This window comes from Mesorhizobium sp. M0243 (genome assembly GCF_040321775.1).
Classification (GTDB): Bacteria; Pseudomonadota; Alphaproteobacteria; order Rhizobiales; family Rhizobiaceae; genus Mesorhizobium.
Map to the genome: position 1 here is coordinate 113,429 of NZ_JAMYSF010000010.1, position 57,671 is coordinate 171,099.

Here is a 57,671-nt window from a genome sequence, read left to right on the forward strand (position 1 = left end):
ACGGCGTCGCGACGGCCACCAGGATGATCAATGCCGAGCCGGTGACGAAGATGCTGTTGACGATGCGCGATCCCATGCCGGCGATCCGCCAGGCATCGGCATAGTTCTGCAGCACCAGGCTCGATGGCGGACCCCAGACATTGCTGAGCATTTCCTGTTTGGTCTTGAGCGAACCGAACAGCACCCAAAGCAGCGGATAAAGGGTCTCGAAGAGCACGAGAATGAGCGCGGCATAGATGCCGCCAAGTTCGAGGATGCCGCGCATGCCGAGGCGCTGCATGAGCCCGCGACGGCGAGAGCCGGCGGCGCCATCATCCAGGGGAAGCGGAGGGTTGGCGGCTGCTCTCATCAGACGTCGAGCCTTTGCCGCCGCATCAGGGCCAGCAGGCCGACGCTGGCCAGCCCGACGATCATGAACAGCACATAGCCGATCGCCGCGGCGTAGCTCATGGCGCCGTCCTGGAAGGCCTTGCTCATCATGTAGGTGAGCACCACTTCGGTGGCGTGGTTCGGACCACCCTTGGTCAGGACATAGACGATGTCGAAGTTGCGCACGAAGGCGCCGGAAAGGCCGAGGATGGTGTTGATGAAGATGATCGGCATCATCATCGGAACGGTGACGTGCCGGAAGCGCTGCAAGGGGCCGGCGCCGTCCATCTTCGCCGATTCATAAAGCTCCGAGGGGATCGTCTGCAGCCCGGCCAGATAGATGACGGCATGGAAGCCGAGCCATTTCCAGACATCGACGACGATGATCGAGTAGAGCGCGATGTCGGCGTCGCCGAGCCATGATCGTTTCAGCCCGGCGAGGCCAATGAGATCGAGCCCGCTGTTGAGCAGGCCGAAGACGGGATTGTAGATCCAGACCAGAGCAGGCCGACGGCGACGAAGGACATCGTCACCGGGATGAAGGCGGCGGCGCGAAAGAAGGCGCGGCCGAGCAGCGCCCGGTTCAGAAGCAGCGCCAGCCCGAGGCCGAGCACGTTCTTCAGGACGACGACGGCAACGACGAAAATCAGATTATTGCGCAGCGCACCGAGGAAGATGCGATCATGCGCCAGGCGCATGTAGTTGGAAAAGCCTGCCCAGGTCGGGTCGGAAAACCCGTCCCAATTGTGCAGGCTGAGCCAGAAGCCGTTGACGAACGGCCAGAGGTAGAAAAGACCGAAGAGGATCGCGGCGGGCAGGATCATGACGAAGGCCGTAGCCCCGTCCCCGGCATCGAAACGCCAGGTGCCGGATCGGCTCGAAACAGGAGCCGCCTTTTGCGGTCGCGTGCTCACGCGGCCTTCGCGCCTTGCGGGGTCAGCACCAGCCCGAGCGTGTCCCTGACATAGGCGATGCTCTCGAGCGTGCTTTGCTCTGCCGTTTTCCTGGACGCATCCAGCTCGATGATGGCGAGCCCATCGTAGTTTGCATCCAGCAGGACGTCGACGATGCCGGCGAGATCGACGACCCCGGCGCCGAGCTCGCAAAAGGCGCCATAGCGGTCATAGCCCTTCAGCGCCGGATCGACCCTGGTGTCCTTGAAATGCATGTAGCGCACGGCCGAAATGTAGGTCTTTACCGCGTCGACCGGATCGGAATTGGTATGCGCAAGATGCGCCGGATCGATGCACAGGCCGGCCAGATCGGTATCCAGTTCATCCATCATGCGATCGAGCTGGTCGCGGCGCTCGATGAAGGTGTCGAGGTGCGGGTGATAGACCGTCTCGATGCCAAGGTCCTTTGTCCGCCTGCCGATATCCTCGAGCGCCCGGCAAAAGGCGCGGTAGTCGTCGGCCGTGTGCGCCCCGGCAGCGGCTTCCGATGGACCGCCGCCGAGAACCAGCACCGGTGAGCCGAACCCCTTCAACATCCTGGTCAGCGCGACGAGCACATCCCGTTCATAGGGCCAGGCGACGGGGTTGGTGAAGATCGCATTGACGTAGAAGGAGGAGAGCTTGATGCCATACTCGCTCTGGCCTTCCGACAGCAGCGCATAGCGCCGCAAGATGTCGGTGTCGGTGGTCACCCCCATCGGCGCCTGGTTGCCGAGCTGCATGTATTTGCGGGCGTATTGGTCCGACAGGCTGGTGAAGGCGAGGATCTCGAACCAGCCGAAGCCCTGGTCTGCCAGGAACTTGATGGCTGGCCGTAGCGGAAGGCCGGTCAGGTCCCAGCTGTTCAGATGATAACCGATCGAGAAGCGCTGCCGTTCGGCGCGATGTGTCGTCATGTGTTCTCTCCGATGGGCGAGGCTGCCCGAAGCAGGCAGCCTCTGTTTTTCTTGCCTGGCGCATCAGCCCGACCGGATGTGCGCTCGCTTGCAGGCGCTACTTCAGGGCCTCATTTGGGCGGCCAACTGCCCTGGGCCTTGAGGTCGTCGAAAATGGCCTGGATCGATGCGGCGGCATCTTCGGGCGTGGTCGTGCCACCGACGATGCCGGCGATTGCCGAAGACGTGGCGCTCGCGACCTCCGAGGGCCAGATCCAGTCGAGGAACTTGATCGTGTTCGGGAAGGCTTGCTTGCGCAGTTCGACGGCATAGGCATCGTCGACCTGCGGCACGCCCTTGATCGAGGCCGCGATCGGCTGTTCCGGCGCGAGGTAGAGCGTCGCGACCTCGGGCCTTGTCAAATATTCGATGAACTTGACCGCGGCATCGAGCTTCTCGGGCGGGATCGAGGAGGCGACGCACATGCCGTTGTCGGCACCGCCGCCATGGCCAGGCGCGCCCGGCGTTCCGTCCATTTTCGGAAAGGCGAAGACGCCCCATTTGAAGTCCTTGACGCTCGACTGCAGCGACGGGATTTCCCAGGTGCCGCCATAATACATGGCGCTCTTGCCGGCGGCGAAGGCCGCACGCATGCCGTCCTGGTCGACGGAAAGCGAATCCTTGGAAAGGATGCCATCATCGACCCATTGCTTGATCAGCTTGAACCCCTCGACATCGGGCGCGTCGGTGAATTTCGCCGTGCCCTCGAGGTTCTTCTGCGTCTTGCCGACCGGGTCGCCCGAGGCCTGCGAAAAGGTCTCGAAGTACCACATCGGCCACATCACGGTGTTAGAGCCCTGATGCAGCAGAGGGATCACGCCCGCGGTCTTGAACTTCGGCACGGCTGCCTTCAGGTCGTCATAGGTTGGCGGGACAGGAATGGCGAGCTTCTGAAAGAGATCGACATTGTAGAAGATCGTCGATGTCGACAGCGTCGAGATCGGCACGCCGTAGACTTGGCCGTTGACCGTGAAGGCGCCAAGTGCGGCGGCGTCGATCCTGTCCTGGAACGGCTTGATCTTGTCGGTAATCGGCATCACCAGTTTTCGCCTGACATAGGCGCCATTGGTGTAGAAGGCCGGGCAGGCGATCAGATCCATTTCCTGGTTTGCAAGTTTTGCGGTCATCACGCGCTGGATGGAATCGGTTTGCGGCCCCTGGGCATCCCACTCGACCGCGGCGACGTCGGGGTTGGCCTTGAGGAAGCCGTCGATAACCTGCTGCTGGATTTTCTTCTGCTCGTCCGGCGGTTGGCGCGGCGCGAGTTCGTCGAGCGCCGAGCCGCCGAAGATCTTGAGCGTGATCCCTTCGGCGTGGCCGATGCCGGGCACTGTGATCAGGCCGAGGCCTAGCAGTGCGGTGGCAAGGATGGGAGCGGCGGAACGTTGTTTCGGACGATGGGTCACTCTCTGCTGAAGGGGCATCTGGCTCTCCTTTACGCCAATGCCGAGGGGCAACCTCGGGACCAATATCGTTGATGGTCATATGATCTTGGTCGCCTGTTGATGTTTTTGTCAATCGGCAAGAATGCCTATTATTTCATCGATCGCACCGCCCCCCTTTCGTGTTCGGCGTGGCCCGTGCGGTGTTCGATTTGCCTGGGCAGTGATCTGCAAGAAGATCGGCAAACCAATTGTCGGATGCCGGCTGGTCCCGGTAACGGACAAGCCCCAATCTTCGCGATCTACTTCACGCCGATGCCGGCGGTCAGGCCGCCATCGATCTTGTAGTCCGCGCCAGTGCAGAAGCCGGCCTTCGACGAACACAGGAAAGCGATGAGTTCAGCCACTTCCTCCGGCTCGCCGATGCGCCCGATGGGGTGCGCTTCGCCGAAGCGCTTGTAGGCGGCCTCGACATCGGCATCCGTGCCGTTCTCGCCGCGGGCGGCCTTCTCCAGGATCGGGGTGCGGATCGAGCCCGGGCTGACGGAATTGACGCGGATGCCGGAGCGCGCATGGTCGAGGGCCAGGGCACGCGTCAGCGTGTGGATGGCGCCCTTGGTGGTGGCATAGGCGGCGACGTTTTGCTGGCAGGCAAAGCCCTGCACCGAAGCGACGTTGATGATGGCGCCGCCGCCCCTGCGGACCATTTCCGGGATGCCGAAATGCGCTGTCAGATAGATCGACCCGACATTGACCGACATCGCCCTGTTCCAGGTCTCGAAATCGGTGCTGGTCGCGGTTCCGTACGGATGCACCGCCGCCGAATTGACGATGATATCGAGGCCGCCGAACCGCTCGACGCCACTCGCGACCGCGTCGCGAACCTGATCGGGCACGGAGACGTCGGCGCCTATGACCAGCGCCCCGGCTGCGGAGCTTTCCAGTTCCCATTTCAGCGCAGCGTTGGCCGCGCGGTCGATGCCGCAGGCGACGATCGCAGCACCCCCTGCAGCGAGGCGTCTGGCGGTTGCGAGGCCAATCCCGGTCGTGCCCGTCACCAAAGCCACCTTGCCGTCGAAATCCTTCATTGGGAAAACTCCTTCATTCGCTGTCCGAAACCGTTCCTAGTTTGACACCCATTGTGGTCCAACAATAGGTTGCCGTTCTCTCGCAGAAGGAAGCGGCAATGGAACAGTGCTGGCGCTGGTATGGACCGAACGATCCGGTAACGCTCGATCATGTCAGGCAGGCCGGTGCGACCGGCGTGGTGAGCGCCTTGCACGATATCTACGACGGTCGCGCCTGGCCGCTCGAGAGCATTCTGGAGCGCAAGCGTGTCATCGAGGCCGCCGGCCTGACATGGTCGGTGGTCGAGAGCATTCCGGTCCACAACTCCTTCAAGATCGGCACGCCGGAACGCGAGCGCTACGCCGGCTACTATCGCGACTCAATCCGCGCGCTCGCCAAGGCCGGCATTGCGACGGTCTGCTACAATTTCATGCCGGTGGTCGACTGGACGCGCACGGATCTCGCCTATCGGCTGCCAACGACAGGTTATGCGCTGCGTTTCGACGCGATCGATTTCGCGGCCTACGATTTGTTTGTGCTGAAGCGCGTCAATGCCGAGGCCGGCTATACCCCCGCCCGCATCGCCGAGGCGGAAGCGCGGCTGAAGGAATTGAGCGGCGAGGCGATCGACAGGATCGAGCGCAATCTGATCGCCGGCCTGCCGGCAACCGAGCGCAGTTATAACAGGGACAGTTTTCGCGAGGCCCTGGCGGAATACGACGCGATCGGGCCAGGGGAGCTGCGCGACAACCTTGCCTGGTTCCTGCGCGAGATCATTCCTGTGGCCGAAGAGGAGGGGGTGCGCATGTGTATCCATCCCGACGACCCGCCCTTCTCGCTCTATGGCCTGCCACGCATCGTTTCGACCGCCGAGGATGCGCGTTTCATCCTCAACGCCGTCGACAGCCCCGCCAACGGCCTGACGTTCTGCACCGGCTCTTATGGCACGCGCGCCGACAACGACATCGTCGCCATGGTCAAGGAATTCGCCGACCGCATCCATTTCGCCCATCTGCGCAACATCACCATCGAGGATGACGGCTCGTTCCACGAGGCCGAGCATCTCGAGGGCGGCACGGACATGGCGCATGTGATCCTGGCTCTGATGCAGGAAGAGGCGCGCCGCCGCCGGGAGGGCCGTGCCGACTGGCGTATTCCGATGCGGCCCGACCATGGCCATCTGCTCGCCGACGATATCGGCAAGACCAGGATCAATCCCGGCTATTCGCTGATCGGCCGGCTGAAAGGCCTCGCCGAGCTGCGTGGCATCATGCGCGCCATCGAGCGGTTCGAGCTGGCTTGAGTGGTTCCCTCAATTCGGCTGGCAGGATCTGAAACTATCGCGCCGGTTTTGCACTCCCGCGGTGCTTGTATGCCACATTGATGAGAAACGCCCTGGGCCGCAGTTCGGCGAAGCTGGGCATGGATTGTCCGCATGGCTTGACGACAACCTTGGTGATGCGGCTCGATACTGGCCGCTTCGACACCATCCAGTAATGGATTGTCACAAACACCGCGATCTTTAGGAAAAATCTCCACGCGCGATGCTTTGAATTACACTAAATCCATAGACAAAGATCGATCCCGTGCTGAGCGCGTTTGTCTGGGTTGTCATATGGCAAAATCTCCTATTATTCTCAATGGCTTCACCATGAATGCCGTCTCCCATGTCGCCTACGGCCTTTGGCGTCATCCGGCCGACCAGGCCTATCGACATGCCGAGCTGGACTACTGGATCGAACTTGCCAAAGCACTGGAGGAGGGCGGCTTCGATTGCTTGTTCATCGCCGACGCGCTGGGCCTTCTCGACGTCTATGGCGGTGGATACGACGCCTCGCTGGCAAAGGGCGTGCAGTCCCCCGTCAACGATCCGCTGTTGCTGGTCTCAGCGCTTGCCGGCGCGACAAGCCGGCTGGGTTTCGGCGTCACCGTTTCGACGACCTACGAAAAGCCATATCTGCTGGCGCGCAAATTCACCACGCTCGATCATCTCACCAAGGGGCGGATCGCCTGGAACGTCGTCACCTCGCAGCTCGACAGCGCGGCGCGCAATCTCGGTCTCGACAGGCAGGTGGCGCATGACGAGCGCTACGAGATCGCCGACGAGTTCATGGATGTCGCCTACAAGCTCTGGCAGGGTTCCTGGGAAGACGGTGCCCTGGTGCGTGATCGCGGCAGCGCCGCCAACCCGGACGGTCTCTATACCGATCCGGAAAAGGTCCATCCGATCGGTCATTCCGGTCGCTACTTCAACGTTCCGGGTCCGCATCTCTCGGAGCCCGGTCCGCAGAGGGTGCCGGTGCTGTTCCAGGCGGGCGGTTCGCCGCGCGGCCAGCGCTTTGCCGCTCGTCACGCGGAGGTGGTCTTTGTCGCCGGTGCCGATGTCGATGGCATCCGCCGCAATGTCGCTGAGGTGAAGCGGCTTGCCCGCGATGAAGGCAGGGCTCCAGGCAGCATCAAGTTCATATCCGCGGTCTCGGTGATCACGGATGAAACCGACGCCGCCGCGGCCGCCAAGCTCGCTGACTACAGGTCGCACTACGATGTCGAAGGCGCGCTGGTGCATTATTCGGCAACGACCGGCATCGATTTTTCCAGGCACGATCTCGACCAGCCTATCCGCTACACCGAAACCGATTCCAACCGCTCCCTGCTGCGCATGTTCGACGACCCGTCGTCGGGCCGCCAGTGGACCTTGCGCCAGGCGTTTTCCCCGGAGGGCGGTTTTGGGCGCGGCAAGTCGTTTGTCGGCGGTCCGAAGACCGTTGCGGACGAGCTCGAGCAATGGCTGGAAGCCACCGATACCGACGGCATCAATTTGACGCATGTGGTCAGCCCCGGCAGCTTCATCGATTTCTCCGCCCATGTCGTTCCCGAGTTGCGGCGGCGCGGGCGCATTCGCGAGGATCTCGGTCCCTCGCTGCGCTCCAGGCTCTTCGGGCGTGACAGCCGCCCGCCCGCCGATCATCCGGCGGCGCAACACGCTTTCTCGCAGGGCCGTCAGCCGGAGGCTTTGGTATCATGACCATCCACGCCACCGTTCAGCATGAACAGCGCAGCGATTTCCAAGGCTGGGCCGAGAAGGCCGAGGAGGTCGTGCGCGAACTCAAGCGAACAGCTGCAGCGCGCGATCTGGCCGGGGCCGCCCCGCATGCCGAGATAGACCTTTTGCGTCTGGCCGGCCTGCTGACGATCTATATTCCCAAGCGATTTGGCGGCGGTGGCGCGACGCCGGCCGAAGTGCTCAGGATCGTCCGCATCCTGGCCAGGGGCGATACATCGATAGCCCAGATCGTCATCTACCATCTCTTCGGCACGGCAATCGGATTGGACGGCGACAACAAGTCCCTGATCGAAAGACGGCTTCAAGGCTTTCTCTCCAAGGGCTGGTTTCATGCCGGCATCGCGCAGGCCGCCTATGAGCCGCTTGTCGAGGCGAGGCAGGTGGACGGCGGTTTCGTGCTCAACGGCGCCAAGCCTTTCACCAGTGGTGCGCAGGTGGCCGACACGCTGCAGGTCTGGGTGCGCTTTGCCGGGAGCACGCGGATCGCCGGCACCGATGCCAGCGGTCATATCGGCCAGTTCATCGTCGCCAACCCCACGTCAGGCCTCAGCTTCGGCAATGACTGGGACAATATCGGCCAGAGGCTGACGGTGAGCGGCAGTGCGGCGCTCGAAAATGTCGCCGCATCCGCCGACGATCTGGTCGGGCATTGGCCTGATGATACGGTTCATCCGCCGCATGCCACGCTGCATGTGCCGATCGTTCATGCAGCCTTCGGCGAACTTTATCTCGGCACCGCCCTTGCTGCCCTGGAAGACGCCAGGGATTACATCACCCAACGCGGCAGGCCATGGCTGTCCTCGCCGGCAAAGAAAGCCGCCGAGGACACGCTGGTTGTCGAGCGCTTCGGCCGGCTTTCGATCGCGCTGGCGTCCGCGCAGGCGCTCGCGGACGCCGCCGGCGAGGCCGTGCAGCGCGCCTTCGAGCGCGGTAAGGATCTCACGGCGGAAGAGCGCGGCCGCGCCGCGGCAATCGCCTACCAGTCGAAGGTGCATTCGACCGAGGTCGCCCTAGAAGTGACGTCGCGGATATTCGAGCTCACCGGCGCCCGCTCGACGGCGCGCTCGTTCGGCTTCGACCGCTACTGGCGCAACGTCCGCACCCACAGCCTGCATGATCCCGTCCACTACAAGGTGCTGGAAGTTGGTGACTTCGCGCTTAACGGCCGTGTGCCGCCGCCAACCTACTATTCGTGAGCCGAAGCATGGCAAGTTCCACCCATAAGGCGGTCAAGCCTCTCATCCTCAACGGCTTCGGTATGACCGTGGTCGGTCACGTGTCGGCGGGCCTCTGGCGTCATCCGAGCGACCGCGCCAACACCTACACCAGCCTCGAATACTGGACCTCGCTGGCAAAGCTGCTCGACGACGGCGGCTTCGACGCGCTGTTCCTCGCCGACGCGCTTGGCCACCTCGATGTCTTCCGGGGGACACCGGATGCGTCGCTGCGCACCGCAGCCCAGTCGCCGGTCAACGACCCGCTGCTGCTGGTCTCGGCAATGGCCGCCGCCACCAAGCATCTCGGCTTCGGCATCACCGTGTCGACCACTTACGAGCAGCCCTATCTCCTGGCCCGCAAGTTCACCACGTTGGATCATCTGACCAAGGGCCGCATCGCCTGGAACGTCGTCACCTCGGTTCTGGAATCGGCGGCGAAGAATCTCGGCCTGGAACGCCAGATCGACCATGACGAGCGTTATGATCTGGCGCAGGAATTCCTGGATGTCACCTACAAGCTCTGGGAGGGATCCTGGGAGGACGGGGCGGTCGTGCACGATCGTGAGAAGGGGCTCTACACCGACTCTTCCAAAGTCCATCCGATCGGCCATCTCGGCAAATATTTCTCCGTGCCCGGCGCGCATCTCGCGCAGCCCAGTCCGCAGCGCACGCCGCTTCTGTTCCAGGCGGGAACCTCGCCGCGCGGGCGCGAATTCGCTGCTCGCAACGGCGAGGTGGTGTTCCTCGGCGGCACCAGCACGGCCTCCATCCGCCGCTCGGTCGAGGCGATCCGTGCCCGCGCCGTCGAACTCGGACGGGCGCCGGATGCGATAAAGTTTATCACCGCGGTCACCGTCATCACCGGAGCCACGGACGAAGAGGCCGAGGCCAAGCACAAGGACTATCTATCCTACACCAGTGTCGAAGCGGCCCTGGCGCTGTTTTCGGCATGGACCGGCGTCGACTGGTCGCAATACCCACTCGACCACCCGCTCGAATATATCGAGACAAATGCCGGCCGTTCAGCCCTTGCCAATCTGACGCGGATCGATGCCGACCGGCGCTGGACCGTGGCCGGGATCGCCGAGTATATCGGGCTCGGCGGCATCCATCCCAAGCTGGTCGGCTCACCGCAGAGGATCGCCGACGAGCTCGAACGCATCGCCGATGAATCCGGCGTCGACGGCTTCAACCTGGCCTATGTCGTCAGTCCGGGCACGTTCGAGGACTTCATCGAATTCGTCGTCCCGGAGCTGCGGCGGCGGGGTCGCATCCGGGAACGTGGCGCGCCCGGCACCACGATCCGCGAGCGCTTCCAGGGAGCGGGCCAGCGGCTGCTGCGCGACGACCATCCGGGAACAGCCGCACGCGACCGCTCGAACTGGGGTACCATCGTCGAGGCGGCCGAGTGAGCGGCATCCATCTCCACTGGTATCTGCCGACCAACGGCGACAGCCGGGAAATCGTCGGCTCTGGCGATGATTCCCATCTCGGCAACGGCCCGTCACGATCGCGGTTTCGGGAAGCGAGCCTCGATTATCTCTCGCTGGTCGCCAAGACCGCGGAGACGTTGGGCTTCGAAGCCGTGCTGACGCCGACCGGAACCTGGTGCGAGGATGCCTGGATAGTCACGGCAGCACTGGCGCAGGTCACGACGCGGTTGAAGTTCCTCGTCGCCTTCCGTCCCGGCCTGATCTCGCCGACGCTGGTCGCCCACCAGGCGGCGACCCTTCAGCGCATATCGGGTGGGCGGCTGCTGCTCAACGTCGTCACCGGAGGCGATCCGCTGGAGCAGAAACGCTTCGGCGATCATCTCGGCCACGACCAGCGCTATGAACGCACGGGAGAGTTCCTCGAGATCCTGCGCGGCGTGGTCCTGCCAGCCGGTTCGGGCCGGCGCTTCGATTTCAGGGGAAAGCACTATGACATCGAAGGCGCCCAGATCGATTTCGGCAAATGGCCGCTTCCCGATATCTTCTTCGGTGGCGCAAGTGGTGCTGCGCAAGCGGTCGCCGCGCGCCATGTCGACACCTATCTGGTCTGGGGCGAGAGCCCGGCAACCGAGGCTGCCCGGATAGGCCATGTGCGGGAACTCGCCGCCGCGCAGGGCCGCAAACTAAGCTTCGGCATACGCCTGCATGTCATCAGTCGCGATACCGAGGCGCAGGCCTGGGAGGAGGCCGAGAGGCTGCTGGAGAGACTGACGCCGGAGCGGATCGCGCAGGCGCAGGCAATCCTGGCGCGCACGGAATCGGCCGGCCAGCGCCGGATGAACGCGTTGCATAGCGACAGCGGCACCGCGGCGCTCACCGCGCGCAGCGTGCGCGATCTCGAAATATCGCCGCATCTGTGGGCCGGCTACGGCCTGGTTCGCGGCGGCGCCGGCACCGCGATCGTCGGCAGCCACGAGCAGGTGGCGTCGCTCATCGAGGAGTACCACGCCGTCGGTTTCGACCACTTCATCCTGTCGGGCCAGCCGCATGTCGAGGAAGCCTATCATTTCGCCGAAGGCGCGCTGGCGGTCTTGAAATCGAAAGGGCTGCTCGCAGCCTGAAACATGTGCGGCCTTTGGTGGTCGCGACAATGGAGCATGACGAGAAGACAATGTCGGACATTCAGATCTATCCGGGCCTCAGCGACGCCGAATTCGAGACCTGGGCCGAGAAGGCCCGCGACGTGGCGCGGCAACTCGCGGCAACGGCGCTCGAACGCGACCGGGCAAACAAGGACCCGGTGGAAGAACTGGCGCTGCTGCGCGAAAGCGGCCTGCTCGGCTTGGCTGCGCCACGCGAATTCGGCGGCGCCGGCGCAAACCTCGTCCAGGCGCTCAAGATCAGCCGCATCATCGCGGCCGCCGACGGCTCGATCGGACAACTGATCGCGTATCATTATTCCAACGGTGTCTGGACTTACATTCTCGGCACGCGTCAGCAGTGGGAAAAGACGGCGCGTGGCGTCGGCGCACAAGGCTGGTTCCAGGGCGGCGTCAGCAACCCGCGCGACCAGTGGAACGAGATCGAGCATGTCGGCGACCGCCGCTTCCTGAACGGCAGGCGCACCTTCGCAACCGGCGCCTCGGTGGCCCAAGTCATCACCGTCAGCCTCTGGGACAACGGCAAACGCGCTCACTATCAGATCCCGCCGACGCGCAAGGGCATCAGCTTCGGCGGCGACTGGGACAATCTCGGCCAGAGACTGACGGCGAGCGGCAGTGTCACTTTCGACCGTGTCGAAGTCTTCGAGGATGAGCTGCTCAGCGCCCTCGACGATTATGAGGGCGATGTCGAATTGCGCGACGGCCTGCGCGTCCTGTTCAGCCAGCTCATCTTCATCAATTTCTATCTCGGCATCGCCGAGGGCGCTCTTGCCGCCGCCGCCGATCATGTCCGCCGCTTCGGCCGGCCCTGGCCGGAGTCCGGGCTGGAACGGGCGATCGACGATCCCTACCATCTGGTGCTGTTCGGCCGGCTATCCGCCGGCATTGCGGCGGGCATAGCAATCGCCGACAAGGCCGCGGCGCTTTACGAGGCGGCACTGCATGCCGGAGCGTCGGTGACGGCGCAGCAATGGGGCGAACTCGCAACGATCATCGACCAGGGCAAGATCGTCGCCAACGACGTCGTGCTCGACGTGACGGCGCGCATCTTCGAAGCGACGGGCGCGCGCTCGACGGCCAACAAATATGGCCTCGACATCTATTGGCGCAACGCGCGCACCCATACCGTCCACGATCCGGTCTCCTACCGGGCGCGCGAGGTCGGCACATATCTGCTGGCCGAAACGCTGCCGAGACCGCGAACCTATGCGCAGCCGCCGCAGCCGGAAGCGCACAAGCCTGAAGCCGTGCCCACGCGGAAGGCATCATGATATCGGATGTGCGCCTGCTGACCGGGAAGGCCGAACTCGCGCAGGCCGCACGCACCTTCCGCACGGCCATGGTCGGCCTGCCGCCGCTCGGCCCGATCGACGACGCGCTGATCGACAGACTGTTCGAGCCGGATCGCACCTGGGGCGCCTTCGACGGCGAGACGCTCGTTGGCACAACCGACTCCTATTCGGGACGGATCGCGGTTCCCGGCGGCGCCTGGTTGCCGCAGGCCGCGGTCACCCATGTCGGCGTGCTGCCCACCCATACGCGGCGTGGCGCCGCCACGGCGCTGTTCAAGGCGCAGCTGCGCGCCGCGCGCGAACAGGGCGAGGCGGCGGCCACCTTGCGGGCCTCCGACGCGCGCATCTACGGCAACTTTGGCTATGCGATCGCCAATACTTCTGTCAGCCTGGAAGTCGACACCCAGCGCGCGCGCCTGCGGGCAGGGCTGACGTACTCCGACAAGATTCGGCTGATCGACAGCGACGATGCCTGGGCGATACAGGCGCGCATCTACGCGGGTCAGCCTGTTTCGCGCGCGGGCGTCATCACACGCTCGGCCTATTGGTGGGATTTTCAGGCGTTGCGCCAGACGCACAGCGGCACGCCTAACTACGTCGCCGTTCACGGCGACAAGGGTTCGGAAACCGGGTTCGTGCGCTATCACCCTGTCGGCCTCGACAGCTGGTTCACCAGCTCGGAACGCACCATCGTGGTCGATGATATCGTGGCCTACAGTCCGGCCGCCTATGTCGCGCTCGTCGCACATCTGCTGGCGGTCGACCTGCCGCATCGCATCGTCTTCTGGAGCCGTCCCGCGGACGATCTGCTGCCGTGGCTGTTCGAGGATTTTCGAAGCGTTCGCGTTTCGGCGGCGCGCGACGAAACATGGCTGCGGCTCCTGGACGCTGAAAAGGCTCTAACAGCCCGGTCCTATGCCGGGCAGGGCAGCGTCGTGCTGGAAGTCTCCGATGCCATCCTGCCCGAGAACGCGACCAGGCTGCGCCTCTCGCCAGAAGGAGCCGAGCGCACCAATCTGTCCGCCGCCGTGGTGACGGACGTGGCCGCGGTTTCGGCGGCCTATCTCGGCGGCGTGAAGTGGTGGCAGCTCGCGCAGACGGGGCGCCTCGGCGACTTCGACCGGGCTGCGGTCGAAACGCTCGACACGCTGTTCACGGCGCCGGCCTTGCCTCATTCCGGAACAATGTTTTGACAGGCGGAGCTAATATAAAATGTATTTTGAAAGTGTGTTTGAAAAATGGGTAATTTTATCTCAAAATTATTCTCGCTAAATGCAATGGTATTTTGAAGAATTATTTATAATCGGAGAGAAGTAATGACAACACATGTTGCGCGTAAGTTACTATTGGGAATTGCAGGTGGCATTCTGTCGATTTATGTTCTTGGTTCATCCGCGCAAGCGGAAGATCTGAAACATGGCGGGGTCCTGCGGATTGCTTCGATCCAGTCCGATCTCGATGCGTTCGATCCGCTCACCGGCTACAGCATCGATTCCTGGGAAATCCTGCGCGCAACAACGCGCCAGTTGGTGACCTATCCCGGCTCGCCAGCCGGCCTCAAGGAGGACACCACGCTCGTGCCGGATCTCGCCAAGTCCTGGGACATCAGCGACGACGGCAAGGTCTACACCTTCCATTTGAAGGACGACGTGTTCTTCTCCGGCAGCATCGAGCGCAAGATCGTCGCCAGTGATTTCGTCTATGGCGTCAAGCGCTTCTGCGATCCCAACAAGCAGGTCGCCGCCATCAACTATTTCAACCTCGTGATCTCCGGCTTCGTCGACTATTGCAAGGAATTCGCGAAAGTGCCGACAGGCGATCTCGCTGCGACCAAGGCTTTCACCGACACGCACGAGATTGCCGGCGTCTCGGCTCCCGACGAGCACACGCTGGTCATCAAGTCGGACACCAAGAACTACGACTTCCTCAACATCCTTTCGATGAATTTCGTGTCCCCGGTGGCGCCCGAGATCGCGTCCAAATATTTCCCGGACTCGCTGGAGTCGCGCAAGAACCTGCCGTCCAGCGGCCCTTACTATGTCGACACCTATGAGCAGGGTCAGAAGCTGGTTCTGAAGAAGGCAAAGAATTTCAAGGCGGAGTCCGACCAGGCGCGCAGGGCCTATGCCGATGAGATCGATATCGATTTCACCGCCAACAGCGAGGACAGCGTCGTCCAGAAGATCATCGCCGGTGAGGCTGATCTGTCGCTCTATCTCGACATCCCGCCCATTCCGACGATCCAGCGCTTCCTGTCGCAGAAGAGCCCCGACATCCATGTGACGAACAGTGGATCGGCGAACTTCATCACCTTCAACCAGCGGCCGGTGGTCAAGAGCGACGGGGCCGAGGCGCTGCGCAAGCTGAAGGTCCGGCAGGCGCTGACCTATGCGGTGAACCGCGAACATCTGGCGCAGACCCAGGCTGGCTCGATCGGCGCGGTGCCGCTCACCCAGATCATCACCTCGACCATTCTCGGCTACGAGAAGTTCGACCCGTATCCGACCGAAAGCTACAGGGGTGATCCGGCCAAGGCAAAGGAACTGCTCGCCGAAGCGGGATATCCGAATGGCATTGCGTTCGACGCGATCTACAGGGGCAACGCGCAGTTCGAAGCGATTGCCGTGACGCTGAAGGAGGATCTGGAAGCAGCGGGTATCACGCTCAACCTGATCCCGATCCCGCCGACGCAGTGGTACGCCTTCATCCAGGATCCGAAGAGCCGCTGGGACGTGTCCCTCGGCGGCACATTCTCCCCGGACTGGCAGGGACCGAGCACGCGCATGCTCCTCGGCGGCTGGCTGAATTCGGACGCGGCACCTTGCGGCACCGGCAACGTCCACGCCATCTGCTACAGCAATCCGGAACTCAACAAGCTCGCGGCGCAGGCCTATCCCTCCGACGATCCGGGACCGATCTGGACGAAGGCCGACAAACTCGTCTCCGCCGATCTGCCATGGATCCCGTTGTTCGAGAAGCGCAAGGTCGTGGTCACTTCCGATCGCCTCGCCAACTGGGTGTGGTCGTCGCTGGCCGTGAATGCCGACATCACCAACATAGCCCTCAAGCAGTAGCAAGGCCGGATTGGCAAAAGGAGGCGCGCGTGCCCATCTTCTCTGTCGCCGATCTGCGCGTCGCATTCGGCGCGGTGGAAGTGGTGCATGGCGTCTCGTTTGGAGTCGAGCCAGGCAAGACACTCGCCATCGTCGGCGAATCGGGCTCGGGCAAGAGTGTGTCGCTGCTCGGCGCCACCGGCCTTCTGCCGCCGGCGGCGAGCGTACGCGGCAGCGTCCTGCACAAGGGGTTTTATATAGTGGCCCGCGCCGCCGGCTATCTGCGCGGGGGGCGGGGCGCCGACATCGGCTTCATCTTCCAGGACCCGCTCAGCAACCTTCATCCGCTGAAGACCATCGGCCAGCAGATCGCGGAAGCGATCACCGCGCACCGCAAGGTGGGACGCCGGGAGCTGCGTGGGCGCGTTCTCGATCTGCTGGCCGATGTAGGCATTCCCGATCCTGCGGCCCGAGTGAACGACTATCCCAGGCAGTTCTCCGGCGGCATGCGCCAGCGTGTGATGATTGCCGCGGCGATCGCGCTCAATCCCGGCCTCATCATCGCCGACGAGCCGACGACGGCGCTGGACGTGACCGTGCAGGCCTCGATCCTCGACCTGCTGAAGCGAATTCAGCAGGACCACGGCACGGCAATGATCTTCGTCAGCCACGATCTGGCCGTCGTTTCGGACATCGCCGACGATGTCCTGGTGATGCGCGCGGGGCACGTCGTGGAGCAGGCGCCGGCCGAGCTGATCTACAGGGCACCGCGCCAAGCCTACACCAGGGAGCTGCTCGGTGCGGCGCGGCTTGGCGGCCTGGTGGCCCGCGCGGCGCGATCATCGCTACTCCCGGCGCTGCCGTCGATGCCCGATTTGCTCTCCGTCTCGGCAATCGCGCGTTCGTTCGCAGGCCGCTCCGCCGCAGGCGGTCTGATCAGGCCGGTGCTCACGGATATCTCGTTCACCGTCCGCGAAAACGAGATCGTCGGCCTCGTCGGCGAATCCGGTTCCGGCAAGTCGACAATCGGCCGGCTGATCGCCGGGCTCGACCGGCCGGACGAGGGCAGCATCTCCCTGCGGGAGCGTATCTATTCGCGTCCGGGTGTCGGCGGCATCGCCATCGACCGGAAACTCAGGTCGGACATACAGGTCATCTTTCAGGACCCCTATGCGAGCCTCAACCCGCGGCGGCGCATCCGGTCCATTCTGGCGGAACCGTTCATCATCGGCACCAGACTGGACGCCGCGGCGATACGCCGGCGCGTGCAGGATCTGGTGCGCGACGTGGAACTTCCCGACGACGTGCTGGATCGTTACCCGGCCCAGCTTTCAGGTGGCCAGCGGCAGCGTGTCGCCATTGCGCGCGCCATCGCGCTCGAACCCTCGCTGATCGTCGCCGACGAGCCGGTATCGGCACTCGACATCACGACGCAGGCGAAGATCATCAGGCTGCTGCAGACCATTCGCCGGCAGCGAGGCCTGTCGCTGCTCTTCATCTCGCATGATCTCGGCGTCGTGTCGGAACTGTGCGACCGCGTCATCGTGCTGGAGAAGGGCGTCATCGTGGAAGCCGGCGAGACAGGCCGTGTCTTCGGCGCTCCCCGGCATCCCTACACGGTCAGGCTGATAGACGCGATCCCCGGCAAGGTCCTGCGGCGCAACCCGGTTCCCGAGCGGATCGCCGCGCATGCCTGAGATCCGTGCCCTGGCGTCCGTCCAGGACCACGTCCTGCTGGGGCATGGCGAGGTGGTGAATTCCTACAGGTCGCTGCTTCTGCGAGCGCTGCTGCGCGAACGGTCCTTTCGCATCGGCGCGCTGATCATAGGCTTCGTCACCGCCGGTGCGCTGCTGGCGCCAGTGGTCGCATGGCTGCTGGGGCACGGGGTGACGGAGCAGTTCCGCGATACGGCGTTGACCGAGATGGGACTGCCGACTGGCCCCACGTTCGAATTTCCACTTGGCGCCGACGGCAACGGCCGCGACGTGCTGGTCAGAACGCTCTACGGCGCGCGCGTATCGCTGGCCATCGCCATCCCGGCGACCACGCTTGCCATGATCATCGGCACCGCCATTGGCCTCGTCAGCGGATTTCTTGCCGGTCGCGTCGACCGCGTCATTACGCAGGCGGTGGACGTCGCTTTGTCGTTTCCGTTCATCGTCACCGCGCTCAGCCTCCTGTCGCTGAACCGGGGCGTCGATGGCAAGCCGTTTGTTGCGCCCTCCCTGGTGGTGGTGCTGATCATAACCCTGTTTTCCTGGACCTACTTTGCCCGGCTGACGCGTGGCCTGGTGTTTGTCCTGCGCCGCAGCCCGCTGGTGGAAGCCGCGCAGACGATCGGCGCCTCGAAGACCAGGATCATCATGCGCGAGATCCTGCCCAACATCGCGCCGGTCATCCTGGTCTACTGGGCGGTACAACTGCCGACCAACATCATCGCCGAAGCGACGCTCTCCTTCCTCGGCGTCGGCGTGCAGGCGCCGCAGCCGAGCTGGGGCAATATGATCGCCGAGGCGCAGCGCTCATCCCTCTACCAGTTGCAGCCATGGTTCCTGCTCGGACCCGGCATCGCGCTGTTTCTGACCGTGGCCGGCTTCAACACGCTGAGCGCTGGCCTGCGCAACGTCCTCGACCCCCATCGCCGCAGCGGGTGACGCCATGATCCGGCACACAGGCGGGCTGATCTTCCGGGCACTCTCGACGCTGCTGATCGTGCTGGTGATCGCGTTCTTCATCACCCGCATAGCCTATCGCAATCCGGCCGCGATGCTGGCGCCGCGCAACGCCAGCCAGCAGGCGATCGATGCCATAGCACACGCGCTGCGGCTCAACGAGCCATGGTATCTGCAGTTGTGGTACTATCTCTACCGCGGCCCCGACATCCAGGGCGCGCCGATGGGGATCGCTCACTGGCCGCCGGCGCTGGGCTACTCCTTCCGCAAGCAGACACCGGTGACAGACCTCATCCTGTCCAAGGTGCCGGTGACGCTTTCGCTCGCCCTTGGTGCCGTCGTCATTTGGATGACGCTGTCGATCCTGCTTGGCGTGATTGCCGCGCGCCGGCAGGGCTCCTGGCTGGACAGGCTGATATCGGGCTTCGCCTATGCGAGCCTGTCGGTGCCGACGTTCCTCTCCGGCATCCTGATCTCCTATTTCCTGTTCTTCCAGCTCTCCAACCATGGGGTCTTCTGGTTTCCAAGCAGCGGTTATGTGCCGCTGACGAAAGATCCGTTCGAATGGGCCCGGCATCTGGCCCTGCCGTGGCTGACGCTGGCACTTGCCGAGATCGGCATTTTCCAGCAGCTGATCCGCGCAAGCATGCTTGAGGTTCTGGGCGAGGACTACATAAGGACGGCGCGCGCCAAGGGTGTTCCGGAATGGCGGGTCTATTACGATCATGCGTTGAAGGCCGCGCTCAATCCGGTGATCACGCTGGGTGGCCTGGAGCTTGCCGTCATCATGGGTGGGGCGATCGTCACGGAGACGATCTTCGGATTGGACGGCGTCGGCCGGCTGGCGATCAACTCGGCGCTTGAAGGCGATTTTCCGGTCGTCATCGGGACGACGATCTTCGCCGCGGCATCGTTCGTGTTCTGCACCTTCGCCGTCGACATCACAACCAGATGGCGCGACCCGGCGAGCCTGTCGTGACCGCCCGCCATCAGGCAATTCGCTCTCATTTCAGCACGGATATTGGGAAAAATATTCGCTCTGGCTGACATCGATGAAGCATGTTCCCTTATCATAATCACCTTTGTCTATAATCTTACTACACAAATAGCACCGCAATTCGCAAGCAGATCGGCCGCGTCATTCGGTGGAGCCACACTCTCCTGCGGAGCGACATCTCAGGCTCCGCGATCAATTACTCGACAAGGTGAATTCACGATGATCTCCCGCCTGTTGCGAACCATCATGCTGTCTCTGGCAGCCACGCTTCTGACGCTGACCGGACTTGCGGCACAGGAGGCGGGCGGGACGCTCAACCTGATCGTCCAGCCTGAGCCGCCGACGGTCAATATCGGCGTCAATCGTCTCGGGCCGACGACCTATGTCGGCAACAAGATCTACGAGAGCCTGTTGACCTATTCGGCCGATCTGAAGCCGCTGCCGCGCCTGGCGCAAAGCTGGTCGATTTCGGATGACGGCCTCGTCTACACCTTCAACCTGCGCCGCGATGTAAAATGGCATGACGGCCAGCCGTTCACGGCCAAGGACGTGGTGTTCAGCTTCAAGAAGTTTCTGCCGGCACTTCAGGCCCGCTCGCGACTCAACCTGGCGGAGGTGAAGGACATCGCCACGCCGGACGACCACACCGTGGTGTTCACGCTCAAGGCGCCGTACCCAGCCTTCATCTACGTCCACAACACCGCCGTGCTGCCGGCCCATCTCTATGAAGGGGTGAGCGACTTTCGCACCGCCGAGGCAAACAGCAAGTTCATCGGCACCGGGCCGTTCAAATTCGCCGAGTGGAAGAAGGGGTCCTTCATCCACCTTGTCCGCAACCCTGACTATTGGGATGCCGGCAAGCCGCATCTGAACGACATCTTCTTCCACGTCATCCCTGACGCCAACAGCCGCGCCATCGCTTTCGAAACCGGTCAGGTGGATGTGCTGCGCGCAGGCGACATCGAGAACTTCGACATTACGCGGTTGGCCGGGCTCGATGGCGTGCAACTGACCGAGGCAGGCTGGGAATTTCTTCAACCGGTCGGCTACATCCACCTCAACAACCGCCACAAGCCGCTCGACGATGCGCGGGTGCGCCGGGCGATCGCGCATGCGATCGACCGCCAGTTCATCATCGACACGATCTTTGGTGGATTCGGCCACGAGACCAACGGCCCGCTGTCGCGTCTGTCGCGGTTCAAGGACACATCGGTCGAAACGAAATATGAATTCGACCTGGCCAAGGCGAACGCCATCCTCGACGAGGCCGGCCTGAAGCCCGACGCCAACGGCGTGCGCTTCGAACTGCAGTTCGTTCCGCTGCCGTATGGCGAGCTGTGGCAGCGCGAGGCGGAATATATCCGGGAGGCGCTGACGTCTGTCGGCATCAAGGTCAACATCGTGGCGACCGACGTGCCGGGCTGGTTCAAGCGGCTGACCACCTTCGACTATGATCTTGCCGAAAACTTTGTCTACACCACCCCCGACCCGGCAATCGGCATCAGCTATGCCTACACCACGCTCGAAGGCGACAATGCGGGCACGACCGGCGGCAATGTCCATGGCTATTCCAACCCCGAGGTCGACAGACTGCTGGCCGACGCCGCCCATGAGAACGACTTCGACAAGCGCAAGGCGCTCTATTCGCAAGCCCAGAAGATCATCTCCGCCGACGTGCCGCTCATCTGGACGCACGACATCGTCTTTCCGACGCTCTACCGAACCAAGGTTCACAATCTGATCGCGACCGGTCTCGGCACAGATGAAAACTTCGCCGATGTCTGGCTGGCGAAATAGCTGGCGGGGCTGGGTAGGATGGATCGTCTTGGCTTCCTGACGGGACGGGCCGCCCGCGCGGTTCTCATCCTGTTTGGGGTTATCGTGCTCAACTTCGTGCTGCTGCGCCTCGCGCCGGGAGATGCGGCATCCGTCCTGGCCGGGGATCAGGGCGCGGCCGACCCGGCCTTTGTCGCGGAACTGCGCCACGATCTCGGGCTTGATCGCTCCGTGCCCGAGCAATTGTGGATCTACACCAAGTCGCTGGCGCGTCTCGACTTCGGCCAATCCTACCGCGACCAGCGTCCTGTTATCGATATCATCGCGGAAAGGCTGCCGGCCACACTGCTTCTGACATTGACCGCCTTTGGCTTTGCGTTGGGGACCGGCATTGCGCTCGGGTCTATCGCCGCCCGGCACGCCGGCAGTCTGCTCGACACCGTGCTGACCGGCATTTCGGTGATGTTCTTTGCCATGCCGCTGTTCTGGACCGGCCTGATGGCGATCCTGCTGTTTTCGGTCTGGCTGAACTGGCTGCCGTCCTACGGCATGCAGACGGTAGGCGAGGGCGGGTCGGATCTCTCGCTTATCGGGGATGTCGCCGTTCATCTCATTCTTCCGGCTCTGACGCTCGGCCTGTTCTACATGGCCATCTACATGCGCGTGACGCGCGCCTCGGTGCTCGACGTGCTCGATCGCGATTTTGTCCGTACCGCCAGGGCCAAGGGCCTGAAACCGGGATTGATCTGGCGCCAGCATGTGCTGAGGAACGCGCTGCTGCCGATCATCACCTTCGCCTCCTTGCAGGCCGGACAACTGATCGGCGGGTCGATCCTGATCGAGACGGTGTTCGCCTGGCCGGGCGTCGGGCGTCTCGCCTTCGATGCCCTCATGCAGCGGGACTACAACCTCTTGCTGGCGATCTTCTTCATCACCTCGACAATCGTCGTCGTCATCAACCTGGCCGCGGATTTTCTCTACGTTGCCGCCGATCCGCGCATCGAAATGGGAGCTTGAGGCGATGGCCTTGCCGCGAACCCCGTTCCTCAGGCATCCGGGCGCCGTCGCCGGCGCGCTGATCCTGATCGCGATCCTCCTGATGGCGATCTTCGCCGGTATCCTCTTTCCGGGCGATCCCTGGCGCATGGTTGCGCGCCCGAACCTGCCGCCCTTCAGCCCGGGTCATCTGTTCGGCACCGACATGCTCGGCCGTGATCTTGCGGCCGGCATCGCCCACGGGGCGCAGGTCACGCTGCTGATCGCTCTGGCGGTGACGCTGCTCGCCGTCGCCTTCGGCACGGCGATAGGTGCTGTCGCCGGCTATTTCGGCGGCTGGGTCGACGACGTCGCCATGCGGTTCACCGAGTTCTTCCAGACCATCCCGAGCTTCCTGCTGACGGTCGTCACCGTTGCGATCGTCGCGCCTTCGCTGGCTTCGATCATCCTGGCCATCGCAATCGTCAGCTGGCCGCAGATCGCCCGGCTGGTCCGGGCCGAGGTGCTGAGCCTCGTCAACCAGGACTTCGTGCGGGCGGCACGGGTTGGCGGGCTGTCGACTGCCCGGATCATCTGGGGGCACATCCTTCCCAACGTGCTGTCGCCGGTGATCGTTGCCGCTTCGTTGATGACGGCGACCGTCATCCTGATCGAATCGGGCATCAGCTTCCTTGGTCTGGGCAATCGCGAGTTCGTCTCCTGGGGCTATCTGCTCGGCACCGGCAGGACCGCCTTTCGCGTCAACTGGTGGCTGTCGACCATTCCGGGCCTGGCGATCTTCCTCACCGTACTTTCCCTGAACCTCGTCGGCGACGGCCTGAACCATTGGCTCAACCCTCGCAACAGCAATCGCGGTGGGCGCGCATGACGGCTCTGGTCGAGATCGCGGGTCTCTCCATCGCCTTGCCGGAGCACGCCGATCGAGCATTGGCCGTCGAAGACGTGTCGTTGCGTATCGATCGTGGCGAAGTGCTCTGCCTGGTCGGCGAATCCGGATCTGGCAAATCGGTATTGGCCGCGGCCATTGCCGGCCTGTTGCCTGCCAAGCAGCTCCGGATCGCCGCTGGTGCGATCCGTTTCGATGGCCGCGACATTGCCGGGATCAGCGAGGCTTCGTTCCGCCTGCTGCGCGGCAAGCGCATTGGCTTCATCTTCCAGGAACCGATGAGCGCGCTCAATCCGGTGCTGACCATCGGCCGCCAGATCGAGGAAGCGCTCGCCGCGCATGATGGCGGCGACCGCAAGGCGCGCACCGCTCGCGTGCTGGAACTGGCGCGGGCAACCAGGCTTCCGGATCCCGAGACGATCATTCACCGCTACCCGCACCAACTCTCGGGCGGACAGCGGCAACGGGTGATGATCGCCATGGCGATCGCCAATGATCCGGACCTGCTGATCGCCGATGAACCCACCACCGCGCTCGACGTCACGACGCAAGCGGAAATCCTGCGGCTGATCCTTGAAATCCGCGAAAGGCTCGGCCTCGCCGTTCTGTTTATCACCCATGATATCGGCGTGGTCGCCGATATCGCCGATCGCGTCGTGGTGATGAAGGAGGGCCGGGTGATTGAGAGCGGCAGAGCAAACGACGTCCTCGAAGCGCCATCGCAGCCCTACACACGCCGCCTGATCGAAGCCGTTCCGGTTCTTCATACCAGTGCAATTCAAAGACGGGACGCAGGGGATCCGTTTCTCGTTGTCCGCGGGCTGAGCAAGACCTATCGTGATCGCCGCGCCCCTTGGCGGCGGCAGGCCTCCGCCACCAGGGCGCTGGACGGTGTCAATTTGACGATTGGGCGCGGCGAGACGGTCGCCCTCGTCGGTGAATCCGGTTCGGGCAAGACGACGCTCGGCCAATGCGTCGTCGGACTGGCCGACTGGGATGAAGGCAGCCTGAGCTTCGACGGTGGCGATCTCGCCGGCACGACACGGGAGCGCACTTTACGTCCGCGTATCCAGATGGTGTTTCAGGATCCGATCGCCTCCCTCAATCCGCGCCATCGCGTCCGCCGCATCCTTACCGAAGCCGCCATAGTCAACGGCCTTTCACGCGAGAGGGCGGAGGAGAGCATGTCCCGCCTCCTTGTCCGCGTCGGACTTGACCCCGGTGCGGCCGATCGTTTCCCGCATGCCTTTTCAGGCGGCCAAAGGCAGCGTATTGGCTTGGCGCGAGCACTCATGCTTGAGCCCGACCTGCTCGTCGCCGACGAACCGGTCTCGGCCCTGGATGTCTCGATACAGGCGCAGATTCTCGACCTTCTGGCGGAAATCAAACGCGATCTTGGCCTGTCGATGCTGTTCATCACGCACGATCTTCGTGTCGCCTCGGCGATCGCCGACCGCATCGTCGTCATGCAGAGCGGCAAGATCGTCGAGGACGGTCCCGCCGAACAGGTTTTGACACGTCCCGGATCCGACTATGCGCGTGCGCTGCTGGCGGCGGTCCCAGGCCTGTCCTGGGAGCGGAGCCGCAGCCAGATCGACCGGGCCGCCGCGGAATAGAGGCGTGATACCGGTCGCAGGGCAAATCTACCAATCTTGTAGAATTAACAAAAACGCGCTGTCCGTCTTGCCCGAGCGATACTGGAATTTCCCCACCTGCCACCGAAAGGGATGGCGTTTTCTTTGTTTCCATCGCCTGCGGTGCGACGCTTCGATCACCAAACAAGAGGTCGAAATGAGCAGTTCTGCTGGTAAACAAACGATTCCGGTGCTGGATTTTTCCCGCTATGAAGCCGATCCGGCATCTCGCAAAGAATTCATCGAGGGACTGCGGCGCGCTGCACGCGATGTTGGCTTTTTTTACCTGACCGGACATGGCATCGCACAATCGCTGATTGACGATGTGCTTGGCACGTCACGACGTTTCTTTGCCTTGCCGGACAAGGACAAGCTCCAGATAGAGATGGTCAACTCGCCGCATTTCCGCGGCTACAACCGGATTGGACAGGAACTGACGAAAGGCCAGAGGGACTGGCGCGAGCAGGTCGACATCGGCTCGGAGGCACCGGCGCTGCCGCGCAATGCCTCGTTGCCGGCCTGGACGCGCCTGCAGGGACCAAACCAATGGCCGACCGCCTTGCCCGAGCTGAAGCCGCTTCTGCTGGAGTGGCAGGATCGCCTCACCGATCTTTCGACGCGCCTGCTGAAAGCCTTTGCCATTGTCCTGGAGCAGGATGAGGGTGCTTTCGAAGCCATCTATGCCGGCACGCCGAACCACCTCATCAAGATCATCCGCTATCCCGGCCGTGACGCGACCGAAAGCGAGCAAGGCGTCGGTGCGCACAAGGACAGCGGCTTCCTGACGCTCCTGCTGCAGGAAAGGCAGAAGGGGCTGCAGGTCGAAAGCGCCGATGGCGATTGGATTGACGCCGAGCCGCGCGCCGGCACCTTTGTCGTCAACATCGGCGAACTGCTGGAAATGGCGACCGATGGCTACCTGAAGGCCACCGTGCACCGGGTCGTAACGCCGCCAGCCGGCACCGACCGGCTGTCGGTCGCCTTCTTCCTCGGCGCTCCGTTCGATGCCGAGATTCCGCTCCTGGATTTGGCGCCGCACCTGAAGGCGCAGGCGAACGGGGTCACCCGCGATCCGCAGAATCCGCTCTACCGCAATTCCGGGCAAAACGCGCTGAAGAGCCGGTTGCGTTCGCATCCCGACGTCGCGCGGCGCCATCACGCCGATCTGCTGGCCGTCCAGGCACGCGCCGAAGCTGTCCCGGTCGCTTGACCGCCACAACCATCAGGAAGGAACGATAAATGACCCTGGAAAATCTTTCTCCCGAGACCCTTGCCCTTCACGGCGGCTCCTGGCGCGCCGATCCCGCCACCGGCGCCGTTGCCGTACCTATTTACCAGACCACGTCTTACCAGTTCCAGGACACCGGCCATGCCGACCGGCTGTTCGCCCTCGATGAGATCGGCCATATCTACACGCGCGTCTCGAACCCGACGCAGGATGCGCTGGAGACCCGCATCGCGGCGCTGGAAGGGGGTGCTGCTGCCCTTCTTGTGTCCTCCGGCCAGGCGGCTTCAGCCTATTCGGTGCTGAACCTTGCCGGCGCCGGCGACAACATCGTCTCCGCCACCGATCTCTATGGCGGCACCTGGGCCCTTTTTGCCGCGACCCTGAAGCACCTGGGGGTGGAAGTACGGTTCGTCGATCCGTCCGACCCTGAGAATTTCCGCCGTGCCACCGATGCGCGGACACGCGCCTACTATGCGGAATCGCTGCCCAATCCGAAGCTGCAAGTCTTCCCGATCAAGGAAGTCGCTGACATCGGCCGGTCGCTCGGCGTGCCGTTGATCGTCGACAACACCGCGGCACCGCTGAGCATCAGGCCGTTCGACCATGGCGCGGCTGTCGTGGTCTATTCGGCGACGAAATACATTGGCGGCCACGGAACCTCGATCGGCGGCATCGTCATCGATGGCGGCAACTTCCCATGGGAAGACCATGCCGAACGCTTCCCGACGCTGAACCAGCCCGATCCAAGCTATCACGGCAAGGTTTGGGTCGAGGCGGCCAAAGCGCTTGGACCGGTGGCGTATGTACTGCGCATCCGCACCGTGCTTCTGCGCGACGTCGGTGCCGCGATCAGCCCGTTCAATGCCTTCCAGCTGCTGCAAGGCCTGGAGACGCTGCCCTTGCGCCTCCGTCAACACAATGAGAACGCCATCAAGGTGGCGGAGTTTCTGCGCGGTCATCCAAAGGTAAGCAACGTCATCTTCCCACGCTACCAAAGCGGCGAGAGCAAGCGCCGGGCCGACGCCTATTTCCGTCAGGGCAGCTACGGCGCGCTGGTCGGGTTCGAACTCAAGGATGGCCGCGAGGCTGGACGTTCCTTCATCAACGGGTTGAAGCTGCTCTATCACGTCGCCAACATCGGCGATGCGCGCTCGCTGGCTATCCATCCATCGACCACGACCCACTCGCAGCTTTCGCCGGAAGAGCAGCTCGCGACCGGCGTGACGCCCGGTTATGTCAGGCTTTCCGTCGGCATCGAGCATCCTGACGACATCATTCGCGATCTTGAACAGGCGCTCGATCAGGCCGTCGGCGATCGCGAATTGAAGGCCGCCTGAGGCATTTCTGCTGGCGAACAAATCGTCGGCTCCACATCGATCCGGTCACAGGAGGGTACAATGACTTCCAGCAGGAAAATCGGGGCAACATCGAAGATCTCGCGGCGCGGCGTGTTGCGCGCCGCCGGCACACTCGGTGTTGGCGCCGCGGCTGTGGCCCTGCTCGCCAGGCCGACCAGCTACGCCATAGCCGGCAATGCGACCAAGGTGCGGTTGTCATGGACCGAGTTCGCGGCCTGCCATTCGCCGATCGCCTTCGCCCTTTCGAAGGGCATCTATGCCAGGCATGATCTCGACATCGAACTCTACTATCAAGGTGCCAGCGGCCAGACGCTGATCCAGTCGATCGCCACCAACAAGACGGATGCCGGCGCCGGCTTGCTCTATGACTGGGTCAAGCCGCTGGAGCAGGGGCTGGACGTCAAGCTGTTCGTCGGCTCACATGGCGGCTGTACAAGGCTGCTGGCGTCCGAGGCCTCCGGCGTCACCACGCTCGAAGGTCTGAAGGGCAAGACCATCGTCTCCTATGACGTCGCCAGCCCGCCAAAGCACTCCTTCCAGGTTGCGCTGGCCAAGGCAGGCCTCGATCCCGAAAATGATGTGAACTGGCTCAACGTGCCGTTCGATCTGGTCGGCGAAACGGTTGGCAAGGGTCAGGCCGATGCGCTGGCGCATCTCGATCCGTGGGCCTATTCCCACAAGAAGAAGTTCGACCTTGTGGAAGTCGCCAACACGCAAACCGGCTCGTTCGAAGGTGCAGTCTGCTGTGTGCTTGGCGTCAATTCGGCTTTCCTGGATGCCAACAAGGATGCCATCCGGCGGTTGGCCGAGGCCGACATCGAGATCCACGAATATGCCGCGGCGCATCCAGATGAGGTGGCAAAGTGGTTCGTCGACAATCTCAACCCGGGTTTCCCCTTTGAAGATATCCGCGACGAGATTGCGTCATGGGTGTTGCACAACCATCCGGTCGGCAAGGATCTGCAGGATCAGGTGAAGCATGCGGCCGCTGATCTGTCGCTGATCAAGGTGCTCGATCCCACCACCGACCCGGCGGAACTCGCGCAGCGGGTGACGGTCGACATTCTGGCCTGACGGTTGCGGTGATGAGCGCAGCGATCGACGAGGACGCAGGCGAAAAGAGTGTTTCTTCCGCTTCTGCCGGGCCGGTGTGGAAGCACGGGCTCTATGCCGCCTCGGCTTGGCTGCTCGCTGCCATTGTCACGATTGCCTTCCCCGATGTCGTTCCGTGGGGTAGCCGCGATGTCTTCGTCGCCCTGCTGGTCGCCGGAGCGATGATCCTGGCCGGTCTTGCATTCAGCGTCGAAAAGCTTGGCGGATTTGGCCGCGGGCTGATGCACTACGGTCCATGGCTGATTGTGCTGGGCCTTTGGTTCGCGGTCTGGGAGTTGATCACCGCCAAGCTCGGCTGGATGCCGAAACCATTCTTCACGCCGCCGCACGGCCTCCTGCATGTCTATATCGTCGACTGGCAACGCATCCTCATCTGCATCGCTTACACCGCGCGGCTGTGGACCATCGGCTTCTTCAGCGGCATCATTGTCGGCTTCATTGGCGGCGTGGCGCTAGGCTGGTCCAAAAACTTCGCCTATTGGGGCATGCCGGTGCTGAAGCTGATCGGCCCCGTGCCGGCGAGCGCCTGGATCCCGGCAACCTTCTTCCTGTTCCCGACGACGTTCCAGGCGAGCCTGTTCCTGGTCGCGCTTGCATCCGGCATACCGGTCGCGATCCTGACCGCGTCGGGCGTCAACTCGGTCAACCGCTCCTTCTACGACGTGGCGCGTACGCTTGGCGCCAGCAGCCGCTATCTGGTTCTTCGCGTGGCGATACCGGCCGCTCTGCCGCATGTCTTCGTCGGCCTGTTCATGGGGCTGTATTATTCCTTTGCCGTGCTGGTGGTCGCCGAAATGCTCGGCGCGAAATACGGTCTGGGCTGGTATCTGCAGTTCCAGACGGCCTATTCGGCCTACGCCAACGTCTACGCGATGCTGATCGTCATGGCATTGCTCTGCTCGGGTCTGGTCAAGCTGCTGTTCGTCGCGCGCGACCGGCTGCTCGTTTGGCAGAAGGGTGTCGTACAATGGTAGCCTTCGGCACCACTCGCGTCGCGGTCGATAACTCTGCCGGTCTTTCCGTCGACTTTCACGGCGTCTCGCATCAGTACGATCTGGATGGGCAACCCTTGCCGGTGCTGCGCCAGATCGACCTGGCCGTGGCGCCAGGCGAGTTCGTGGCGCTGCTCGGTCCGTCCGGCTGCGGCAAGTCGACCCTGCTGCGGCTGGCGGCAGGGCTGGAACGGCCAAGCAGCGGTGAGGTGCTGGCAAACGGGACAATCGTCGCCAGACCGGATCCGTCGCGCGTCCTGGTGTTTCAGGACCCGACGCTGTTTCCGTGGCGGACCGTTCGCGACAATGTCGCCATCGGGCCGGAAGCGCGCGGCGTCCTGCCTGGCAGTCAGAAGCGGATCGATGGTGCGCTTCGCCTGGTCAAGCTCGAGGCTTTCGCCTCCGCCTTTCCGCACCAGCTGTCCGGCGGCATGGCGCAACGCGCCGCGCTGGCGCGTGCCCTGATCAACGACCCGCGCCTGCTGTTGCTCGATGAGCCGCTGGGCCGGCTGGACTCACTCACCCGGCTGACCATGCAGGAGGAGCTTTTGGCGCTCTGGCGGCAGGCCGAATACACGGTCATTCTGGTCACCCACGATGTCGAAGAGGCGCTGCTGTTGTCCGGGCGCGTCATCGTGCTGACCGAGCGCCCGGCACGCATCAAGGCCGAGGTCGCGGTCGATCTGCCCTACCCCCGGCGGCGTGACGATCCGCGCATCGTAGCCCAACGCCAGCACATCCTCGAGATTCTCGGGTTCTCGGCATGACCGAAAATACGTCGGCATCGGTCAGAAAACTGTTTTCGCCGCGCTGGCTGGAAGCGGCGGGAATTGTCCTGACGCTCATTGCTCTCGTCTGGTGGGCGATCGTCTACGCACAGGTCATGTCGAACACCGGATTTCCAATCGAGCGCACCCTGCCATGTCTGCTGCAGACGTCTGACCGCTGCTCGCTTGCCATGTCGTTGTGCAAGACTTGGCATTTCCTCGGCATCCGGCGCTATTCGCCCGAACTGTTGTGGGCCGGAGCGATCATTTCCAGCTTCGCGCTTCTGTGGGGGAGCTCCATGCAAAATCCAAAGCAGAAAAAAGAAGGAACCTGACCATGCCCAGAATTGTGCCGGTGCTCGATCTGAGCCGTCTCGAACAAGGTGCCTCCGAATATCGTACCTTTCTCCTGGACCTGCGCACGGCGGCGCGAGACGTTGGCTTCTTCTACCTCAGCGGCCACGGAATTTCCGCCTCGGAGATCGACGACGTGCTCGATGCCTCGCGCCGGTTCTTCGCGCTGCCGGAGGCCGACAAGCTGGCGATCGAAATGGTCAAATCCCAGCAGTTCCGCGGCTACACCCGCGCCGGTGGCGAACTGACCAGGGGCGCGGCCGATTGGCGTGAGCAACTCGATTTAGGCGTCGAGCGCCAGCCCATAGCGCAGGGACCTGGAATTGCACCATGGACAAGGTTGCAGGGACCGAACCAGTGGCCGTCTGCATTGCCGGAGCTCAAGCCGGCACTGCTTGCATGGCAGGCCAAGGCGACCGCGGTGGCGATTCGGCTGCTGAAGGCCTTCGCGCTGTCGCTTGACCAGCCGGAGGATGCCTTCGACGCGATCTACCGGGACTCGCCCAACCATCGCATGAAGATCGTCCGTTATCCCGGCCGTGACGCGACCGAAGGCGACCAGGGCGTCGGCGCGCACAAGGATGGCGGTTTCCTGACCCTGCTGCTGCAGGACGACAACAAGGGGCTGCAGGTCGAATATGACGGAAGCTGGGTGAATGTGGATCCGCTGGCGGGAACGCTGGTCGTCAACATCGGCGAACTGCTCGAACTGGCATCGAATGGCTATCTGCGGGCCACCGTGCACCGCGTCGTGACGCCGCCTGCCGGCGTCGAGCGGATTTCCGTCCCGTTCTTCTTCAGCGCGCGGCTCGATGCGACCATCCCGCTTCTCGGCCTTTCCGAGGAACTGGCGGCGCAGGCGCGCGGACCGGCAAGCGATCCCGACAACCCGTTGTTCCGCGATGTCGGAACCAACGTGCTCAAAAGCCGGCTGCGTTCACATCCCGACGTGGCACGCCGCCACTACGCTGATCTCCTCCAGACCGGAACCGCGGGCTCGTAACGGCTGCTGAGCACGAATTTTTGCTCATTTGTATATTTTTGGAATTCCATTCGTCGCCAAGTAACCAAAATAGGCTCAAACAGGTAAAATCGTTCGGCGGGTTCCTCCCATTCCGCTGAACGGTGTTCCCCTCTGAAGGTTTAACCTTCTTTTGGCCGGGCCGTATTCGAGCCCGGCCATTTTTTTGTCCCGGGATATTCTTCTTCAGCCGCGCTGGAACGTGTCTTTCGCGAGGGAACACATTCGGGAACGGTGCAGGTTCGCATTCGCCGCCAATGGGCATTTTCGAAGCAATCTGCTTTCCGGACAGGCAGAAAATTGGATTGCCGTTCCTTAGTCTACAAAAATTATAGAGTTAACTTCGGGGCAGTCGAACAGAGCGGGGGACGTTCCGCGATCGGCTGACAACAATGAACCTCAGGAGTTGACTGACATGACGATTGCAATGCGGCTTGGCGCCGGTTGGAGGACGGCACTGGCGACGACGCTGGTGGTGGCGGGATTGTTTTCGACCGCGACCTATGCGGGCCCGACGCTCGACAAGATCAAGGAGCGTGGCTCCATCAAGGTCGGTGTCGGCACGACACCCGGTTTCTTCTCGCCGGACAGCAACGGTCGCTGGCAAGGCTTCTTCGCCGACTATGGACGCGCCCTGGCGATCACTGTCTTTGGCGACCCGGACAAGGTGGAGTTCACCAACTCTTCGCCGCAGCAGCGCCTGCCGGCGCTCCAGGCCGGTGAGTTCGACATTCTGCTGTCGGGCGTGACGGTAACGATCACGCGTGCCTTCCAGCTCGGCTTCCATTTCGGTCCGACGGTTTTCTACGACGGCCAGGGCATCCTTGTGCGCAAGGACCTCGGCGTCACCAAGGCTGCCGACCTGGACGGTGCCACGATCGGCGTTCAGAGCGGTACGACCGGCGAGTTGAACATCGCCGATTTTTTCCGCAAGACCGGCAAGAAGTTCACACCGGTGACGATCGAGGATACCGGCGAATTCATCAACGCACTGGAGACAGGGCGCGTCGACGCCATCACGCAGGACTCGTCCGATCTCGTTGGCAAGCGCACCCAGCTGAAGAAGCCCGATGACTACATTATCCTGCCCGAGCGGCTGTCGAAGGAGCCGCTCGCACCGGCAATCGCCGGTGGCGACGACCGCTGGCTCGAAATCGTCAACTGGACGGTCAACGCAACCATCCAGGCCGAGGAATGGGGCATCACCAGCAAGAATGTCGACGAGTTCCTGAAATCGCCGGATCCGGCCATCCAGCGCTTTCTCGGCGTCGACCCGTCGCTCGCCCAGGCGATCGGCCTCGATCCGAAATGGGCCTATAATATCGTCAAGACTGTCGGCAATTACGGCGAAATCTATGACCGGAACCTGAAACCGCTCGGTTGGGAGCGCGGCTACAACAGCCTGTGGACCAACGGTGGTCTGCTGTACTCACCGCCGTTCCGCTGAGACCCTTCAGCCAATGTCATTGACGGACGAAACCGTGCCGGGTCCAGACGGACCCGGCATGTTACGCAAGTTGTCCAGGTGGTGGGGCGACTGGCCGCTGACCCAGATCGCGGTGATCGCGGCTGTCATCGCCCTGTTCTGGCTGCTCGGCCACAACACCGCCGCGACCATGGCGCGCATCGGCATCACGCCGGGGTTCGACTTCCTCGGCAGGCCGGCGAATTTCGAGATCGGCGAGGCGCCGATCGCCTTCAGGGCGGGCGACCCCTATGCGCGCGCGATCCTGGCCGGTCTTCTGAACACGCTGACGGTGGCAGCGCTTGGATGTCTGCTCGCCACGATCCTCGGCGTTGCTCTCGGTGTTGCCGGCCTCTCAGGCAATCTGTTGCTGGCCGCGCTCGTGCGCTGGTATGTCGAGATCGTCCGCAACACGCCGCTTCTGCTTCAGCTGTTCTTCTGGATTTCGCTGGCAAAATCGTTTCCCTCGCCACGCCAGGCGCTCTCGGTCTTCGGCAGTTTCTTCCTCACCAACCGGGGCGTGTTCGTTCCCGGGCTCGCCTTTCATGGTGTGTCGGCGCCGACGCTCTGGCTGCTTGTCGGCCTCGCCTTGGCCTATATGGCTTTCCTTTGGAGGGCGCGGCGCGAGGGCAGCTTGCCTGCCAGGCGGCTGGGCATCGCAACCGCGGGGCTGCTGGCTGGCGTTGTGCTGACCTTTCCTCTAACCGGAGCCGGTGCGAGCTGGGAGATACCGGCGCTGGCTGGCTTCAACATTCGCGGCGGCTACAATCTGACGCCGGAATTCACGGCACTGTTGACGGGCCTGGTGGTCAAGTTTTCGGCGGCAATCGCCGAGATCGTGCGAGCCGGCATCCAGTCGGTCGACCGTGGCCAATGGGAAGCGTCCCGGGCGCTTGGCCTGCACAGCGGCCAGATCATGCGGCTCGTCGTGCTGCCGCAGGCCTTGCGCGTCATCACGCCGCTGACAACGTCCAGCTACCTGGACCTGACCAAGGATTCCAGCCTTGCGGTTGCCATCGGCTACCCTGATCTCGTCAGCATCATCAACACCACCGCCAACACGACCGGGCAGTCGCTGGAAGCGCTGACACTGCTGATAGGCATCTATCTGGCGATCAACCTGTCCGTATCGGCCGCCATGAACCACTACAACCGGCGTGTCGCTCTCAGAGGAATTGCGAGGACATGAGCATCTCCGACGCTGTTTACCTACGACCGTGGCGATCGTCGGCAACGCTGCGGACGTTGAAGATCGGGCTTTTCGGCACCCCGCTCAATTCAGTCATCACCCTGGTTACGGTGGCGTTGCTGGGCTGGATCGTACCGCCACTGCTGCGCTGGGGAGTATTCGACGCGACATGGACCGGAACCTCAGCCGACTGTGCACTCGCCAACGGCGCATGCTGGGCGTTCGTGGGGGCGAAATTCCGCTTCATCCTGTTCGCCTTCTATCCGCCGGCGCTGCAATGGCGCCCGCTCGTCGTCATGGTGCTGCTGCTGGGGCTCCTCGTCATCACCGCTCAGCCGCGATTTTGGCGCAAGGGATTGCTCGTCGCCTGGCCTGTCGTCGTCGTCGCCAGCTGGATCCTGATGTCCGGCACGCTGGTGCCTCCCGCCGTCCCATCGAACCAGTGGGGCGGGCTGGCCGTGACGCTGTTCGTATGGTCGGTCTGCTTCGGACTGGCGACGCCGCTGGCGATCCTGCTCGCCCTGGCGCGGCGTTCCGGCATGGGCGGCCTGCGCACGCTTGCGATCGCCTTTATCGAACTGATGCGTGGCACGCCGATGGTGGCCATCCTCTATGTGGCGATGCTCATCCTGCCAATGGCCATTCCGAATGGCCAGCTGATCGACAAGAATGTCCGGGCGATGATCATGATCACGCTGTTCTGGTCGGCCTATGTCGCCGAGGTCGTTCGTGCCGGCCTCCAGGCAATACCGGCGGGCCAGCACGAGGCCGCGACCGCGCTTGGCCTCGGCTATTGGCGCACGATGCAGCTCGTTGTCCTGCCGCAGGCGCTGCGTCTGGTCATTCCCGGCATGGTCAATCTGGCGATCGGCTTCCTGCTGGCGACATCGCTGCTTGCCGTCATCGGCATTTTCGACCTGCTCAATGCGGCCCGATCCTCGGCGGCCGATCCGCAGTGGCTCGGCTACTACGACGAGGCTTATCTGTTCGCTGCGCTGATCTATTTCGTGCTGTGCTTCGGCGGCTCACGCTACAGCCTCTGGCTGGAGACATATCTGCGCCGGTCGCAGCGACACTGAGCCCATAAAGCTCGCCGGCGGAGCGCTGTGCCATTTTGCGCTGGCGGCGGGGAAGCGAATGCTGCGGAAGCGCGTGGCGGGGGAACGCAATACCTTCCCCGTGCCTTGATGGAGGTCGATCCTCGTCGAGATTTGTTCAATCTCCAACGTCCGAGATATCCGCCACATGACACGAAAACAATTGCGCCTCGGCGCCTTCATGCGCCCCGTCAGTCTGCACACCGGCGCCTGGCGTTACCCGGGCGCCTATCCCGATGCCAATTTCAATTTCGCGCATCTGAAACGCTTCGCCCAGACGCTGGAGGCGGCGAAATTCGACGCGTTCTTCATGGCCGACCATCTGGCCGTTCTCAACATGCCGATCGAGGCGCTGCGGCGCAGCCACACTGTCACGTCGTTCGAGCCATTCACGCTGCTGTCGGCGCTCGCCGCCGTCACCGACCATATCGGGCTGGTCGCTACCGCATCGACGACGTTCGACGCGCCCTATCATGTTGCCCGCCGCTTCGCCTCGCTGGACCATATCAGCGGCGGACGCGCCGGCTGGAACATCGTCACCACGTCCAACCCTGACGCGGCGCTGAACTTCGGCCTCGACGAGCATGTCGAGCATGATGAGCGTTATCGGCGGGCACGGGAATTCTACGATGTCGTCACCGGCCTGTGGGACAGCTTCGCCGACGATGCATTCATCCGCGACGCCGAAAGCGGGCTCTATTTCGACCCCGCAAAGCTGCATGTGCTTGACCATAAGGGCGAGCATCTTTCGGTGCGCGGTCCGCTCAACATTGCGCGGCCTATCCAAGGCTGGCCGGTCATCGTCCAGGCCGGCGCCTCGGAGGCGGGGCGACAGCTGGCTGCCGAAACGGCGGAAGTCATTTTCGCCGCCCATGCCGATCTCGCCTCGGGGCAGCGTTTCTTCGCCGACGTCAAAGGCCGTGCGGAGAAACTTGGCCGCTCGCGCGACGACATCAAAATCCTGCCCGGTGCCTTTGTCGTGGTCGGCGACAGCGTCGAGGACGCGCAGGCCAAACGGGCCAAGCTCGACAGCCTCGTCTATTACGAGAGCGGCATCGCCTCGCTGTCGATCGCGATCGGACATGATGCGTCCGGTTTTGATCCCGACGCGCCCTTGCCCGAAATCCCCGAGACCAATGCCTCGAAGAGTGGCCGCGAGCGCGTCATCGAACTGGCGCGCGAGGAGAACCTGACCGTTAGGCAGCTTGCGCAAAGGCTGGGCGGCTATTCCGGGCTTGCTTTTGTCGGCACGCCTGAAACAATCGCCGACGAGATGGAGGAATGGCTGGTTGCCGAGGGCTCCGACGGGTTCAACATCATGTTTCCCTACCTGCCGGCAGGGCTCGATGATTTTGCCGAGAAAGTGGTGCCGGAATTGCAACGGCGAGGCATCTTCAGGCGGCAATATGAGGGGTCGACACTGCGCGAGAATCTCGGCCTGAAGCGGCCGCCCAACCGGTTTTTCGAGTAGAACATCCTTCGCGGAGAGGTCTCCATGTCAATCCAGTCCAACACCCGCATCGTGCTCGCGGCGCGACCGCAAGGCCGGCCGAAGCCGGATCATTTCCGCATCGAGACGGTCGACCTTGACCAGCCGGGAGAGCGCGAACTGCTGTTGCAGATTCTTTATCTGTCGCTCGATCCCTATATGCGCGGTCGTATGAACGCCACCAGATCCTATGCCAGGCCGGTCGATGTCGACGGTGTGATGGAGGGCGGCACCGTCGCGCGTGTGATGATCTCTCGCCATCCGGAGTTTGCTGAAGGCGACATCGTCCTGTCCCACTCCGGATGGCAGAGTTTCGCCCTGTCCGACGGTGTCGGGCTGCGCAAGCTCGATCCCGCGGCGGCGCCCATCACGACCGCACTGGGTGTGCTCGGAATGCCGGGCTTCACGGCCTATGCCGGTCTGCTCACCATCGGACAGCCGAAGCCTGGCGAAACGGTCGTCGTGGCGGCCGCCAGCGGTGCGGTCGGGTCGGCCGTCGGCCAGATCGCGCGCATCAAGGGAGCGCGTGCCGTCGGCATTGCCGGCGGTGCCGAAAAGTGCGCCTTCGTGCGAGACGAGCTGGGCTTTGACGCGGTCGTCGATCACCGGGCCGACGATTTTGCCGAGCAATTGAAGGCAGCTTGCCCCGGCGGCATCAACATCTATTTCGAGAATGTCGGCGGTCCTGTCTGGGACGCGGTGTTTCCGCTGCTGAACGAGTTTGCGCGTGTGCCGGTCTGCGGGCTGATCGCGCAGTACAACGTCATCGCGGATGCCGGCACCGACCGGTTGCCGACATTGATGCAGCAAGTGCTGCACCGCAGCCTGACGATCAGGGGTTTCATCCAGCGCGAATTTGTCGACCAGCGCCCGGCCTTCTACCGCGAGATGGCCGACTGGATAGCATCCGGCCGGGTTCGATACAGGGAAGATATCGTGGATGGCATCGAAAATGCGCCACAGGCCTTTCTTGGCCTTCTCGAAGGCAGGAATTTCGGCAAGCTGATCGTGCGTATCGCGGAATAGTTGCTGCGCAACAATCAGTCGGGGCTGCCTCGAGCAATTTCAGGAAAAGTGTGAAACGCTTTTCCGTCCGGATTGCGTAAAAACAAGGAGTTAGAGCGGGTCGCCGTTTCCGTGAAACGGTGAACTGCTCTAGGCAATTTCTGCCGCAGCCGTGGCCGCGCCTTTCTGTTCACCACATCATGAAGGAGGCGACGTCCGCGTCCGAGACCTCGCCGGCGTTGACGTCGGCGATCGCCTGGTCGACGATCGCCACGCCCTCCGCCACTTCGTCTTCCGTCAGCGTCAGCGGTGGCATGAACTCCAGCACATTGGCCTTCAACCCGACATAGGTGAAGGCTGCACCCAGCTCATAGCCGCGATAGATGATCTTGGCCGTGGTCGCCGCCGCAACCGGCTCACGTGTCGTGCGGCCCTTGACCAGTTCGACGCCGATGGCAAGGCCGCGCCCGCGCACATCACCGATGATCTCATGCCTGGCGGCAAGGGCTCGCAGCGCGTCGGAAAACAGCATGCCGATCCGCGCCGAGCGCTCGACCAGGCCGTCCGTCTCGATCGTCTTCAGCACCGCGTTGCCGGCCGATGTCGCCACCGGATTGCCGGCGGTTGTCTGCAGCGCGAAGGCCGGCGCATGGTCCATGATCTCCTTAGGGCCGATCACGGCCGACAACGGCAAGCCACCGCCGATGCCTTTGCCGAAGACGACGAGGTCCGGCGTCAGTCCTTCATGCTGGAAGCAGTGCATCATGCCGCTGCGAGCGAGCCCGACCTTGACCTCGTCGACGACAATCTTGATGCCGTGCCTGCGGCAACGCTCCTGCAATGCCTTGAGAAAGCCAGGCGGCGGCACGATCAGCCCGCCATCCGACATCAACGGCTCGATGAACACCGCCGCGACCTGATGCGGCGGGCAGGTGGTCTCGAACTGGTAGTCGAGCAGCGCAAGCACGTCGTCGCTGCTGAAATTCGGTCGGAACGGATCGGGATAAGGCAGCAGAAGCACGCCCGGCCGGGGTAGCGTGTGGGTCATGGCGGTATGGCCGCTGATGCCCATCGAGCCGGAGAGATTTCCGTGATAGGAGCCGATGAACGAGATGAAGCGCGAACGGCCGGTGGCCGCCTGCAGCACGCGCACCGCGCAGTCGTTGGCATCCGACCCGGAATGGCCGAACCAGACGCGCCGTTCGCCTTCTCCGGGCGTAATCGCCAGCAGCCGCTCCGCCAGCGATACGGCGGGCTCGTTCGGGTAGAGCAGCAGGCTGGCGCCGGCCATGTCGCGGATCGACGTCTCGACCGCTTCGACGATGGCCGGATGGCCGTAGCCGAGCACCGCCGGACCGGCCGATCCCGACAGGTCGAGCAAGGAGCGGCCGTCTTCCTCGATCAGCCGGTTGCCCCGGCCGCCGATGACGCTGAGCGGCGAGAAACGCAGCTTGCCGATCTGGGCGATGGTCGCGGCGTCACGTTCGCGCAAGCTGAGATTGCTCACGACACTTTCTCCGCCTTCTGTGCCGGCAGTGCCGCCGCCAGCCGGTCCGCCCATTCCTCGATGCCGCGCCGTGTCGACAAAAGGTCCTGCCGGATCTCGATGAGGACGGCGGCGATGCCGCGATCATCGCCATGGATGGGCACGGCGTAGTCGGCGTCACGGCTGATCACATAGGGCACGTTGGCCGCGACATTGAGCCCGGCGTCGGTGCGCAGGCCCGAAAGGATCGCTTCGGCGAGATCTCTTGCTTGGTCGTGCAGCACGCCGGCATGCCAGGGTCTGCTGACACCGAGGAAGACCGGCGTGAAGGAATGGATCGTCACGATCCGCGTCCGCCGGCCTGCCTGTGCCCGGCAGTCGAGATGCGCGGTCACCCGGTCATGAAACGGCGAAAAGATGATCTCGGCACGCCGGGTCCGCTCCGTCGCGTCGATGCCGACATTGCCGGGAATGCCGGTATCTTCCGACAGCACCGGAATGCTGCCCTGGGTATTGAGCGGCCGGTTGAGGTCGATCAGCAGCCGGGAGTAGCCGCTGAGGAAAGCTGGTGAATCGAGCTTCGCGGACAGCAGGCGGGTCACCTCGGCGGCGCCGATATCCCAGGCGATGTGGCGCTGCAGATGATTGGCATCGAGGCCGAGCTGTCGATACTCGGCCGGCATGTGGTTGGAGGCATGCTCGCACAACAGCACGATATCGGAACGGCCGTGCTCGTTGAGGACCTCGACGGCCTCCGGCCAATCTTTTTCGGTCCGTGCGGTCATCAATAGAGCGTCCGGTAGAGATCGCAGATGGAGGCCGGATCGAGACCGGCAAGACGCTCGGCTTCATGTCGTTTGAGGCCGACGAAAGTGTCGATGAAGACAGGCGCGAACCATCCCGTCACGGTGCCGTCGGCCAGCAACGCGTCCAGTGCCGCGGGCAGGGTTTCGGGCAGGCGCACTAGACCGAGACTTGCGCGCTCCGCCTCGCTCATCAGCGTCGGGTCGCCGGTGACCAAAGGTGGCGACGGCAGGCCCGCCTTCAGCCCTTCCAGCCCGGCGCGGATAATCGCCGCCAGCGACAGATAGGGATTGCCGGTGGCGTCCGCCGCCCGGTACTCGATATTGTACTGCCGCGCCGGATCGCGCCCCCCCATCGTCACTGTCGGGCAGATGCGCAGCGACGCCTCGCGGTCGCGGTCGGCGAGCCAGGTATAGGACGAACTCCAGCTGTGCGGCTTCAGCCGGTAGAAGGACGACACGCTCGACGCCGTCATCGCGGTCATTCCAGGCAGATGGCGCAGCACGCCGGCACAGAAGGCGCCGGCTTTGGCGGAAAGGCCGCCCGCCAGTGCCGGATCGTATGTCACCGGCTTGCCGGCCTCGTCGACGAAGCTGAAATGGATGTGGACGCCGTTGCCGACGGCAGTTGGCGCGGTTTTGGGCGCGAAGCTCGCACGCCAGCCGGCATTGCGCGCCAATTCGCGCGTGATTTCGCGGATGGCGACGGCGCGGTCGGCTGCCGTCAGCGCGTCCGCCGGCTCGTGCGTCACCTCGAACTGCTCGTCGCCGAATTCGGCAATGACCACTTCGGGTGCGACGCCGGCCTCCTCCAGCGCCGCCATCAGGTTGGGCGCGAAGGGGTCCGTGCGGCGCAATGCGGCGAAAGACATCGAATGCGCCGGCGCGAAGCCGCCGTCGGCGACATTGAATTCATGCTCGAAGGCGGCGATGACCGACAGGCCGGTTGCGGCTTTCAAATCGGCCGACGCCTCTTTGAGCATCGTGCGGGTGCAGCCGAGCCATGGGCTGCCGTCGAGCTCGACGATGTCGCCGGCGACCATGTCGAACGGCGTCGCCGATCCGGTGCGTGTCGTGCGAAAGCGCGCCTTGAGATCGGGGATCAGCCGCAGGTCGCCCGACGAGCCCCAGGGGTTGGGATCGACGATCGAGTTGAACGGCGTCAGCGACAGATTGGCCTGCAGCCAGCCGACCCCGGTCGTGGCGGTCTTCTGCAACTTGCTTTCGGCAACGAAACGGCCCCGCGTGACGGCGGAGAGATCCGTGGTGACGACGGCAACCAGAGGCTCGACGGTCGATGTCATGCCGGTTTTCCCAAAGCGTTGAAGCGGTCGACGACCGTGTCGGTGTCGGCCACCCAGCAGTAGCCGCCGAAGGCCTTGAGCGCGATGTCGTGGCGTTCCTGGGTGATGGTGGCGCAAGCATCCGATACGCAGGTGACGAGATAGCCGCGGTCGGCGCCGTCGCGCACCGCCATGTCGACGCATTGATCGGTCAGCACGCCGACCACGACGAGATAGCGGATGCCGAGGTTCTTGAGGAGATAGTCGACATTGGTCGAATTGAAGATGCCCGACGACGTCTTCGGCAGCATGATCTCGTCGCCAACCGGCGCCAGCGATGCCACCGGCAGTCCCTCGGGGAGGCTGGGTGCAATATGGATCGGTGTCAGCTTGTGGTCGAGCGAGCGGTCGCGGCCGTCTTCGGTCAGGCTCTGGATGATGGTGTGCAGCACCTCGACGCCATTGGCCCGCGCCGCGGCCAGCAGGCGCTCCTGGTTGGGGATCGTCCGCGAGGATGTCTGCCGGTAGAAATAATGATCGGGGCCACGCTCCGGATGCGACGGATCGGCGCCCGGCTCCAGCCAGATGCGCTGCATGTCGACGAGCAGCAGTGCCGTTTCGCCGGCACGGAAGGCTTCGTCTCGTTTGGGTAGGGCCTGGGTCATGCTTTGCCGTCCTGCTTTGCTGATTTGGGTCCCGGTGTCTTGCGGGGGCCGGGTGTCTTGCGCGCGCCGTTCTCTTGCGGGTCGCTGTCGAGTGTTACGGCATTGGCATGCCGCACCTTTTCGAGTCGCTCGATGCGGTTGCGGGACTCGTCGCCCAGCGTCGAAACGATATGGGCGACCAGCGCTTCCATCTGGGCGATCGCCGGCGCCAGCGTGTCGTAGGGCGAGGCGACTTCGAGCGGACTGACGATGGTGACTTCGGCAAGATCTGATATCGGCGACAGCCATTGGTCGGTGAACAGGACGATGCGAACATCGAGCGCCGCCGCTTGGCTCGCATAGGCCATCACATCAAGCTGATAGCGGCGATAGTCGAACACGACGAGCACGTCGCGGCGGTCGAGGTCGGCGAGCGTGTCGAAGGTCTGCGGGGAGAGCACACCAAGATCGCGAACCCCGGAGCGAAACTGCACGAGATAGCCGGCCAGCATGCCGGCGATGTGGCGGCTGAACCGGCCGCCAACCAGCACGACCTCGCCCTTGACCTCCATCAGCAGGCGGGCCGCCCGTTCGTATGTCTGGATGGGTGTCGCGGCGGTGGCTTTCTGCAAGGCCGTGGTGACGCTATCGAGATAGGCCAGCACGGCGCTGTCGTTGGAACCGCTCTGCCGCTTGGCCTCCATCATCAGCAGCGGCGAGTGCAGTCTTGCCTCGACTTCGGCCAGAAGCTTCGCCTGGAAATCCGGAAACCCTTCATAGCCGAGTTTTACGACCAGCCTCACCACGGTCGGATCGCTGACGCCAGCGCGCCGCGCAAGCGACGAAGCGGTGCCGAGGCCGGAGGTCGGATAGTCCGTCAACAGCAGCCGGACGATCTTCTCTTCCGACGGCGTCAGCGCAAGATCCCCGCGCATCAGAACATCGCGTATCGCCATGGGCCTCCCCGAAATCCATGTTCTCTTGTTTTGTCGAGTTTATTACAGAGATTTAAATCTTGGTCAACAATGAAGAGATGTTGACATTGTGTGATCGCTGGCCCTACCTTGTCGGAAAGCAGCCAAGAGACTGTGGGGAACAGCCATGCGAAACGGAAGCGACGTCATCGTCGTCGGTGCCGGTATTGTCGGATCGAGCGCCGCCTATCATCTGGCCAAGGCCGGTGTGAAGGTCACGTTGGTCGAGCAGACCCACCCCGCCGGCGGCCCGTCGGGCAAATCGTCGGCGCTGCTGCACGCCTTCTACCTGATGCCGGAACTGTCGCAGCTGTCCATCCGTGGCCGAGAGATCCTGGTGTCGCTGCCGGAAATCGCGGGCGAAGGATCCTTTGTCACCGAAATCGGCATGATGTGGGTCTGCGGCAACGACAACAAGGTGAGTTGGACGGCGGCAGCCGAACGCATCCGCGGCGAGGGCGCGCGCATCGAGACATTGTCGCCGCAGGCCTTTGCCGACGCGGCACCCGGCTTTGTCCTGGACAATGTCGCAATGGCGCTGTGGGAGCCGGAATATGGCTACGCCGATGCCTTCGGCGCCACCAACGCCATCGCCCGTGCCGCCCGCGCCAACGGTGCTGGGATCATGCAGAACACGTTGGTCGAGAGCCTCCAGCGGCAGGGCGACCGCACCACCGGCGTCACCTTGACCGATGGAACGGTGCTGGAAGCCGGTACTGTCGTCCTGGCCGCCGGGCCATGGACGCGCCGGCTGCTGGCGACAGTGGGCCTCGATCTGCCGCTGCATGTCGAGCGCCATCCGATGGCCGTGCTCGACGCTGCCGGCAAGGCAAGGCAGGTCATGCCGTTCGCCTGGTGCGACGACATTTCCTGCAACTATGCACGGCCCGATAATGACGGCGTCATCCTGGCCGGGACCTGGGCCGGCGGCGGCACCGGCCTGCGCCACGAACATGCGGGCCGTCCGCGCCTTGTCGAAAATCCCGACAACTACATGGAAGGTGTCGAGGAAGCTGAATCGGTCGAGATCCTGGAGACCTTCGCCAGCCGCGTGCCGGCCATGGCCGAACTTGGCATCCGCCCCGGCTATGCCGGGCTCTACGACATGAGCCCCGACGATCTGCCTGTCATCGGCGCCATGCCTGGGGTCGAAGGGCTGGTCGTTTCTGCCGGATCCTCCGGCCACGGCTTCAAGACCGGGCCGGCAGTCGGCGAGGCGGTGGCCAGGCTGGTCACCGAAGGCGCGCAACCGATCCTGGCGCCGTTTTCACCCGATCGCTTCAGGGCCGCGTGATGGCGTCGGTGACGATGAGCGAGAGCAAGCCACGTAGCTTCATGCCGGCCGCGTTTCGCAACGCCACCGCCGATGCCCTGTGCATGGTCGCGGTGCTGCTGCTGGTGGCGCTTGCCGCCTTCATCTTTGGCGGCGCCGCCATGCAACGCGTCGTCACCTATGCCGCGATCATGCTGACGGCGGTGCTCGGCCTGCAGATATTCTCCGGCAACAGCGGCATCGTCTCGTTCGGCCAGGCCGCCTTTGTCGGCCTCGGCGCCTACGCTACGGGCATCCTCACCATGCCGACCGCATTGCAGCGAACGGCGCTGCGCGACCTGCCGCAATTCCTCGCAGGCCATCAACTCTCCTTTGTCGCGGCGCTGGCCGTCGTCCTTGCTCTCGCGGTCATCGTCGGCCTGTTGACCGGCACGCCGCTGCTCAGGCTTTCCGGATCGAGCGCTTCGATCGCAACGCTTGCCATGCTGATCATCGTCTACACGCTGCTGGTCGCCGGACGCGAAATCACCCGCGGCAGCCAGCCCTTCTATGGCGTGCCGCGCGAGGTCGGACTGTGGACGGCTGCCGCTGTCGCTTCGGTGGCGCTGGTGGCGGCGAGGTTGTTTCGCGAAACCTCCTTCGGCCTTGCCACCCGCGCCGCCGCCAATGACGAGCGCGGTGCGGCCGCCGTCGGCGTCGACCAGCGCACGGCGCGTCTGGCCGCCTGGGTGGCGGGCGTCGTCGCCGCCATGGCCGCCGGCGCCATGATGGCGCAATTCCTTGGCGCGTTTTCGCCGCGCGACTTCTATTTCGACCTAGGCTTCACCATGCTCGCCATGCTGATCGTCGGCGGCATGACCTCGTCGCTCGGCGCTTTCGCCGGCGTCATCGTCACCATCGTTTTGGTCGAAGTGGTGCGCCGCTTCGAGGGCGGCGGCGAGGTGCTCGGCCTGCATCTGCCTGTCCTGTTCGGCTTGACCCAGGGCGTGCTCGCCATCGCCATGATCCTGGTCATCTGGCGACGCCCGACCGGTCTGTTCGGCGAGCGTGAACTGAACCTGCTGCGCCGGCCCGGACGTCAGGCCGTGATGGCTTCAACGGCACCACCGCGGCATGTCGAGAGTGACCGGCTCACCGCCGACCATCTGTCGCGCCGCTATGCCGGCGTCGTCGCCGTCGATGACGTCAGTTTGAGCTTCGGGACCGACAGCATCACCGGCATCATCGGCCCCAATGGCGCCGGCAAGACCACGCTGCTCAACATGCTGGCCGGTGATATCAAGCCAAGTGCCGGCACCGTGTCGGTGGGTGGCGTGGTCCGGCAGGCTTCGGCCTTCCGCTTCGCCCGCTCCGGCGTTGCCCGCACCTTCCAGAACATCCGCGTTTTTCCGCACATGACGGTGCTCGAAAATGTCGTTGTCGCAGCACGCCAGGTGGAACCTGATCTCGGCCATGCCGAGGCGGCGGCGATGAGCGAGCTTGCGCGCATGGGGCTGGAGAGATTTGCCGATCAGCCGGCCGCCAGGCTCGCCTACGGCCAGCGCCGCCGGGTGGAAGTGGCGCGCGCCCTGGCGTTGAAGCCGCGCTTCCTGCTGCTCGACGAGCCGGCCGCCGGCATGAACGCCGTCGAGACCGCCGAACTGGTCTCGATCCTATCGACGGTCCGCACCGAGCGCCGCATCGGCGTCGTGCTTATCGAGCATGACATGCGGCTGGTGATGAATTTGTGCGAGCGCATCGTCGTCATCGATCATGGCCGCGTCATCGCTGACGGCACGCCCGGCGACGTCCAGAAGAACCCCGCCGTGATCGCCGCCTATCTCGGCAGCCGCACGGCGCGTGCCAAGACCGCAACAGCTGAAAACCAGACCGCATGACCTGCAACGACAACCAATCATAAAAATCCAGAAGGAGAACCGACATGCCAAGCCTCTATCGCCTCCATCGCGCCGCCCTGTGCGCTGCCGTGTTCGGCATCGCCGCAGTTTCGACGGCCAGCGCCGAGGAGATCATCATCGGTGCCGCGACCGCGCAGACCGGCGGCCTTGCCCCTTACGACCAGCCGGCACTTGCCGGCCTGCGCATGTCGCTCGACGAACTCAACGCCAAGGGCGGGCTCGGCGGCAAATACACCGTCAAGCTGCTGATCAAGGACACCCGCTCCGACACCGCGCAGACCGCCACTGTCGCCCAGGAGCTGATCGACGCCGGCGCCAAGATCATGATCACGCCTTGCGATGCCGACCCCTCGATTTCCGCCGGCCAGCTCACCCAGCCGCTCGGCATTCCGACCCTGACGCTGTGCGGCTCCGCCCCGGTGCTGACCGGCGCGGTCGGCGACGTCATGTTCGGCACCTATCCGGCCGACAATGTGCAGGCGACGGCGGTCGCCGACTTCGCCGTCTCGGAAGGCAAGAAGAAGGTGTTCCTGCTGACTTCGCCGGACTCCACCTACACCGCCAATCTGCCGGAATATTTCGGCAAGGTGTTCGAGAAGAAGGGCGGCGCCGTTGTCGGCCGCGGCACCTTCAGCATGGGCCAGCCCGACTTTTCCGCCGAGATCACCAACATCAAGGGCCTGGCCGACAAGCCCGACCTGATCATGACGGCCGCCTACGAGCCGGATTTCCCGGCCTTCATCCAGCAATTGCGTGGCGCCGGCATCACCATCCCGGTCTATGGCGCCGATGCCATCGGCACGCCGACCATCAAGGCGCTCGGCAAATTGGTCGACGGCGTCGTCTACACCGCGGCCGGCTATGCCGAGCCAGGCAGCAAGCTCGAGGCCTTCAACGCCGCCTTCACCCAATATGCCGGCCACGCACCGGAATCGACCTATGAGGTCAATGGCTACGAGATCGGCCTGATCCTCGACCAGGCGGTCAAGACGGCCGGCTCCGACGACCCGAAGGCGATCCGCGACGCCATCGCCGGCCTCAAGGATTTCGAAGGCATCACCGGCAAGATAACCTATGCCGGCACTGATCGCATGCCGCTGCGGCCAGTGGCGCTGATGCGCTACGAGGGCGGCGAGGGCAAGCATGTCCAGACACTGATCCCCGACGCTGCCGACGTTCCCGCGCCGTGATGTCATGCTGAGCGTCGAAGCCCTGAAAATCCGGTACGGCGAGGTCGAGGCGGTACGCCGCGTCGACCTCACCGTCGGCAGCGGCGAGATCATCGCGCTGGTCGGCGCCAACGGCGCCGGCAAGAGCTCGACGCTCGGCGCCGTCGCCGGGCTGGTGCCGGCGGCATCCGGCAAGGTGGTCTTCGACGGTGTCGACATCACCGGCCTGGCGCCGGAGGCGATAGCCCGCAAGGGCGTCGCGCTGGTTCCCGAAGGCCGCCGTATCTTCGCCAGCCTGACGGTGGCCGACAATCTGCGTCTCGGCGGCGCGGTGCATCAGCCGGCGGCCGAGGCAAGGCTGCGCGAGGAGGAGATGCTGGAGTTGTTCCCGATCCTGCGCCGCTACCATCGCGTCAAGGGCGGCAATCTGTCGGGCGGCGAACAGCAGATGCTGGCCATCGCCCGCGCGCTGATGGGCAAGCCGCGCATGATCCTGCTCGACGAGCCCTCGCTCGGCCTTGCCCCGCAACTGATCGACACCGTCTTCGACCTGATCGCCGAACTGCGCCGCAAGGGCCTGACCATCCTTCTGGTCGAACAGAATGTGGCGCTGGCGCTCGAAATCGCCGACCGCGCCGTCGTGCTCGCCAATGGCGAAGTGGTGCTGGCCGGCACGGCAAAAGAACTCGCCTCCTCGGACCTCGTCCGCCAGGCCTATTTGGGAGCTTGAGAAGCATGATCGCGCAGCAGATCATCAATGCGGTGAGCCTCGGCGGCGTCTATGCGCTGCTGGCGCTCGGGCTGGCGATCGTCTTTTCCATCGTCGGCCTCATCAACTTCGCCCATGGCGAGCTGATGACGCTGTCGGGCTACGCGCTTCTGGCCTCGCTGGTGCTCGGCTTTCCCTTCCCGGTCGCCGTGCTTGTCGCCGTCTCCTGCGGCGCGCTCGCCGCCGTCGCCATGGAGCGTATCGCCTTCAGGCCGATGCGCGGCGCCAGCGTCACCAGCCTGCTGTTGACCAGCTTTGCCGTCTCCAGCCTGTTGAAGGTCGTCTTTCAGAACGGCATCTCGGCGCGGCCGCAGGCCGTCGCCATGCCCGGCTGGATGACGGGCGCCTTCTCCTTTGGCGATTTCACCATCGGCGTCGGTCCCAGCATCTCCATCGTCGTCTCCGCACTGGCGCTGATTGCGCTGGAAGTCTTCCTGCGCCGCTCGGTGACCGGCACGGCGATGCGCGCCGCGGCGGAAGATTTCGACGTCGTGCGCCTGATGGGCATTCCGGCCAGCCGCATCATCGCCACCGCCTTCCTGCTCTCCGGCCTGCTTGCCGGGCTGGCGGCCATGCTGTGGGTGGCGCAGCGTGCCTCAGTCGATCCGCTGATGGGCTTTACGCCGGTGCTGAAGGCCTTCATCGCCGCCGTCGTCGGCGGGCTCGGCAGCTTGCCCGGTGCTGTCGCCGGCGGTTTTCTGCTCGGCATCATCGAGGTTTTGTTGCAGGCGACGCTTCCGGGAGCGATCGCGCCCTACCGCGATGCCATCGTGCTGTCGGGGGTCATCGCGGTACTGCTGGTTCGCCCGCAAGGCCTGATCCCGGCGGTTCGCGCTCAGCGAAGCTGACCTGATGTATACCAAGCCTGAATTTGCGCCGCTGTCGTCGGACGAGGTGTTCGGCCTGATCGAGGCTGCGGCCTTCGCGACGGTGGTGACAGCGGGACCGCAGGGCCTTGTCGTCTCGCATCTTCCCTTCGTGCTCGATCGCGCGCGTGGTGAAAACGGAACGCTGGTCTCGCATCTCGCCAGGGCCAATCCGCACAGCACCTTGATCAGCGAAGGCAGGGAGACGGTCGCTATCTTCCACGGCCCACATGGCTACATCTCGCCGTCCTGGTATCCGCGCAACCCGGTGCGCGACAGCGCGCCGACCTGGAATTTTGCTGTCGTGCATTGCCATGGGCATCCGGTTCCGCTCGACGATCATGCCACCGCCCGGCATCTCTTGCAGCTTGTCGACGTGCTGGAGAAAGATCGCGAGGATCGCTGGCGCATGCGCGAGCTCGGCCCTGGCGGCATGGAGCGGCGCATACCTGGTATCATAGGGTTTGACCTGCCGATCGATCGGCTCGAGGCCAAGTTCAAGATGGGTCAGGATGAGCGCCTCTACGACACAGGCGGAGCCATCAGGGCGCTGGAGCAAAATGACCCTGCGCTGGCAACGATGATGAAGACGCACAACGCGCATCGCCAGGACTGACCGGCTGCATGCGGCAAGGACAAGAAAAAATGATTCCCAATCTCAACATCGTCCCCTTCGTCAGCGTCGACCACATGATGAAGCTGGTGCTGAAGATCGGCGTCGAGCGCTTCCTCGTCGAACTCTCAGGCTACATCGAGGACGATTTCCGCCGCTGGGAACTGTTCGACAAGACGCCGCGCGTCGCCTCGCACAGCGCCGAAGGCGTCATCGAGCTGATGCCGACCAGCGACGGCGAGGTCTATGGCTTCAAATATGTCAACGGGCACCCCAAGAACATGCGCGAGGGCCGCCAGACGGTGACCGCCTTCGGCATGCTCGCCGATGTCCACAATGGCTACCCCGTATTGCTGTCGGAAATGACCATCCTGACCGCGCTGCGCACGGCGGCGATGTCGGCCCTGGCCGCCAAGTACCTGGCGCCGACTGGCTCCGACTGCATGGCGCTGATCGGCAACGGCGCTCAGGCCGAATTCCAGGCGGTAGCCTTCAAGGCGCTGCTCGGCGTCGACAGGCTGAGGCTTTACGACATCGATCGCAAGGCCACCGAAAAATGCATCCGCAATCTGGCCGGCCTCGGCTTCGACATGGTCGCCTGCGGCACCGCGCAAGAGGCGGTAGAAGGGGCCGACATCATCACCACCGTCACCGCCGACAAGCAGTACGCCACCATCCTCACCGACAACATGGTCGGCTCCGGCGTGCACATCAACGCCGTCGGTGGCGACTGTCCCGGCAAGACCGAACTGCACCGCGATATCCTGCTGCGCTCCGACATCTTCGTCGAATATCCGCCGCAGACCCGCATCGAGGGCGAGATCCAGCAGCTTGCACCAGATCACAAGGTGACCGAGCTGTGGCAGGTGATGTCAGGCGCCGTGCAAGGCCGGCGCGATCCCGGGCAGATCACGCTGTTTGATTCGGTCGGTTTCGCCATCGAGGATTTTTCGGCACTGCGTTACGTCAGGGATCAACTGCGCTCGACCGGCCTCTATCAGGAACTCGACATGCTGGCCGACCCCGACGAGCCGCGCGACCTGTTCGGCATGCTGCTGCGGGCGGCCCAGCAGGGTTGAGACATCGGTCGTTCAGATAGCCGAACCCCACATGGCATCCGGCACCACCACCAGCTTGCCGACGAAATCCTTGGCGATGAAATCCGCTTGCGCATGGTGGAAATCGGAGAGCTTGTAGACGCCGCCGACCAGCGGCCGGATCTTTTTCGCCTCGATGTGCCCGACGATGCGGCGGAAATCCGCGCGCGTGCCTTGGCTCGAGCCATGCAACTGCAATTGCTTCAGGTACATGGTCCTGAGATCGAGCTGCACGACCGGGCCGGCGATTGCGCCAGCCGTGGTGTAGCGGCCCTCGGGCCTGAGAATACGCAGGAGGTCATTGAAGATGGCACCGCCAACGAGGTCGGCGACAACGTCGATCGGCTGGCCTCCGGTCGCCTCGTTCACGGCATGCGGCAGGTCGGCAACGCCACGGGTGATGACAGCCTCTGCGCCGATGTCGCGCACCGCCTGCTCCTTGCCCTTGCCGACGACGGCATAGGGGATGGCGCCGCGCGCCCGTGCCAATTGCACGATGCCGGAGCCGACGCCGCCCGAGGCGCCGGTGACCAGCACGCGCTCGCCGGCCTTGAGCGCGGCGCGCTCCAGCATCTGTTCACCGGTCAGGTAGGCGCAGCAGAAGGTGGCGAGTTCGATATCGCTCATGTCGGTGTCGATGACATGAGCGTTCTCGGCCGGCACGGCCTGATATTCGGCGTAACCACCGTCGCGGCCGTGGCCCATATAGTCGATGTCGGCGAGCGAATCGTCGTCGCGATTGTAGATCGAGAAATCGACCATCACCCGTTCGCCGATACGGTCCGGCGACACTCCTTCGCCGACAGCGGCGACGATACCGACGGTGTCCGTGCCCTGGATGCGCGGGAAAACAAGCGTGTTGCCCTGGCGGCGCCATGTCGACACGGCGGCAGCGTCCTCCTCCGTGCCATAGGCGCCCTGGCGCACCCAGACATCGGTGTTGTTCATCCCGCAAGCGCTGACCTTGACCAGCACTTCACCGGGAGCAGGCGAGGGCACTTTCACGTCGCTGCGGTAGACGAGTTTTTCCGGTCCGCCGTGCCCGGTAAGCAGCACGGCGGCCATGGTGGCGGGGAGGGTCCTGGTCATGGCATTCATAGTCACTCTCAGAGATCGGCAAACACGTTTTTCACCGCATCGGCTGTCTTCGACACGACGATGTCGGCTTCCTCGCGGGTCAGGCAGAGCGGCGGCGCAAAGCCCAGAATGTCGCCCTGCGGCATGGCGCGGCCGATGACGCCGCTTGCGGCAAGCGCCGTCGCCACCTGCGGCCCGATCTTGAGCGAAGCGTCGAAGAACACCCGGTCGTCCTTGTCGGAGACGAACTCCACCGCCGCCAGCATGCCGTCGCCGCGGACGTCGCCGACATTCCTGTGGCCGCCGACCGCCTTGGCCAGTTCGGCGCGGAAATAGGCGCCGGTCTAGCGGGCATTGGTCACAAGATCCATCTCGTCGATCAGTTCGAGATTGGCGACGCCGGCGGCAACGCAGATCGGATGCGCGGAATAGGTCCAGCCATGGCCGAGCGAACCGAGTTTGTCGGAGCCTTCAACCAGCACCTGCCACATCTTGTCCGCGACGATGACGCCCGACAGCGGCGCATAGGCCGAGGTCAGGCCCTTGGCGATGGTGATCAGGTCCGGCTTGATGCCGTAGTGGTCGGAGCCGAACATGGTGCCCAGCCGGCCGAAGCCCGTCACCACTTCGTCGGCGACCAGCAGCACATCGTACTTCTTAAGCACCGCCTGGATCTTTTCCCAATAGAAGGCCGGCGGCGGCACGATGCCGCCGGTGCCCAGGATCGGCTCGCCGATGAAGGCAGCGACCGTTTCCGGGCCCTCAGCCAGGATCATCTCCTCGAGCTTGTCGGCGCAATGCTGCGAAAATTGCTCCTCGCTCATCGAGCGGTCGGCGCGGCGGAAATAATAAGGCGCCTCGGTGTGCAGGATCGGCGCGCGCGGCAGGTCGAAGGCGTTGTGGAACAGGTCGAGCCCGGTCAGCGATCCCGTCATCACGCCCGAGCCGTGATAGCCGCGCCAGCGCGAGATGATCTTCTTCTTCTCCGGCCGGCCGAGCACGTTGTTGTAGTACCAGATCAGTTTGATGTTGGTTTCGTTGGCATCCGAGCCTGAGAGGCCGAAATAGACCCTCGACATGCCTTGCGGCGCGCGGTCGATGATCATCTTGGCGAGCGTGATCGAGGCTTCGGTGCCGTGGCCGACATAGGCGTGGTAGTAGGCGAGGTTCTTCGCCTGGGCGGCGATGGCGTCGGCGATCTTCTGGCGGCCGTAGCCGACATTGACGCAATAGAGGCCGGCGAAGGCATCGAGGCTCTTCCTGCCATTGTTGTCCCAGACGGTGACGCCTTCGCCGCCGGCCATGATGCGCGTCGGGCTTTCGCCCCGCGCATGCGTGCCCATATGCGTCGAGGGATGGAAGAAGTGGTCGCGATCCCAGGCGGCGAGTTCGTTGGACTGGTCGAGCATTCTTTTAACTCCTGACAAAAGGGTGATTCCGGTGCAGCTTAAGCTACATCGAGGCAGAGATATTTGAGATCAGTGAAAGCCTCGAGTCCGTGGCGCGAGCCTTCGCGCCCGATGCCCGATTGCTTGACGCCGCCGAACGGGATCGGCGCGCCGGTGATCTTGACGCGGTTGATGGCGACCATGCCGTAGTCGAGCGCGCGGCCCATGCGCTGCTGCCGGCCACCATTCTCCGTTACGACATAGGCGACGAGGCCATACTCGGTGGCGTTGGCGCGGGCAATCACTTCATCCTCGCTGTCGAACGGCGTCACGGCGGCAACCGGGCCAAACGTCTCCTCGCGCATGATCAGCGCCTCGTCGGAAACATCGGCCAGCAGTGTCGGCTGGTAGAACAGGGGGCCAGCCTGATGTCGCTTGCCGCCGGTGAGGCAGCGCGCGCCATGGGTCAGCGCGTCTGCGACCTGCTCTTCCACCTTCTTGATGGCGCGCTTATGCATCAGTGGCCCGATGTCAATGTCATCTGCAAGGCCATTGCCGGTCCGCAGCGTCTCGATGCGCTTGGCGAAGGCGGCGCAGAACCGATCGTAGATCGGACGCTGGACGTAAATGCGGTTGGCGGCGAGGCAGTCCTGGCCCGACGTGGCGAATTTGGCGTCGATGGCGATATCAACCGCTTTGTCCAGATCGGCATCGGCAAAGACGATCAGCGGGGCAAGGCCGCCAAGCTCCATCACCAGCCGCTTCATGGTCGCAGCACTCTGCGCGGCGATCAGCCGGCCGATCTCGGTCGAGCCGGTAAAGCTCATGGCGCGAACGCGCGGGTCTTCGCACATCCGCCCGACGATGGTCGAAGCCTTGCCGGTGACGATGTTGAAGGCGCCTGCGGGCAGGCCGGCGCGCTCACCGAGTTCGGCCAGCGCCAGCGCCGACAGCGGTGTTTCCGAGGACGGATGCGCAACGATGGTGCAGCCGGCGGCAAGGGCTGCCGCAGCCTTGCGGGTCAGCATCGCCGACGGAAAGTTCCACGGCGTGACGATGCCGACGACACCGAGCGGCTCGCGCCGCACGATCATTTCGGCGTTCGGCAGATGGCTGGTGACGCTCTCGGCGTTCAGGCGTTTTGCTTCCTCGGCATACCACTCGATGAAAGAGGCGGCGTAGTCGATCTCGCCCAGCGATTCCTGCAGCGGCTTGCCCTGTTCCAGCGTCATCAGCAGAGCCAGATCATCCTTGGCGCCGATGATCAACTCGAACCATTTGCGCAGGATTTTGGAGCGCTCCTGCGGCAACAGCGACCGCCATGCCGGAAAGGAGCGTGCGGCGGCATCGATCGCCTTTGTCGTCTGCCGTGCATCTAGCGCGGCGACGAAAGCGACAGTCGTGCCGGTGGCCGGATCGGTGACCTCGAAGCTTTCAGCGGCTTCGCTTGCCGTCCAGTGGCCATCGACATAGGCGAGTTCACGCAGCAGCCGGCGGTCGGTCAGGCGGTCGAGCGCTTCATGGCGATGCGAGCGGGCGAAATGCGCGGACATGGTCGACACCTCCCGGTTCGGACTGATGCGGGAAGACTATCCGCCCGATGCAGATAGAGAGGCTGTTTGGATGCCTCGAAGGAGAGAGACTCTCTCTTTTGTCCCGCCCCGACAGATGATCTCTCCGGCCTTAAGCCGACGCCGGCAGCAGGTCGGCTATGGGCAGCGCGATCTCGTCCTTCACCGTCTTGGTGACGATGTAGGTGAAGTAGCGATCGATGCCGATTTCGCGTTCGAGCAAGCCATCGACCAGCCGCTGATAGGCGTCGATGTCGCGCGCCATCACCTTCACCACATAGTCGACGCCGCCGCCGACAGACCAGCAGGCGACGATCTCGGGAACATCGCGGATGACGCGCTCGAAGCGGTCGAAATCGGCCTGGCGGTGGTTTGCCAGCGTCACCTCCATCAGCACGGTGGCAACGGGTGCGACGACGCGCATGGCGATCCTGGCGTGATAGCCCGAGACGATGCCGGCCTTCTCCAGCTTGCGCAGCCGCATCCAGCACGGCGTCGGCGACAGGCCGACCTGCTCGGCCAGCGCCAACTTGGTGATGCGTCCGTCGCGCTGGATGGCGTCGAGGATTTTCAGGTCGATCGGGTCGAGTTTCGCGGATGTCATCAGAGCTCACTTTTCGTCCGAGTACCATGACGGCGCATTATTTCGATTGTCAATTGCACTGATTTCGATCTCTAATAAGTCATGACATTGTGGCAACCCGATCCCGCGCTCATCCGGCGCCCGGCCTATCAATCGCTGGCCGACCAGTTCGCGCGCGCCATCCATGACGGGCGCCTCGCCAATGGCGCGCGGCTGCCGACCCATCGCAGGCTGGCCGACGACCTCAAGCTTTCGGTGCAGACGGTCAGCCGCGCCTATGAGGAACTGATCCGGCGTGGCCTGATTTCGGGCGAGGTCGGCCGCGGCAGCTTCGTCCAGACGCAGCGCCGCGAGCCGGAGCCGCCCTATCTGCCGGAGCGGCTCGGCGAAGTCATCGACCTGTCGATCCTGAAACCGGTCTGCGAGCCGATGCATCTGGAGCGGCTGAAGCAGGCGCTGGGCTGGCTGGCGGAAAACCTGCCATCGAGTTCAGCACTTTCGTTCCGGCCCAACATGGTGTTCCCCCGCCACCGCGCGGGGGCGGTCGAATGGTTGAGACTGTGCGGGCTCGACACCTCCGCGCAGAACATCAGCCTGACCAACGGCGCCACCGCCGGCATGACCGTGGCGCTGATGAGCGTCGCGCCGCCGGGCTCGACGGTCGCCACCGAGGCGATCGGCCACCATACGCTGGTGCCGTTGGCACGCTATCTCGGCTTCAACCTGGAAGGCCTGCCGATCGACGACAACGGCCTGATTCCTGAAGCGCTGGACGAAGCCTGCCGGCTTTCCGACATCCGCGCGGTCTTCGTGCAGCCCTCGGTGATCAACCCGACGGCGACGCTGATGGATGCGCGGCGGCGCGAAGAAATCGCCGCGGTCGCGCGCAAGCACGACATCGCCATCATCGAGAACGATGTGCTCGGTCCGCTGGTCGAAGACCGGCCGCCGCCGGTTGCCGCGTTCGCGCCGGAGCGCACGCTCTACGTCACCTCCTTCACCAAGATCACCGTGCCCGGCCTGCGCATCGGCTATCTGGCCGCGCCCGACCGCTACGTCGCCGCCGTCGCCAACCGGCATCTGGTTTCGAACTGGATGGCGACGCCGCTGGTGGCCGAGATCGCCACCAAATGGGTGACCGACGGCACGGCGATGGAGCTTGTCCACTGGCAGCGCGCGGCTTTGCGGCGCCGGCAGGATATCGCAGCGCAAGTGCTGGCGGGGGTCGGCTATCGCGCCCGGCGAGACGGGCTGCATGTCTGGCTGCAACTGCCGGCCGACCGGGCCGAGGAAAGCTTTGTCGCCCAGGCTCGCCTGCAGGGTGTGGCGATTGCACCCGGCACGTCCTTCCGTATTTCGGCTGCGCCGTGGCATCCGGCGGTACGTATCTCGCTGGGTTCGACCACCGAGAGGGAACTGCGCGCCGGCCTCGGCGTTGTCACCAAGCTGCTGCTAGGCGATCCCGAGCACCTGCTGCTCGCTATCTAGGCTGGGGTTGCTCGGAAATTGTGCGGAATCAGAAATAATTGTCATGATATTATTTTCTCAATTGACATGATTTGGCGCGTTCCGCATCGTTAAGAGCATAGACCTCTCCAGGACGGGGAACTGCAGTGCCCACGCCCATCATCAAGATCGACGCCATTTCAAAAAGCTTCGGCACTTTCAAAGTGCTGGACGGCCTGTCGATGCAGGTCATGCCTGGCGAAAAGCTGGCACTGATCGGCCCGTCGGGCTCGGGCAAGACGACAATCCTGCGCATCCTGATGACGCTGGAGCGCATCGATGGCGGTCATATCCAGATCGACGGTGAGCAGCTCTATCACATGGAACGCAACGGCCAGTTGCTGCCCGCCGATGAGCGACACCTGACAAGGATGCGCCAGAAGATCGGCATGGTCTTCCAGCTGTTCAACCTGTTTCCGCACAAATGCGTCATGGACAATGTCACGCTGGCGCCGATGCTGACCAAGGGCACGCCGCGTGCGGCCGCCGAAAAGCGGGCGATGGAACTGCTCGAGATGGTCGGCATGGCCGACAAGGCGAAAAGCATGCCGGCACAGCTTTCCGGCGGGCAGAAGCAGCGCGTGGCGATCGCCCGGGCGCTGGCGCTGTCGCCAAAGATCATGCTGTTCGACGAGGTGACGTCGGCGCTCGATCCGGAGCTGGTCGAGGAGGTGATGAACGTCATGCGCAAGCTTGCCGCCG

The 57,671-nt window shown here is 63.8% G+C and carries 50 protein-coding genes and 1 pseudogene (2 of these 51 running past the window's edge); 36 read left to right on the plus strand and 15 right to left on the minus strand.

Going from position 1 to position 57,671, the window contains the following annotated elements; all coding sequences use genetic code 11:
* The 6 genes from NKJ11_RS15900 to NKJ11_RS15925 form a co-directional block, all read right to left on the minus strand.
* Positions 1 to 349 carry the start of a carbohydrate ABC transporter permease gene (locus tag NKJ11_RS15900; protein ID WP_352440741.1) on the minus strand. Its footprint begins 560 nt before the window's first position, so 349 of the gene's 909 nt are visible here — the first part of the coding sequence; its start codon is at positions 347 to 349; its stop codon lies beyond the left edge, outside the window.
* Complete coding sequence (locus NKJ11_RS15905; protein WP_352793769.1) at positions 349 to 870, minus strand: carbohydrate ABC transporter permease; 522 nt, start codon at positions 868 to 870, stop codon at positions 349 to 351. The genes NKJ11_RS15900 and NKJ11_RS15905 overlap by 1 nt, the downstream gene beginning before the upstream one ends.
* Positions 798 to 1,283 carry a carbohydrate ABC transporter permease gene (locus NKJ11_RS15910; protein ID WP_352793737.1) on the minus strand — a complete coding sequence of 162 codons (486 nt, stop codon included), beginning with the start codon at positions 1,281 to 1,283 and terminating at the stop codon, positions 798 to 800. Before NKJ11_RS15910 ends, NKJ11_RS15905 begins: the two co-directional genes overlap by 73 nt.
* On the minus strand, positions 1,280 to 2,218 hold the full coding sequence (locus tag NKJ11_RS15915; protein WP_352440739.1) for a sugar phosphate isomerase/epimerase family protein: 939 nt from the start codon (positions 2,216 to 2,218) through the stop codon (positions 1,280 to 1,282). Before NKJ11_RS15915 ends, NKJ11_RS15910 begins: the two co-directional genes overlap by 4 nt.
* Before the next feature lie 110 nt (positions 2,219 to 2,328).
* Entirely contained in the window at positions 2,329 to 3,681 is a 1,353-nt protein-coding gene (locus NKJ11_RS15920; protein WP_352440738.1) for an ABC transporter substrate-binding protein, read from the minus strand.
* 260 nt (positions 3,682 to 3,941) lie between these two features.
* Positions 3,942 to 4,727 carry an SDR family NAD(P)-dependent oxidoreductase gene (locus NKJ11_RS15925; RefSeq protein ID WP_352793738.1) on the minus strand — a complete coding sequence of 262 codons (786 nt, stop codon included), beginning with the start codon at positions 4,725 to 4,727 and terminating at the stop codon, positions 3,942 to 3,944.
* Between the two features lie 98 nt (positions 4,728 to 4,825).
* On the opposite strand from NKJ11_RS15925, the gene uxuA reads away from it, so the two are divergent.
* From uxuA to curA, 27 genes are all read left to right on the plus strand, one after another.
* Positions 4,826 to 6,010, plus strand: a complete 1,185-nt coding sequence (uxuA, locus tag NKJ11_RS15930) for a mannonate dehydratase (protein WP_352793740.1) — start codon at positions 4,826 to 4,828, stop codon at positions 6,008 to 6,010.
* A gap of 312 nt (positions 6,011 to 6,322) precedes the next feature.
* Positions 6,323 to 7,732 carry an LLM class flavin-dependent oxidoreductase gene (locus NKJ11_RS15935; RefSeq protein ID WP_352793742.1) on the plus strand — a complete coding sequence of 470 codons (1,410 nt, stop codon included), beginning with the start codon at positions 6,323 to 6,325 and terminating at the stop codon, positions 7,730 to 7,732.
* Positions 7,729 to 8,967, plus strand: coding sequence for an acyl-CoA dehydrogenase family protein (locus NKJ11_RS15940; protein ID WP_128302610.1), 1,239 nt, complete (start codon positions 7,729 to 7,731; stop codon positions 8,965 to 8,967). Before NKJ11_RS15935 ends, NKJ11_RS15940 begins: the two co-directional genes overlap by 4 nt.
* A gap of 8 nt (positions 8,968 to 8,975) precedes the next feature.
* Complete coding sequence (locus NKJ11_RS15945) at positions 8,976 to 10,400, plus strand: LLM class flavin-dependent oxidoreductase (protein WP_128302609.1); 1,425 nt, start codon at positions 8,976 to 8,978, stop codon at positions 10,398 to 10,400.
* A complete protein-coding gene (locus NKJ11_RS15950) occupies positions 10,397 to 11,542 on the plus strand; it encodes an LLM class flavin-dependent oxidoreductase (protein ID WP_164892822.1) in 1,146 nt (381 codons plus the stop codon). Before NKJ11_RS15945 ends, NKJ11_RS15950 begins: the two co-directional genes overlap by 4 nt.
* Positions 11,543 to 11,592: 50 nt before the next feature.
* Entirely contained in the window at positions 11,593 to 12,855 is a 1,263-nt protein-coding gene (locus NKJ11_RS15955) for an acyl-CoA dehydrogenase family protein (RefSeq protein ID WP_206637988.1), read from the plus strand.
* Entirely contained in the window at positions 12,852 to 14,069 is a 1,218-nt protein-coding gene (locus tag NKJ11_RS15960; RefSeq protein WP_128302608.1) for a GNAT family N-acetyltransferase, read from the plus strand. Before NKJ11_RS15955 ends, NKJ11_RS15960 begins: the two co-directional genes overlap by 4 nt.
* 123 nt (positions 14,070 to 14,192) lie before the next feature.
* Positions 14,193 to 15,950: an ABC transporter substrate-binding protein gene (locus NKJ11_RS15965; protein ID WP_352793745.1), complete on the plus strand. Its 1,758-nt coding sequence runs from the start codon at positions 14,193 to 14,195 to the stop codon at positions 15,948 to 15,950.
* A gap of 29 nt (positions 15,951 to 15,979) precedes the next feature.
* Entirely contained in the window at positions 15,980 to 17,626 is a 1,647-nt protein-coding gene (locus tag NKJ11_RS15970; RefSeq protein WP_352793746.1) for a dipeptide ABC transporter ATP-binding protein, read from the plus strand.
* A complete protein-coding gene (locus NKJ11_RS15975; protein ID WP_352793748.1) occupies positions 17,619 to 18,584 on the plus strand; it encodes an ABC transporter permease in 966 nt (321 codons plus the stop codon). Before NKJ11_RS15970 ends, NKJ11_RS15975 begins: the two co-directional genes overlap by 8 nt.
* Positions 18,585 to 18,588: 4 nt before the next feature.
* The gene (locus NKJ11_RS15980) at positions 18,589 to 19,581 is read left to right on the plus strand and encodes an ABC transporter permease (RefSeq protein ID WP_023809084.1); all 993 of its coding nucleotides are present in this window, start codon (positions 18,589 to 18,591) and stop codon (positions 19,579 to 19,581) included.
* A gap of 237 nt (positions 19,582 to 19,818) precedes the next feature.
* Positions 19,819 to 21,396, plus strand: a complete 1,578-nt coding sequence (locus NKJ11_RS15985) for an ABC transporter substrate-binding protein (RefSeq protein WP_352793750.1) — start codon at positions 19,819 to 19,821, stop codon at positions 21,394 to 21,396.
* 18 nt (positions 21,397 to 21,414) lie between these two features.
* The gene (locus tag NKJ11_RS15990; protein ID WP_352610003.1) at positions 21,415 to 22,392 is read left to right on the plus strand and encodes an ABC transporter permease; all 978 of its coding nucleotides are present in this window, start codon (positions 21,415 to 21,417) and stop codon (positions 22,390 to 22,392) included.
* A gap of 4 nt (positions 22,393 to 22,396) precedes the next feature.
* A complete protein-coding gene (locus NKJ11_RS15995) occupies positions 22,397 to 23,239 on the plus strand; it encodes an ABC transporter permease (protein ID WP_352793752.1) in 843 nt (280 codons plus the stop codon).
* The gene (locus tag NKJ11_RS16000; RefSeq protein ID WP_352610007.1) at positions 23,236 to 24,873 is read left to right on the plus strand and encodes a dipeptide ABC transporter ATP-binding protein; all 1,638 of its coding nucleotides are present in this window, start codon (positions 23,236 to 23,238) and stop codon (positions 24,871 to 24,873) included. Before NKJ11_RS15995 ends, NKJ11_RS16000 begins: the two co-directional genes overlap by 4 nt.
* A 175-nt stretch (positions 24,874 to 25,048) precedes the next feature.
* Positions 25,049 to 26,101: an isopenicillin N synthase family dioxygenase gene (locus NKJ11_RS16005; RefSeq protein ID WP_023809079.1), complete on the plus strand. Its 1,053-nt coding sequence runs from the start codon at positions 25,049 to 25,051 to the stop codon at positions 26,099 to 26,101.
* A 29-nt stretch (positions 26,102 to 26,130) separates the two neighbouring features.
* Positions 26,131 to 27,456 carry an O-acetylhomoserine aminocarboxypropyltransferase/cysteine synthase family protein gene (locus NKJ11_RS16010; RefSeq protein WP_023809078.1) on the plus strand — a complete coding sequence of 442 codons (1,326 nt, stop codon included), beginning with the start codon at positions 26,131 to 26,133 and terminating at the stop codon, positions 27,454 to 27,456.
* A gap of 60 nt (positions 27,457 to 27,516) precedes the next feature.
* Positions 27,517 to 28,551, plus strand: a complete 1,035-nt coding sequence (locus NKJ11_RS16015; protein WP_023809077.1) for an ABC transporter substrate-binding protein — start codon at positions 27,517 to 27,519, stop codon at positions 28,549 to 28,551.
* An 11-nt stretch (positions 28,552 to 28,562) separates the two neighbouring features.
* Positions 28,563 to 29,564 (plus strand): ABC transporter permease, encoded by a 1,002-nt coding sequence (locus NKJ11_RS16020; RefSeq protein ID WP_352610009.1) that lies wholly within the window; start codon positions 28,563 to 28,565, stop codon positions 29,562 to 29,564.
* Complete coding sequence (locus tag NKJ11_RS16025; protein WP_023809075.1) at positions 29,558 to 30,349, plus strand: ABC transporter ATP-binding protein; 792 nt, start codon at positions 29,558 to 29,560, stop codon at positions 30,347 to 30,349. Before NKJ11_RS16020 ends, NKJ11_RS16025 begins: the two co-directional genes overlap by 7 nt.
* The gene (locus tag NKJ11_RS16030; protein ID WP_352610013.1) at positions 30,346 to 30,684 is read left to right on the plus strand and encodes a hypothetical protein; all 339 of its coding nucleotides are present in this window, start codon (positions 30,346 to 30,348) and stop codon (positions 30,682 to 30,684) included. Before NKJ11_RS16025 ends, NKJ11_RS16030 begins: the two co-directional genes overlap by 4 nt.
* Before the next feature lie 2 nt (positions 30,685 to 30,686).
* Positions 30,687 to 31,706, plus strand: coding sequence for an isopenicillin N synthase family dioxygenase (locus NKJ11_RS16035; RefSeq protein WP_128302598.1), 1,020 nt, complete (start codon positions 30,687 to 30,689; stop codon positions 31,704 to 31,706).
* A 433-nt stretch (positions 31,707 to 32,139) separates the two neighbouring features.
* Positions 32,140 to 33,171 carry an amino acid ABC transporter substrate-binding protein gene (locus NKJ11_RS16040; protein ID WP_352610015.1) on the plus strand — a complete coding sequence of 344 codons (1,032 nt, stop codon included), beginning with the start codon at positions 32,140 to 32,142 and terminating at the stop codon, positions 33,169 to 33,171.
* Between the two features lie 58 nt (positions 33,172 to 33,229).
* Complete coding sequence (locus NKJ11_RS16045; protein ID WP_352553657.1) at positions 33,230 to 34,378, plus strand: amino acid ABC transporter permease; 1,149 nt, start codon at positions 33,230 to 33,232, stop codon at positions 34,376 to 34,378.
* A complete protein-coding gene (locus NKJ11_RS16050; RefSeq protein ID WP_032908639.1) occupies positions 34,375 to 35,457 on the plus strand; it encodes an amino acid ABC transporter permease in 1,083 nt (360 codons plus the stop codon). The genes NKJ11_RS16045 and NKJ11_RS16050 overlap by 4 nt, the downstream gene beginning before the upstream one ends.
* Positions 35,458 to 35,623: 166 nt before the next feature.
* Entirely contained in the window at positions 35,624 to 36,946 is a 1,323-nt protein-coding gene (locus NKJ11_RS16055; protein ID WP_352553652.1) for an LLM class flavin-dependent oxidoreductase, read from the plus strand.
* A gap of 24 nt (positions 36,947 to 36,970) precedes the next feature.
* Positions 36,971 to 37,990, plus strand: a complete 1,020-nt coding sequence (curA, locus tag NKJ11_RS16060; protein WP_352793753.1) for an NADPH-dependent curcumin/dihydrocurcumin reductase — start codon at positions 36,971 to 36,973, stop codon at positions 37,988 to 37,990.
* Positions 37,991 to 38,159: 169 nt separating this feature from the next.
* Here curA and NKJ11_RS16065 read toward each other — a convergent pair whose 3' ends face one another.
* Genes NKJ11_RS16065 through NKJ11_RS16085 form a run of 5 tightly spaced genes read right to left on the minus strand, consistent with a single transcriptional unit; the run spans position 38,160 to position 43,141 of the window.
* Complete coding sequence (locus NKJ11_RS16065; RefSeq protein ID WP_352440723.1) at positions 38,160 to 39,476, minus strand: aspartate aminotransferase family protein; 1,317 nt, start codon at positions 39,474 to 39,476, stop codon at positions 38,160 to 38,162.
* Positions 39,473 to 40,240 (minus strand): N-formylglutamate amidohydrolase, encoded by a 768-nt coding sequence (locus NKJ11_RS16070; RefSeq protein ID WP_352440722.1) that lies wholly within the window; start codon positions 40,238 to 40,240, stop codon positions 39,473 to 39,475. Before NKJ11_RS16070 ends, NKJ11_RS16065 begins: the two co-directional genes overlap by 4 nt.
* A complete protein-coding gene (locus tag NKJ11_RS16075) occupies positions 40,240 to 41,562 on the minus strand; it encodes a type I glutamate--ammonia ligase (protein ID WP_352440721.1) in 1,323 nt (440 codons plus the stop codon). The genes NKJ11_RS16070 and NKJ11_RS16075 overlap by 1 nt, the downstream gene beginning before the upstream one ends.
* Positions 41,559 to 42,206, minus strand: coding sequence for a cysteine hydrolase family protein (locus tag NKJ11_RS16080; protein WP_023809063.1), 648 nt, complete (start codon positions 42,204 to 42,206; stop codon positions 41,559 to 41,561). Before NKJ11_RS16080 ends, NKJ11_RS16075 begins: the two co-directional genes overlap by 4 nt.
* Complete coding sequence (locus tag NKJ11_RS16085) at positions 42,203 to 43,141, minus strand: MurR/RpiR family transcriptional regulator (RefSeq protein ID WP_352793754.1); 939 nt, start codon at positions 43,139 to 43,141, stop codon at positions 42,203 to 42,205. Before NKJ11_RS16085 ends, NKJ11_RS16080 begins: the two co-directional genes overlap by 4 nt.
* A 145-nt stretch (positions 43,142 to 43,286) precedes the next feature.
* Between NKJ11_RS16085 and NKJ11_RS16090 the strand changes: the two genes are divergently transcribed.
* Genes NKJ11_RS16090 through ocd form a run of 7 tightly spaced genes read left to right on the plus strand, consistent with a single transcriptional unit; the run spans position 43,287 to position 50,826 of the window.
* Positions 43,287 to 44,453: an NAD(P)/FAD-dependent oxidoreductase gene (locus tag NKJ11_RS16090; RefSeq protein ID WP_352793756.1), complete on the plus strand. Its 1,167-nt coding sequence runs from the start codon at positions 43,287 to 43,289 to the stop codon at positions 44,451 to 44,453.
* A 14-nt stretch (positions 44,454 to 44,467) separates the two neighbouring features.
* Positions 44,468 to 46,309, plus strand: a complete 1,842-nt coding sequence (locus NKJ11_RS16095) for a branched-chain amino acid ABC transporter ATP-binding protein/permease (RefSeq protein ID WP_352793758.1) — start codon at positions 44,468 to 44,470, stop codon at positions 46,307 to 46,309.
* Between the two features lie 44 nt (positions 46,310 to 46,353).
* A complete protein-coding gene (locus NKJ11_RS16100; RefSeq protein WP_352793759.1) occupies positions 46,354 to 47,520 on the plus strand; it encodes an ABC transporter substrate-binding protein in 1,167 nt (388 codons plus the stop codon).
* A gap of 4 nt (positions 47,521 to 47,524) precedes the next feature.
* The gene (locus tag NKJ11_RS16105; protein WP_023809058.1) at positions 47,525 to 48,229 is read left to right on the plus strand and encodes an ABC transporter ATP-binding protein; all 705 of its coding nucleotides are present in this window, start codon (positions 47,525 to 47,527) and stop codon (positions 48,227 to 48,229) included.
* Between the two features lie 5 nt (positions 48,230 to 48,234).
* Positions 48,235 to 49,116: a branched-chain amino acid ABC transporter permease gene (locus tag NKJ11_RS16110; RefSeq protein ID WP_027035600.1), complete on the plus strand. Its 882-nt coding sequence runs from the start codon at positions 48,235 to 48,237 to the stop codon at positions 49,114 to 49,116.
* Between the two features lie 4 nt (positions 49,117 to 49,120).
* Positions 49,121 to 49,750 (plus strand): FMN-binding negative transcriptional regulator, encoded by a 630-nt coding sequence (locus NKJ11_RS16115; protein ID WP_352774146.1) that lies wholly within the window; start codon positions 49,121 to 49,123, stop codon positions 49,748 to 49,750.
* Between the two features lie 29 nt (positions 49,751 to 49,779).
* Positions 49,780 to 50,826 carry an ornithine cyclodeaminase gene (gene ocd / locus NKJ11_RS16120; RefSeq protein ID WP_352610024.1) on the plus strand — a complete coding sequence of 349 codons (1,047 nt, stop codon included), beginning with the start codon at positions 49,780 to 49,782 and terminating at the stop codon, positions 50,824 to 50,826.
* Between the two features lie 12 nt (positions 50,827 to 50,838).
* On the opposite strand, the gene NKJ11_RS16125 is transcribed toward ocd, so the two are convergent.
* The 4 genes and pseudogenes from NKJ11_RS16125 to NKJ11_RS16140 form a co-directional block, all read right to left on the minus strand.
* Positions 50,839 to 51,942 (minus strand): alcohol dehydrogenase family protein, encoded by a 1,104-nt coding sequence (locus NKJ11_RS16125; RefSeq protein ID WP_023809054.1) that lies wholly within the window; start codon positions 51,940 to 51,942, stop codon positions 50,839 to 50,841.
* Positions 51,943 to 51,950: 8 nt separating this feature from the next.
* A pseudogene (locus tag NKJ11_RS16130) lies at positions 51,951 to 53,330 on the minus strand (aspartate aminotransferase family protein).
* Between the two features lie 38 nt (positions 53,331 to 53,368).
* Positions 53,369 to 54,862, minus strand: a complete 1,494-nt coding sequence (locus tag NKJ11_RS16135) for an NAD-dependent succinate-semialdehyde dehydrogenase (protein WP_352793761.1) — start codon at positions 54,860 to 54,862, stop codon at positions 53,369 to 53,371.
* Between the two features lie 130 nt (positions 54,863 to 54,992).
* Positions 54,993 to 55,484 (minus strand): Lrp/AsnC family transcriptional regulator, encoded by a 492-nt coding sequence (locus tag NKJ11_RS16140; RefSeq protein ID WP_023809051.1) that lies wholly within the window; start codon positions 55,482 to 55,484, stop codon positions 54,993 to 54,995.
* Between the two features lie 81 nt (positions 55,485 to 55,565).
* On the opposite strand from NKJ11_RS16140, the gene ehuR reads away from it, so the two are divergent.
* Both ehuR and ehuA read left to right on the plus strand, forming a co-directional pair.
* Positions 55,566 to 56,951: a MocR-like ectoine utilization transcription factor EhuR gene (gene ehuR / locus NKJ11_RS16145; protein ID WP_352793763.1), complete on the plus strand. Its 1,386-nt coding sequence runs from the start codon at positions 55,566 to 55,568 to the stop codon at positions 56,949 to 56,951.
* Positions 56,952 to 57,076: 125 nt separating this feature from the next.
* Positions 57,077 to 57,671: the 5' portion of an ectoine/hydroxyectoine ABC transporter ATP-binding protein EhuA gene (gene ehuA, locus NKJ11_RS16150; protein ID WP_023809049.1), read on the plus strand. It continues 191 nt past the right edge of the window; 595 of the gene's 786 nt are visible here — the first part of the coding sequence; its start codon is at positions 57,077 to 57,079; its stop codon lies off the right edge, out of view.

Bases quoted from the DNA above. Each gene is read 5' to 3' on its own strand.
- NKJ11_RS16085 (WP_352793754.1), bottom strand. From the start codon at position 43,141: ATGGCGATACGCGATGTTCTGATGCGCGGGGATCTTGCGCTGACGCCG.
- NKJ11_RS16115 (WP_352774146.1), top strand. From the start codon at position 49,121: ATGTATACCAAGCCTGAATTTGCGCCGCTGTCGTCGGACGAGGTGTTC.
- NKJ11_RS16050 (WP_032908639.1), top strand. From the start codon at position 34,375: ATGAGCATCTCCGACGCTGTTTACCTACGACCGTGGCGATCGTCGGCA.
- NKJ11_RS15925 (WP_352793738.1), bottom strand. From the start codon at position 4,727: ATGAAGGATTTCGACGGCAAGGTGGCTTTGGTGACGGGCACGACCGGG.
- ehuR (WP_352793763.1), top strand. From the start codon at position 55,566: ATGACATTGTGGCAACCCGATCCCGCGCTCATCCGGCGCCCGGCCTAT.
- NKJ11_RS16075 (WP_352440721.1), bottom strand. From the start codon at position 41,562: ATGACATCGACCGTCGAGCCTCTGGTTGCCGTCGTCACCACGGATCTC.
- NKJ11_RS15980 (WP_023809084.1), top strand. From the start codon at position 18,589: ATGATCCGGCACACAGGCGGGCTGATCTTCCGGGCACTCTCGACGCTG.
- uxuA (WP_352793740.1), top strand. From the start codon at position 4,826: ATGGAACAGTGCTGGCGCTGGTATGGACCGAACGATCCGGTAACGCTC.
- NKJ11_RS16055 (WP_352553652.1), top strand. From the start codon at position 35,624: ATGACACGAAAACAATTGCGCCTCGGCGCCTTCATGCGCCCCGTCAGT.
- NKJ11_RS16030 (WP_352610013.1), top strand. From the start codon at position 30,346: ATGACCGAAAATACGTCGGCATCGGTCAGAAAACTGTTTTCGCCGCGC.
- NKJ11_RS16000 (WP_352610007.1), top strand. From the start codon at position 23,236: ATGACGGCTCTGGTCGAGATCGCGGGTCTCTCCATCGCCTTGCCGGAG.
- NKJ11_RS15990 (WP_352610003.1), top strand. From the start codon at position 21,415: ATGGATCGTCTTGGCTTCCTGACGGGACGGGCCGCCCGCGCGGTTCTC.
- NKJ11_RS16140 (WP_023809051.1), bottom strand. From the start codon at position 55,484: ATGACATCCGCGAAACTCGACCCGATCGACCTGAAAATCCTCGACGCC.
- NKJ11_RS16040 (WP_352610015.1), top strand. From the start codon at position 32,140: ATGACGATTGCAATGCGGCTTGGCGCCGGTTGGAGGACGGCACTGGCG.
- NKJ11_RS15965 (WP_352793745.1), top strand. From the start codon at position 14,193: ATGACAACACATGTTGCGCGTAAGTTACTATTGGGAATTGCAGGTGGC.
- NKJ11_RS16025 (WP_023809075.1), top strand. From the start codon at position 29,558: ATGGTAGCCTTCGGCACCACTCGCGTCGCGGTCGATAACTCTGCCGGT.
- NKJ11_RS16100 (WP_352793759.1), top strand. From the start codon at position 46,354: ATGCCAAGCCTCTATCGCCTCCATCGCGCCGCCCTGTGCGCTGCCGTG.
- NKJ11_RS15915 (WP_352440739.1), bottom strand. From the start codon at position 2,218: ATGACGACACATCGCGCCGAACGGCAGCGCTTCTCGATCGGTTATCAT.
- NKJ11_RS15940 (WP_128302610.1), top strand. From the start codon at position 7,729: ATGACCATCCACGCCACCGTTCAGCATGAACAGCGCAGCGATTTCCAA.
- NKJ11_RS16045 (WP_352553657.1), top strand. From the start codon at position 33,230: ATGTTACGCAAGTTGTCCAGGTGGTGGGGCGACTGGCCGCTGACCCAG.
- NKJ11_RS16015 (WP_023809077.1), top strand. From the start codon at position 27,517: ATGACTTCCAGCAGGAAAATCGGGGCAACATCGAAGATCTCGCGGCGC.
- NKJ11_RS15985 (WP_352793750.1), top strand. From the start codon at position 19,819: ATGATCTCCCGCCTGTTGCGAACCATCATGCTGTCTCTGGCAGCCACG.
- curA (WP_352793753.1), top strand. From the start codon at position 36,971: ATGTCAATCCAGTCCAACACCCGCATCGTGCTCGCGGCGCGACCGCAA.
- NKJ11_RS15935 (WP_352793742.1), top strand. From the start codon at position 6,323: ATGGCAAAATCTCCTATTATTCTCAATGGCTTCACCATGAATGCCGTC.
- NKJ11_RS16010 (WP_023809078.1), top strand. From the start codon at position 26,131: ATGACCCTGGAAAATCTTTCTCCCGAGACCCTTGCCCTTCACGGCGGC.
- NKJ11_RS15955 (WP_206637988.1), top strand. From the start codon at position 11,593: ATGTCGGACATTCAGATCTATCCGGGCCTCAGCGACGCCGAATTCGAG.
- NKJ11_RS16135 (WP_352793761.1), bottom strand. From the start codon at position 54,862: ATGTCCGCGCATTTCGCCCGCTCGCATCGCCATGAAGCGCTCGACCGC.
- NKJ11_RS15975 (WP_352793748.1), top strand. From the start codon at position 17,619: ATGCCTGAGATCCGTGCCCTGGCGTCCGTCCAGGACCACGTCCTGCTG.
- ocd (WP_352610024.1), top strand. From the start codon at position 49,780: ATGATTCCCAATCTCAACATCGTCCCCTTCGTCAGCGTCGACCACATG.
- NKJ11_RS16020 (WP_352610009.1), top strand. From the start codon at position 28,563: ATGAGCGCAGCGATCGACGAGGACGCAGGCGAAAAGAGTGTTTCTTCC.
- NKJ11_RS15960 (WP_128302608.1), top strand. From the start codon at position 12,852: ATGATATCGGATGTGCGCCTGCTGACCGGGAAGGCCGAACTCGCGCAG.
- NKJ11_RS16095 (WP_352793758.1), top strand. From the start codon at position 44,468: ATGAGCGAGAGCAAGCCACGTAGCTTCATGCCGGCCGCGTTTCGCAAC.
- NKJ11_RS16035 (WP_128302598.1), top strand. From the start codon at position 30,687: ATGCCCAGAATTGTGCCGGTGCTCGATCTGAGCCGTCTCGAACAAGGT.
- NKJ11_RS16080 (WP_023809063.1), bottom strand. From the start codon at position 42,206: ATGACCCAGGCCCTACCCAAACGAGACGAAGCCTTCCGTGCCGGCGAA.
- NKJ11_RS16110 (WP_027035600.1), top strand. From the start codon at position 48,235: ATGATCGCGCAGCAGATCATCAATGCGGTGAGCCTCGGCGGCGTCTAT.
- NKJ11_RS16070 (WP_352440722.1), bottom strand. From the start codon at position 40,240: ATGACCGCACGGACCGAAAAAGATTGGCCGGAGGCCGTCGAGGTCCTC.
- NKJ11_RS16005 (WP_023809079.1), top strand. From the start codon at position 25,049: ATGAGCAGTTCTGCTGGTAAACAAACGATTCCGGTGCTGGATTTTTCC.
- NKJ11_RS15920 (WP_352440738.1), bottom strand. From the start codon at position 3,681: ATGCCCCTTCAGCAGAGAGTGACCCATCGTCCGAAACAACGTTCCGCC.
- NKJ11_RS16125 (WP_023809054.1), bottom strand. From the start codon at position 51,942: ATGAATGCCATGACCAGGACCCTCCCCGCCACCATGGCCGCCGTGCTG.
- NKJ11_RS15945 (WP_128302609.1), top strand. From the start codon at position 8,976: ATGGCAAGTTCCACCCATAAGGCGGTCAAGCCTCTCATCCTCAACGGC.
- NKJ11_RS16090 (WP_352793756.1), top strand. From the start codon at position 43,287: ATGCGAAACGGAAGCGACGTCATCGTCGTCGGTGCCGGTATTGTCGGA.
- NKJ11_RS15995 (WP_352793752.1), top strand. From the start codon at position 22,397: ATGGCCTTGCCGCGAACCCCGTTCCTCAGGCATCCGGGCGCCGTCGCC.
- NKJ11_RS16105 (WP_023809058.1), top strand. From the start codon at position 47,525: ATGCTGAGCGTCGAAGCCCTGAAAATCCGGTACGGCGAGGTCGAGGCG.